Annotated in this window: 52 protein-coding genes and 1 riboswitch (1 of these 53 running past the window's edge); of the genes, 38 read left to right on the forward strand and 14 right to left on the reverse strand. The window is 48.7% G+C overall.

From position 1 onward, the window contains the following. Positions 1-130 precede the first annotated feature (130 nt). Positions 131-676, reverse strand: coding sequence for an NADPH-dependent FMN reductase (locus tag PIL01S_RS15700; RefSeq protein WP_127538313.1), 546 nt, complete (start codon positions 674-676; stop codon positions 131-133). Positions 677-969: 293 nt separating this feature from the next. Here PIL01S_RS15700 and PIL01S_RS15705 point away from each other — a divergent pair, with 293 nt between their 5' ends. Continuing rightward, complete coding sequence (locus PIL01S_RS15705; protein WP_127538314.1) at positions 970-1,974, forward strand: ketoacyl-ACP synthase III; 1,005 nt, start codon at positions 970-972, stop codon at positions 1,972-1,974. 129 nt (positions 1,975-2,103) lie between these two features. Here the strand turns inward: PIL01S_RS15705 and PIL01S_RS15710 are convergent, their stop codons facing one another. After that, positions 2,104-4,041: an amidase family protein gene (locus tag PIL01S_RS15710; RefSeq protein WP_127538315.1), complete on the reverse strand. Its 1,938-nt coding sequence runs from the start codon at positions 4,039-4,041 to the stop codon at positions 2,104-2,106. A gap of 348 nt (positions 4,042-4,389) precedes the next feature. On the opposite strand from PIL01S_RS15710, the gene PIL01S_RS15715 reads away from it, so the two are divergent. The 25 genes from PIL01S_RS15715 (at position 4,390) to PIL01S_RS15830 (ending at position 34,136) form a co-directional block, all read left to right on the forward strand. Further along, entirely contained in the window at positions 4,390-6,519 is a 2,130-nt protein-coding gene (locus PIL01S_RS15715; protein WP_127538316.1) for a DNA topoisomerase III, read from the forward strand. Positions 6,520-6,644: 125 nt separating this feature from the next. After that, on the forward strand, positions 6,645-6,782 hold the full coding sequence (locus PIL01S_RS29515) for a hypothetical protein (protein ID WP_164764248.1): 138 nt from the start codon (positions 6,645-6,647) through the stop codon (positions 6,780-6,782). 130 nt (positions 6,783-6,912) lie between these two features. Continuing rightward, the gene (locus PIL01S_RS15720; protein WP_095288452.1) at positions 6,913-7,176 is read left to right on the forward strand and encodes a DUF1294 domain-containing protein; all 264 of its coding nucleotides are present in this window, start codon (positions 6,913-6,915) and stop codon (positions 7,174-7,176) included. 151 nt (positions 7,177-7,327) lie between these two features. Further along, a complete protein-coding gene (locus tag PIL01S_RS15725) occupies positions 7,328-7,762 on the forward strand; it encodes a universal stress protein (protein WP_127538317.1) in 435 nt (144 codons plus the stop codon). Positions 7,763-8,031: 269 nt separating this feature from the next. Then, a riboswitch (purine riboswitch) is annotated at positions 8,032-8,133 on the forward strand. 193 nt (positions 8,134-8,326) lie between these two features. After that, positions 8,327-8,812, forward strand: coding sequence for a 5-(carboxyamino)imidazole ribonucleotide mutase (purE, locus tag PIL01S_RS15730; protein WP_095288499.1), 486 nt, complete (start codon positions 8,327-8,329; stop codon positions 8,810-8,812). Next, positions 8,809-10,005: a 5-(carboxyamino)imidazole ribonucleotide synthase gene (purK, locus tag PIL01S_RS15735; protein ID WP_127538318.1), complete on the forward strand. Its 1,197-nt coding sequence runs from the start codon at positions 8,809-8,811 to the stop codon at positions 10,003-10,005. Before purE ends, purK begins: the two co-directional genes overlap by 4 nt. Then, positions 10,002-11,300: an adenylosuccinate lyase gene (gene purB, locus PIL01S_RS15740; RefSeq protein ID WP_095288455.1), complete on the forward strand. Its 1,299-nt coding sequence runs from the start codon at positions 10,002-10,004 to the stop codon at positions 11,298-11,300. Before purK ends, purB begins: the two co-directional genes overlap by 4 nt. Before the next feature lie 233 nt (positions 11,301-11,533). Then, positions 11,534-12,406 (forward strand): phosphoribosylaminoimidazolesuccinocarboxamide synthase, encoded by an 873-nt coding sequence (locus tag PIL01S_RS15745; RefSeq protein WP_127538319.1) that lies wholly within the window; start codon positions 11,534-11,536, stop codon positions 12,404-12,406. A 554-nt stretch (positions 12,407-12,960) separates the two neighbouring features. Continuing rightward, complete coding sequence (purS, locus tag PIL01S_RS15750; RefSeq protein ID WP_090904903.1) at positions 12,961-13,206, forward strand: phosphoribosylformylglycinamidine synthase subunit PurS; 246 nt, start codon at positions 12,961-12,963, stop codon at positions 13,204-13,206. 4 nt (positions 13,207-13,210) lie between these two features. Further along, positions 13,211-13,900, forward strand: coding sequence for a phosphoribosylformylglycinamidine synthase subunit PurQ (gene purQ, locus PIL01S_RS15755; RefSeq protein WP_127538320.1), 690 nt, complete (start codon positions 13,211-13,213; stop codon positions 13,898-13,900). Then, positions 13,878-16,121: a phosphoribosylformylglycinamidine synthase subunit PurL gene (gene purL / locus PIL01S_RS15760; protein WP_127538321.1), complete on the forward strand. Its 2,244-nt coding sequence runs from the start codon at positions 13,878-13,880 to the stop codon at positions 16,119-16,121. Before purQ ends, purL begins: the two co-directional genes overlap by 23 nt. Further along, a complete protein-coding gene (purF, locus tag PIL01S_RS15765; protein ID WP_127538322.1) occupies positions 16,106-17,584 on the forward strand; it encodes an amidophosphoribosyltransferase in 1,479 nt (492 codons plus the stop codon). The genes purL and purF overlap by 16 nt, the downstream gene beginning before the upstream one ends. An 11-nt stretch (positions 17,585-17,595) precedes the next feature. Continuing rightward, complete coding sequence (locus PIL01S_RS15770; RefSeq protein ID WP_127538323.1) at positions 17,596-18,039, forward strand: immunity 26/phosphotriesterase HocA family protein; 444 nt, start codon at positions 17,596-17,598, stop codon at positions 18,037-18,039. Positions 18,040-18,285: 246 nt separating this feature from the next. Then, positions 18,286-19,326 carry a phosphoribosylformylglycinamidine cyclo-ligase gene (gene purM, locus PIL01S_RS15775; protein WP_127538324.1) on the forward strand — a complete coding sequence of 347 codons (1,041 nt, stop codon included), beginning with the start codon at positions 18,286-18,288 and terminating at the stop codon, positions 19,324-19,326. Next, a complete protein-coding gene (gene purN, locus PIL01S_RS15780; protein ID WP_127538325.1) occupies positions 19,326-19,943 on the forward strand; it encodes a phosphoribosylglycinamide formyltransferase in 618 nt (205 codons plus the stop codon). The genes purM and purN overlap by 1 nt, the downstream gene beginning before the upstream one ends. Before the next feature lie 222 nt (positions 19,944-20,165). Then, positions 20,166-21,713 (forward strand): bifunctional phosphoribosylaminoimidazolecarboxamide formyltransferase/IMP cyclohydrolase, encoded by a 1,548-nt coding sequence (gene purH, locus PIL01S_RS15785; RefSeq protein WP_127538326.1) that lies wholly within the window; start codon positions 20,166-20,168, stop codon positions 21,711-21,713. Positions 21,714-21,837: 124 nt separating this feature from the next. Beyond that, positions 21,838-23,103 (forward strand): phosphoribosylamine--glycine ligase, encoded by a 1,266-nt coding sequence (gene purD / locus PIL01S_RS15790; RefSeq protein ID WP_127538327.1) that lies wholly within the window; start codon positions 21,838-21,840, stop codon positions 23,101-23,103. 649 nt (positions 23,104-23,752) lie between these two features. Beyond that, positions 23,753-25,090: a hemolysin family protein gene (locus PIL01S_RS15795; RefSeq protein ID WP_127538328.1), complete on the forward strand. Its 1,338-nt coding sequence runs from the start codon at positions 23,753-23,755 to the stop codon at positions 25,088-25,090. Between the two features lie 356 nt (positions 25,091-25,446). After that, positions 25,447-26,529 carry a hemolysin family protein gene (locus PIL01S_RS15800; protein WP_127538329.1) on the forward strand — a complete coding sequence of 361 codons (1,083 nt, stop codon included), beginning with the start codon at positions 25,447-25,449 and terminating at the stop codon, positions 26,527-26,529. A 265-nt stretch (positions 26,530-26,794) separates the two neighbouring features. Then, positions 26,795-27,745, forward strand: a complete 951-nt coding sequence (locus tag PIL01S_RS15805) for a ring-cleaving dioxygenase (RefSeq protein WP_371859966.1) — start codon at positions 26,795-26,797, stop codon at positions 27,743-27,745. Between the two features lie 14 nt (positions 27,746-27,759). Further along, the gene (locus PIL01S_RS15810; RefSeq protein ID WP_127538587.1) at positions 27,760-28,365 is read left to right on the forward strand and encodes an alpha/beta hydrolase; all 606 of its coding nucleotides are present in this window, start codon (positions 27,760-27,762) and stop codon (positions 28,363-28,365) included. A 409-nt stretch (positions 28,366-28,774) separates the two neighbouring features. After that, the gene (locus tag PIL01S_RS15815) at positions 28,775-31,066 is read left to right on the forward strand and encodes a beta-glucosidase family protein (RefSeq protein WP_127538330.1); all 2,292 of its coding nucleotides are present in this window, start codon (positions 28,775-28,777) and stop codon (positions 31,064-31,066) included. A gap of 215 nt (positions 31,067-31,281) precedes the next feature. Then, positions 31,282-32,142 carry an alpha/beta fold hydrolase gene (locus tag PIL01S_RS15820; RefSeq protein ID WP_127538331.1) on the forward strand — a complete coding sequence of 287 codons (861 nt, stop codon included), beginning with the start codon at positions 31,282-31,284 and terminating at the stop codon, positions 32,140-32,142. A gap of 93 nt (positions 32,143-32,235) precedes the next feature. Next, positions 32,236-33,528, forward strand: a complete 1,293-nt coding sequence (gene ilvA / locus PIL01S_RS15825) for a threonine ammonia-lyase IlvA (protein ID WP_127538332.1) — start codon at positions 32,236-32,238, stop codon at positions 33,526-33,528. Then, on the forward strand, positions 33,528-34,136 hold the full coding sequence (locus PIL01S_RS15830; RefSeq protein WP_246058335.1) for a GNAT family N-acetyltransferase: 609 nt from the start codon (positions 33,528-33,530) through the stop codon (positions 34,134-34,136). The genes ilvA and PIL01S_RS15830 overlap by 1 nt, the downstream gene beginning before the upstream one ends. An 85-nt stretch (positions 34,137-34,221) precedes the next feature. On the opposite strand, the gene PIL01S_RS15835 is transcribed toward PIL01S_RS15830, so the two are convergent. Next, positions 34,222-35,190: a hypothetical protein gene (locus PIL01S_RS15835; protein ID WP_127538334.1), complete on the reverse strand. Its 969-nt coding sequence runs from the start codon at positions 35,188-35,190 to the stop codon at positions 34,222-34,224. Positions 35,191-35,479: 289 nt separating this feature from the next. Here PIL01S_RS15835 and PIL01S_RS15840 point away from each other — a divergent pair, with 289 nt between their 5' ends. Continuing rightward, complete coding sequence (locus tag PIL01S_RS15840; protein WP_164764249.1) at positions 35,480-38,695, forward strand: copper amine oxidase N-terminal domain-containing protein; 3,216 nt, start codon at positions 35,480-35,482, stop codon at positions 38,693-38,695. Between the two features lie 182 nt (positions 38,696-38,877). Further along, positions 38,878-39,786, forward strand: a complete 909-nt coding sequence (locus PIL01S_RS15845; protein ID WP_127538336.1) for an AraC family transcriptional regulator — start codon at positions 38,878-38,880, stop codon at positions 39,784-39,786. Between the two features lie 72 nt (positions 39,787-39,858). On the opposite strand, the gene PIL01S_RS15850 is transcribed toward PIL01S_RS15845, so the two are convergent. Together PIL01S_RS15850 and PIL01S_RS29520 are read right to left on the reverse strand one after the other, a co-directional pair. Beyond that, a complete protein-coding gene (locus PIL01S_RS15850) occupies positions 39,859-40,665 on the reverse strand; it encodes a DUF1129 family protein (RefSeq protein WP_127538337.1) in 807 nt (268 codons plus the stop codon). A 96-nt stretch (positions 40,666-40,761) separates the two neighbouring features. Further along, entirely contained in the window at positions 40,762-40,932 is a 171-nt protein-coding gene (locus tag PIL01S_RS29520; protein WP_164764250.1) for a hypothetical protein, read from the reverse strand. A 149-nt stretch (positions 40,933-41,081) separates the two neighbouring features. Between PIL01S_RS29520 and PIL01S_RS15855 the strand changes: the two genes are divergently transcribed. After that, positions 41,082-41,330 carry a hypothetical protein gene (locus PIL01S_RS15855; RefSeq protein ID WP_127538338.1) on the forward strand — a complete coding sequence of 83 codons (249 nt, stop codon included), beginning with the start codon at positions 41,082-41,084 and terminating at the stop codon, positions 41,328-41,330. Positions 41,331-41,346: 16 nt separating this feature from the next. Here PIL01S_RS15855 and PIL01S_RS15860 read toward each other — a convergent pair whose 3' ends face one another. Both PIL01S_RS15860 and PIL01S_RS15865 read right to left on the reverse strand, forming a co-directional pair. Beyond that, positions 41,347-42,810, reverse strand: coding sequence for a HAMP domain-containing sensor histidine kinase (locus tag PIL01S_RS15860; RefSeq protein ID WP_164764251.1), 1,464 nt, complete (start codon positions 42,808-42,810; stop codon positions 41,347-41,349). Continuing rightward, on the reverse strand, positions 42,807-43,505 hold the full coding sequence (locus PIL01S_RS15865; protein ID WP_127538340.1) for a response regulator transcription factor: 699 nt from the start codon (positions 43,503-43,505) through the stop codon (positions 42,807-42,809). The genes PIL01S_RS15860 and PIL01S_RS15865 overlap by 4 nt, the downstream gene beginning before the upstream one ends. Before the next feature lie 373 nt (positions 43,506-43,878). On the opposite strand from PIL01S_RS15865, the gene PIL01S_RS15870 reads away from it, so the two are divergent. Further along, entirely contained in the window at positions 43,879-44,709 is an 831-nt protein-coding gene (locus PIL01S_RS15870; protein WP_095288477.1) for an alpha/beta hydrolase, read from the forward strand. A 169-nt stretch (positions 44,710-44,878) separates the two neighbouring features. Further along, complete coding sequence (locus PIL01S_RS15875) at positions 44,879-45,667, forward strand: DODA-type extradiol aromatic ring-opening family dioxygenase (RefSeq protein WP_127538341.1); 789 nt, start codon at positions 44,879-44,881, stop codon at positions 45,665-45,667. A 150-nt stretch (positions 45,668-45,817) separates the two neighbouring features. Here PIL01S_RS15875 and PIL01S_RS15880 read toward each other — a convergent pair whose 3' ends face one another. Further along, complete coding sequence (locus PIL01S_RS15880; protein ID WP_127538342.1) at positions 45,818-46,030, reverse strand: hypothetical protein; 213 nt, start codon at positions 46,028-46,030, stop codon at positions 45,818-45,820. 129 nt (positions 46,031-46,159) lie between these two features. Then, a complete protein-coding gene (locus tag PIL01S_RS15885; protein ID WP_127538343.1) occupies positions 46,160-46,699 on the reverse strand; it encodes a DoxX family protein in 540 nt (179 codons plus the stop codon). 341 nt (positions 46,700-47,040) lie between these two features. Between PIL01S_RS15885 and PIL01S_RS15890 the strand changes: the two genes are divergently transcribed. The 4 genes from PIL01S_RS15890 (at position 47,041) to corA (ending at position 51,339) form a co-directional block, all read left to right on the forward strand. After that, positions 47,041-48,120, forward strand: coding sequence for a DUF3048 domain-containing protein (locus PIL01S_RS15890; protein WP_127538344.1), 1,080 nt, complete (start codon positions 47,041-47,043; stop codon positions 48,118-48,120). A 282-nt stretch (positions 48,121-48,402) separates the two neighbouring features. Continuing rightward, positions 48,403-49,017 carry a DUF47 domain-containing protein gene (locus tag PIL01S_RS15895; protein WP_095288482.1) on the forward strand — a complete coding sequence of 205 codons (615 nt, stop codon included), beginning with the start codon at positions 48,403-48,405 and terminating at the stop codon, positions 49,015-49,017. 14 nt (positions 49,018-49,031) lie between these two features. Then, positions 49,032-50,021 (forward strand): inorganic phosphate transporter, encoded by a 990-nt coding sequence (locus PIL01S_RS15900; RefSeq protein WP_095288483.1) that lies wholly within the window; start codon positions 49,032-49,034, stop codon positions 50,019-50,021. Positions 50,022-50,379: 358 nt separating this feature from the next. Next, positions 50,380-51,339 (forward strand): magnesium/cobalt transporter CorA, encoded by a 960-nt coding sequence (gene corA, locus PIL01S_RS15905; RefSeq protein WP_127538345.1) that lies wholly within the window; start codon positions 50,380-50,382, stop codon positions 51,337-51,339. Between the two features lie 134 nt (positions 51,340-51,473). On the opposite strand, the gene PIL01S_RS15910 is transcribed toward corA, so the two are convergent. The 4 genes from PIL01S_RS15910 to PIL01S_RS15925 form a co-directional block, all read right to left on the reverse strand. Beyond that, positions 51,474-51,944 (reverse strand): MerR family transcriptional regulator, encoded by a 471-nt coding sequence (locus tag PIL01S_RS15910; RefSeq protein WP_246058337.1) that lies wholly within the window; start codon positions 51,942-51,944, stop codon positions 51,474-51,476. Continuing rightward, on the reverse strand, positions 51,916-52,644 hold the full coding sequence (locus PIL01S_RS15915; protein ID WP_127538346.1) for an SDR family oxidoreductase: 729 nt from the start codon (positions 52,642-52,644) through the stop codon (positions 51,916-51,918). The genes PIL01S_RS15910 and PIL01S_RS15915 overlap by 29 nt, the downstream gene beginning before the upstream one ends. 261 nt (positions 52,645-52,905) lie before the next feature. Further along, a complete protein-coding gene (locus tag PIL01S_RS15920; protein WP_127538347.1) occupies positions 52,906-53,991 on the reverse strand; it encodes a DNA alkylation repair protein in 1,086 nt (361 codons plus the stop codon). Between the two features lie 187 nt (positions 53,992-54,178). Continuing rightward, complete coding sequence (locus tag PIL01S_RS15925; RefSeq protein ID WP_127538348.1) at positions 54,179-54,820, reverse strand: hypothetical protein; 642 nt, start codon at positions 54,818-54,820, stop codon at positions 54,179-54,181. Positions 54,821-55,278: 458 nt separating this feature from the next. On the opposite strand from PIL01S_RS15925, the gene PIL01S_RS15930 reads away from it, so the two are divergent. Together PIL01S_RS15930 and PIL01S_RS15935 are read left to right on the forward strand one after the other, a co-directional pair. Next, positions 55,279-55,569 (forward strand): YerC/YecD family TrpR-related protein, encoded by a 291-nt coding sequence (locus tag PIL01S_RS15930; RefSeq protein WP_017690665.1) that lies wholly within the window; start codon positions 55,279-55,281, stop codon positions 55,567-55,569. Position 55,570: 1 nt separating this feature from the next. Beyond that, positions 55,571-56,356: a sirohydrochlorin chelatase gene (locus PIL01S_RS15935; RefSeq protein ID WP_127538349.1), complete on the forward strand. Its 786-nt coding sequence runs from the start codon at positions 55,571-55,573 to the stop codon at positions 56,354-56,356. Between the two features lie 91 nt (positions 56,357-56,447). On the opposite strand, the gene PIL01S_RS15940 is transcribed toward PIL01S_RS15935, so the two are convergent. Next, positions 56,448-57,017 carry a TetR/AcrR family transcriptional regulator gene (locus tag PIL01S_RS15940; RefSeq protein WP_127538350.1) on the reverse strand — a complete coding sequence of 190 codons (570 nt, stop codon included), beginning with the start codon at positions 57,015-57,017 and terminating at the stop codon, positions 56,448-56,450. 206 nt (positions 57,018-57,223) lie between these two features. On the opposite strand from PIL01S_RS15940, the gene PIL01S_RS15945 reads away from it, so the two are divergent. Beyond that, positions 57,224-57,671, forward strand: partial view of a ketopantoate reductase family protein gene (locus tag PIL01S_RS15945; protein ID WP_127538351.1) — the start only. It continues 470 nt past the right edge of the window; 448 of the gene's 918 nt are visible here — the first part of the coding sequence; it begins with the start codon at positions 57,224-57,226; the stop codon falls past the right edge of the window.

Consider the following 57,671-nt stretch of genomic DNA (forward strand, 5'->3'; position numbering starts at 1 on the left):
GAACCACTGCCGAAGAATCTCGGTGGTGGTTTTTATTTGTTTATAAATGTAACAAATTATAATTTTAACAGCCTGATAAATCACTATCAGGCTGTTTTTGTTTTTTTATAAAACTTTTTAGTTCATTCATTCAGTTGGGGCATGTTTCTGCTAAGCGTAAAAGTGAATCTTGTAGTGCCTTTTTAGTATCAGGATCAATGATCGTACCTTGTTTGTTGATTCTCATCGTAATATGAGGAATTGTATGTGAGGCTTCATTCAGGACGAGGGCACTGATCATGTTTAAAGTCAGCAATATGGATGTATGGGCTTGATTACCGCCTAAAGGGCTGGGGGATGCTGCTATGACCACTGTAGGCTTATTCACCCATTCTCCGGAAGATACAATCCAATCTAAAGCATTTTTTAAGACACCGGGAATACCATTTCCATACTCAGGTGTACAGATCAGGACACCGTCTGCTTGCTTTAATTGGGATCTGAAGTATTGAACGGGAAGTGGACCATCATCTACATCAAGATCAGGATTGAAGTGGGGAAGATCATTCAGCTGATCATATACCTGAAATTTTAAAGTAGTAGGGGCAAGTCCCATCATAGCGTTCATTAGCATGGTGTTTGTGGATTGTTTCCGTAGGCTTCCTGAAATTGCAAGAATGTTTATTTTTCTTTCCATTATGTAATCCCCATCTCTGTCAATTGTCTATCCGTAATATGAATTGATTTGTCTATTTTCCATCTTTCCTTACGAAGTGTCTACAGATAACGGAGATTATTAAGCCATTCTTCATATTAAAACGAATATGGTTAGTCTTCTTCATTTGATCTACATACCAAGTGTGAGGAAATGGACCAGAAGGTGTGCTTTCTGTATCAACAGAGAAAACAATAAAAATTTATTATAAATTAGTACCAAGTACTAAGACTTAGTGCTATAATAGTAAAAAACAAAACGAGGTGACTGACGCTATGATGCAATCAAAAGCCAGTATTACTGCATTCGGAACCTATGTGCCGGAGCGTATTCTAAATAACGCGGATTTGGAAAAGTTGGTCGAAACGAACGATGAATGGATCGTGCAACGAACAGGGATGAGGGAGCGGAGAATTGCCGCAGAGGATCAGTTTGTTTCTGATCTGGCAGTTAAGGCTGTGGAAGACATGATTCGTCGGTACGGAGTTGATGTTCATGATGTAGATATGATACTCGTAGCCACAAGTACGCCGGAGTATGCATTCCCTAGCACAGCTTCCAGAGTACAGGCCCGTCTGAACATCACTCAGACTGGAGCGCTGGATTTGAGCGCAGCATGCGCAGGCTTTGTTTATGGGTTGCAGCTGGCCGATAGCATGATTACAAGTGGCATGTATCGCAAAGTGCTCGTGATCGGGGCAGAGACATTATCCAAGATTACGGATTACACCGATCGTACGACATGTATTTTGTTTGGGGATGGAGCAGGAGCTTTTTTGTTGGAACGAACCGAAGGGCAGGGCAGTGCTCTGGCAGCACTTTCCGGAACTCAGGGTGATGGTGGGTTACATGTTTATAGCAGTGGTCTTTCCTCCGAGATGAATGGGGTACCTCTTCAAGGTGACGGACGTCTTGTGCAAAACGGCAGAGAAGTATACAAATGGGCTGTACGACTGATACCGGAGCAATTGCCGAAACTTATCGCTAGCTCAGGCTTGCAGGCGGAGCAAATCGACTGGTTCGTACCGCACAGCGCGAATATGAGAATGATTGAAGCTGTCTGCGAGCGCGGTCCTGTACCGTTGGAGCGCACGCTTACCAGCATGGAGTACCGTGGGAACACATCGGCTGCATCCATACCTCTGGCCATTCAGCTGGGTGTCGATGAAGGGAAAGTGAAGCAGGGTCAGCGCCTTGCCTTATTCGGTTTCGGTGGTGGCTTAACTTATGCAGGCCTTGTGTTGGAATGGAGTGTTCCAGACACTGATCCAACGAGTTAACGTAGAAAGTTGAGATTAAGCAGGAAAGACACTGTATCTTACTGGGATAATAAAAAAAGTACACTTTCCTCCGATGTGGAGGTGAAGTGTACTTTTTGTTTATTAAGCTTTTTTAATTCAATAAAGGAGTTATGGCGTAAGTTTAGGAGCTTGGCGGTGGTGGGTTCCTTGCTCATAACTATATGCGAGTTTAATCAATGTTCCTTCATCAAAAGCACGGCCCAGGAATTCAATGCCTACAGGTAGACCCTCTGTAGTGAAGCCGGCAGGTACGGTGATAGCCGGGAACCCGGAGAATGGGCTTAGTCGGTTATTCCCGCCGGAGTTCTGCCCTTCGCCAATTACGGCTGCAGCCTGGGTGGATGTAGGATAAACGATGGCATCGAGGTTATTGTCAGCCATCACTTTTAGAATAGCTTCGCGCGTGATTTGAGTACGTTTCAGTACGATGTCTTTGTACTCGGTTGTCTCCAGTGTTTCGCGTGCATCGCGAGCCTTCATGGATTGTTCCTGTGTTTTATCAAATTCACCTGAAGCGATGATCTCCGACAGACTGTGGTATGGTGCATCTTCACCAAGTGACTCCAGATAGTCGTTGAGCTGGAATTTGAATTCATATCCGCTCAAGCTCGGGTATTTGTTGATTTCGTCCAGGTTCGGAATACTGATGGGTACAGCAGTTGCACCCAGAGATTTCAATTCTTCCACTGCATTGTTGATGACATCAGCAACGGCTTTCTCTTCTGCTTTGGTGTTCGGGATCAGTTCAGTAGCTACACCAATACGCGCGCCTTTAAGGCCATTCACGTCCAGGAAGTCAGTGTAACTGGAAGGGATTTTGCCTACAGCATAGGCTGTAGCCACATCGTCCTTGTCATAACCGGCCGTAGCATCCAGCATGATCGCAGCATCGCTTACTGTACGAGCCATAGGGCCGCCTACATCTTGAGTTAGAGCAAGCGGGATAATACCTTCACGGCTGGATAATCCAATCGTTGGACGAATTCCGACAAGGCTGTTGAAGCTGGATGGAATACGGATCGATCCACCAGTATCTGTACCCATGCCTGCTGCAGCAAAGTTGGAGGCAATCGCTGCCCCTGTTCCGCCGCTGGAACCGCCAGGATAGTGATCCAGTGCGTAAGGGTTCAGGGTTTGTCCACCCAATGAACTGGATGTAGTAATGCCAAATGCAAATTCATGCAGATTTGTTTTACCGAGGATAATGGCACCCGCTTCTTTGAGCTTTTTCACTTGCTCAGCGTCTTGGGCAGGCACGGAATCCTTCAGACAGATACAGCCAGCAGTGGTAGGCATATCATTCGTATCGAAGTTGTCCTTCACAAGAACCGGAATACCATGCAGCGGTCCACGTGCGCCTTTGGCTGCACGTTCTTCGTCCAAAGCCTGGGCAAGTTCAAGTGCTTCCGGGTTTAAGGTTAGTATGGAATTAATGCTAACTCCCTGATCATCGTATTTCTCAATCCGATCCAGATACATTTGAACCAATTCCTTAGATGTAAGCTTTCCTTGCGTCATTGCAGCCTGGAGTTCAGTAATCGTTGCTTCCTCCAGAACAAATGGTTTTATGTAGTTATAAATGCGGTCTTTCAATATGGCGACATCATTTTCCGTCAGGACAGCGTTAGGTAGAAAGAGGGAATCAGTATATCCTTTCATCAACCCTGCAGCATTCAAGGCACCGATGGCACCTGCATAGCTGGATTGGTCTGGTACGTCTTTGAACGACTCTGTGGTGGACTCCAGCTTCAACCAGGTTTGAAGAGCTAGAGCAGCATCCTTACGCTGAACGGTTTTGCCTGAGAGCTCGTCCATTGAAAAAGGCACACCTGCAAGTGTCGCTGCTTCTTCCATGGCTTCAATAAATGCGGCAGACGTGGCAGGTGCCTTCCCTGCAGCTGTTGCTGCGACCGTTGTTTTGCTTGATGGGGTTGCTGCTCCGGCTGATGCCAGCGGTACGGAAGCTCCTCCCCAAGTTGTAACCATTACTGCTCCTGTCAGTAACAGAGCTCCACTTTTTTTCAATACAGATCCATGATAAGTCATGTATCCACGCTCCTTCTGTCGCAATGATGTGTGTGATGAAACGGCTGCATATGCTTTTGTCACATTCTAATAACATGTTAGGTATTCTCACAACACTCATATTTATCCAAAAAAACGTATACAAGTTGTATTAAGGTGATTATTTCTTTCGGATGCTCTTATTTTCATTCCTAAAAGAAATTTAAGTGTTCATAACCGCGTTACATTATCTAACATGTAATCTAGAACAGTAATTTATCAGGTTAATCGTTCATCTGGGATAGGCCAAGAAACGATTGGTTTGAAATGGTATAATGAAAGGATAGGAACGTGGGTTACAAGGTGTATGAAGAAAGGAAGAGATACGAAGTGAAAACATTGGTACTCGCTGAGAAACCATCTGTGGCACGTGAAATTGCCAGAGTTATGGGAGCGCGTGATAAACATAAGAGTTATTTGGAAGGTCCTAAATATATCGTAACGTGGGCACTTGGGCATCTGGTAGGGCTGGCGGAACCTGAAGATTACGACAAGAAGTACGCCACCTGGAATCTTGAAGATCTGCCGATCCTGCCGGAGCGGGCGAAACTGAAGGTGCTAAGAGAGACGAATCATCAATACAAGGCCGTACAGCAGCTTATGAAACGTCAAGATGTTGGTGAACTGGTCATCGCAACGGATGCCGCCCGGGAGGGAGAGCTGCTTGCCCGTTGGATCATGCAAATGGCACAGTGGAAGAAGCCCTTCAAACGACTGTGGATTTCTTCTCAGACGGATAAGGCAATCAAAGAAGGATTTGCTTCGCTGAAGCCAGGGAGTCAGTTTGACCGTCTCTACGAATCGGCACGCTGCCGGGCGGAAGCGGACTGGATGATTGGGCTTAATGTGACACGGGCGCTGACCGTTCGATTTAATGCACAGTTGTCTGCAGGACGGGTACAGACGCCAACCCTGGGCATGATCATGGACAGGGAAAATGAAATCAATGGTTTTCGGTCACAGGAGTATGAGACATTAACTGCAGATTTTGGAGGTTTTCAAGCCGTGTGGCGGGCCTCAGGCGGAGATTCACGCATCTTTGATACTCAACATACCCAGGCATTGAAGAAACGAGTGGATGGACGTAAGGGAACCATTGCTCAGGTCAAAAAGAGTGAAAAAGTCGAGCCGCATCCTCTGGCCTATGACTTGACGGAGCTTCAGCGTGATGCCAACCGCAAGTATGGCTTTTCAGCCAAGCAGACTTCCAACGTCCTGCAGCGTCTCTATGAGCAGCATAAGCTGGTTACATATCCACGTACGGATAGCCGTTACCTGACATCGGACATGACAGGTACGCTGAAAGAAAGACTGGATAGTGTAGCTGTTGGACATTATGCATCATTGGCGCGTCCGCTGCTGCGGAAAAACTTGAATATCACCAAACGAATTGTGGATGACAGCAAGGTAACGGATCATCATGCAATTATTCCGACAGAACAGACGGTGCTGCTGAATCAGCTGAATCCGGAGGAACGCAAACTGTATGATTTGATTGTACGCCGGTTTATCAGTTTGTTCTATCCAGCTGCCAGATACGATTCGGTAGCGATTACTGTGCAAGTGGGTGAAGATTCCTTCCATGTTAAAGGTACAACTGTAAAAGACAGTGGCTGGCGTGAAGTATACGGCGGAGACTACAGTGACGAAGATGATGAGCGCACAGATGAGCAAGCAGACAATGGCCGCGCTCTTTTGCCAGACGTACAGCAAGGTCAGTCGGTTAGCGTTCAGCGTTGTCATATTAAAAGTGGAAGAACCATGCCGCCTAAACGGTACACGGAGGCTGCATTGCTCGCGCAAATGGAGAAGCACGGACTCGGTACCCCGGCTACGCGTGCAGATATTATCGAGAAATTGGTCAGCTCAGATACCATCGACCGCCAAGGCAACAGCATGCATCCTACAGGTAAAGGGAAGCAATTGATTGAGCTGGCTGCTCCGCAGCTGCGTACTCCTGAACTGACGGCACGTTGGGAAGCTGAACTCGAACGGATTGCTCGTGGACAAGGGAAACCAGGTCCTTTCCTGGAAGGCATACGTTCGATGGCTAAAGAACTGGTGTCCACTGTAAAAGGAAGCAAAGCAGAGTATAAACCGCATAACGTGTCGAGCAGCCACTGCCCGGATTGCAATGCGCGTCTGCTTGAGAAGAAAGGGAAACGCGGCAAGTTTCTCGTATGTCCCACGGAGGATTGTGGCTATCGACGCTCTGCAGAGAAGCGGTTATCCAACCGTCGTTGTCCGCAGTGTCACAAGAAGATGGAAATGAAAGAAGGCAAAGCGGGCCTCTATGTGCAGTGTCTGCCTTGCGGAATCACGGAAGCACTAGATAAAGATAAACAGCACGTCAACAAACGCGAACAGCAAAAGCTGGTCAAACAGTATGCCAAGCAGGAATCCATCGGATCCAATCTCGGAGACTTGTTGAAAGCAGCGATGGAGAAAAAAGGGGACTAGTGCCCCTGAAAGAGTTTGGTACAAGTTGAATGGATACTGGCGAAGTCATGCTCAATAAACCGCTTTGCATGGTGTCGTATAAGATCCCTCCTTTTCAGGCAACGTAAGCCAAGGAGGTGACACAGATGCCACACAACAAACCAGAGAAAATTCATAATCAGCAGAATAAGGACAGTATCCGCGAAGAAAGCATCGGAACACGTCCAACCAAGGCGGGCAAGAGAGTTCCCAGCCTGAACGGTATTCCGAAACAGGAGTCCTAGGTTCTTCCCGGAACGGATGATTCCATTAAGCAATCTATGCGGCTCCCTTCTCGCGTTGATCATGTCCCTGCAGAGGACTATAATGGAGGAACAGGGAGATGTCCCGGGATAGGGGGACCGCTAGAATTATATGCAAACCGGACTCATATTGTGGTTTTTATTTATTAACGTGGTAGGTTATCTGGTGATGTCAGATGACAAAAAGCGGGCGCAGCGACGCCGTGACCGTACACCCGAACGGACGTTATTCCTGCTGGCGTTTATCGGAGGGGCACTTGGAGTCTGGATTGCAATGTACCGGAAAAGGCACAAAACCAAACATCCGAGCTTTACCATTGGGATTCCACTTCTGTTATTTCTGAATGCCGTAATCTATGGTTATTTTTTGAAGTAGAACCTAGGGGTGGAGACGCTGTAAAACAAGGCAAATGGTTCATATCGCATGAAGAACGTTTATAGGGTTACATGGTGTTGGATTTAGTTTTACGTCAGACCGAAGCCTCCAGCTTCGGAGTTTCTACATATAAGGAAGGGACGGGATTTACATGTTATTCTCCAAAATTTTAGTAGCTTATGATGGATCAAAAGCTTCAAACAAGGCGCTCGATCGTGCCATTGAACTGGCTAAAGTGTCTCCGGATTCAGTCATTGATGTCATTCATGCCTTTGACTTCCCGCGCGTATTTATTGGAGAAGGACTTGCACCACTGCCACCATCTCTGAATAACGATTACTACAACCTGGCTGTGCAAACAACCGATGAAGCGAAAGAACGACTCGAAGCTGCGGGAGTTACGGCAAACGTAGACCTGATTCAAGGAGCTGCTGCTGAAGTGCTGCTCGATTATGCTAAGGAAAATGGATCGGATGTTATCGTCATCGGAAGTCGTGGACTTGGCGGCATTCGTGAATTTGTCCTGGGCAGTGTCAGCCACAATGTGGTGCAGCATGCTCGAATTCCTGTATTGATCGTTAAATAATGCATTGAATTGTAAGCTACAAGTAAGCAGTGAGCCGGCTGTCTTCATTCCATTGAAGAGAAGTCGGCTTTCTTTTATGGGATGAAATGGATATGAAGCCCAAAAGAAACGCCTTAATCACGAACATTATATTTGTCAATATGTTAAATGTTCGTCTTTAAGTTGACATTAGCTGTAGGGGATTGTTAGAATGTTAGATGTGTCGATCAGGTGAGAATAAGGTCGAGTAGGAACGAAAGATGGACCAAGGTTGACCGAAATGAGTCACTTGGATTGAATAGATATTTGCTCGTATAACGCCGGGGATAAGGCCCGGAAGTCTCTACCCGGAGACCGTAAATTTCCGGACTACGAGGAGATACGGCTGAGAGTCGCATGAATATGGATGCGGACAGCAAGCCCCCTTTTGGCATGCCCAAATGAGGGATACGTATTTCTTGGAGTCCGGTGTCCGGAGAAAATGTGATGTTTTCGCGGGTAGCGGATTTTTTTGTTTCAAAAGGGAACGCGTATGGCAAGAGTGGTTGTTATCAAAATAAGCTCAGACGGGAGTTGGATGTATTCATGTCAGTGCAGGTCGCTGTAATTATGGGCAGCAAGTCGGATTGGGAAACGATGAAGCATGCGTGTGAGGTGCTGGATGAACTGGAGATCGGGTATGAGAAAAAGGTTGTATCTGCGCATCGCACACCGGATCTGATGTTTGAATATGCCGAGCAGGCTACTGAGCGCGGATTCAAGGTTATCATTGCAGGTGCAGGCGGAGCAGCACATCTCCCTGGCATGGTTGCTTCCAAAACGATGCTGCCGGTAATCGGCGTACCTGTGCAGTCCAAGGCACTGAATGGTCTCGATTCTCTGTTATCGATTGTTCAGATGCCGGGCGGCATTCCTGTCGCAACGGTAGCGATTGGCAAGGCGGGTGCTACTAATGCAGGGCTGCTTGCGGCCCAAATGATTGGTGCATTCGATGAGGATGTCCGTAATCGCTGCGAAGCCCGCAGAGAACGGATCAAACGTGAAGTACTCGAAAGCAGTGATGAGCTATGAGTAAAACTGAATTGAATCTTTCCGGCATGGCTGGACGTGTGCTGCTCCCAGGAAATACAACCATTGGAGTTCTCGGGGGCGGACAGCTTGGACGAATGCTGACGCTTGCCGGGACAGCGATGGGGTACCGCTTTGTCACGCTTGATCCGGCGCCAGATTCGCCTTGCGGACAGGTTGCCCGCCAGATTGAGGCCGGATATGACGATGAAGCTGCAGCGCTTGAACTGGCCCGTCAATGTGATGTGATCACGTATGAGTTTGAAAATGTGGATGCAGGTGTAGCGGGCTTGCTGGAACGTGAATCCTATGTGCCGCAAGGAAGTGCGTTATTGTATACAACCCAGCATCGGTTGCGTGAGAAACGAGCCATTGAAGCTGCTGGAGTAAGAGTAGCGCCTTATCGGGAGATTACAAGTAAGGATACGATGCAAGCAGCCGTAAGCGAGCTTGGTGTACCATGTGTTTTGAAGACGGTAACCGGAGGATACGACGGTAAAGGGCAGCGGGTCATCCGCGAAGCGAGCCAGGCTGTACCGGCTTACGAAGAGCTTGCCGCAACCGGAGTGGAACTGGTACTGGAGCAATTTATCAAGTTTGACTGCGAAATCTCCGTCGTCGTTGCCCGAAGCACAAGTGGCGAGATCAAGACATTCCCGCCAGCGGAGAACATTCATGTGAACAACATTCTGCATGCCTCGATCGTACCGGCCAGAGTGGCTACGGACATACAGATTGAAGCCCAGAAGCTTGCAGCGGCTGTGGCCGAATCCATGCAGGCTGTTGGATTGCTGGCGGTGGAACTCTTTGTTGCGGCAGACGGAAGATTGTACGTGAATGAACTGGCTCCAAGACCTCATAATTCCGGTCATTACACGATGGAAGCCTGTGCGACGTCACAGTTCGAGCAGCATATTCGTGCCATCTGCGGGCTGCCATTAGGAGACACTACACTGTTAAGTCCGGTTGTTATGGTCAATGTGCTTGGAGAACATCTGGAAGGAGTTATCGCCAGAACGGGTCAACCTGATGCAGAAGCAATGGAACTCGGTGTTATACCCAAGCTTCACATATATGGCAAAACCGAAGCGAAAACGGGACGGAAAATGGGGCATGTCAATCTGCTCTGTCAGGATGTTGAAGAAGGATTGCAATGGATTGAACAAACTAATATCTGGAGGAATACAAATTCATGATCGAACGTTATAGCAGACCCGAAATGAGAGCCATCTGGACGGAGGAAAACAAATTCAAGTCCTGGCTGGAAGTTGAAATTTGTGCATGTGAAGCTTGGGCGGAACTCGGAGTTATTCCTAAGGAAGAAGCAGCATTGCTTCGTCAAAACGCTTCTTTTGATATCGATCGCATCTATGAAATCGAACAGGAAACGCGCCATGATGTTATTGCTTTTACACGTACGGTATCAGAGAGTCTGGGTGCAGAACGCAAATGGGTGCACTACGGACTGACATCCACGGATGTAGTAGATACGGCTCTGGGGTACGTACTGCGCCAGGCCAATGAAATTCTGGAACGCGACATCGTGAATTTTATCGAGATCTTGCGTGAGAAGGCCCTTGCTTATCAGCATACGCCAATGATGGGTCGCACACACGGGGTGCATGCCGAGCCAACAACCTTTGGTTTGAAAATGGCCCTGTGGCATGAAGAGATGAAACGTAATCTGGAGCGTTTCCGCCATGCGGCAGACAACGTGCAGTACGGTAAGATCTCCGGTGCGGTAGGAACTTACGCGAACATCGATCCGTTTGTTGAAGAGTTTGTATGCGAGAAGCTGGGAACGAAGCCGGCGCCAATTTCGACACAAACCTTGCAGCGTGACCGTCATGCAGAATACATGGCTACCCTGGCATTGATCGCAACATCACTGGACAAGTTCGCTACAGAAGTTCGTGCATTGCAAAAGAGTGAATTCCGTGAAGTGGAAGAAGCGTTTGCCAAAGGTCAAAAAGGATCTTCCGCCATGCCGCACAAACGTAATCCGATTGGTAGCGAAAATATCTCCGGTCTGTCTCGCGTCATCCGCGGACATATGGTGTCAGCATACGAGAACGTAACACTGTGGCATGAACGCGATATCTCACACTCTTCTGTAGAGCGTGTCATCCTGCCGGATGCAACAATGCTGCTGAACTACATGCTGAACCGTTTCGGTAACATCGTGAAAAACCTGACGGTGTTCCCTGAGAACATGAAGCGCAACATGGAGCGTACCTTCGGTGTTCCATTCTCTGGACGCGTACTGACGAAGCTGATCGATAAAGGCTTCAGCCGTGAACAGGCATATGATACCGTTCAACCACGTGCCATGCAGGCATGGGAAGAACAGCGCCAGTTCAAGGATATCGTGAAAGCCACACCGGAAATTACCGAGGTGCTGAGCGATGAAGAAATCGAAGATGCATTCAACCCATCCTGGCACCTGAAGCATGTCGATACCATCTTCAAGAAGCTAGGTTTGACCAACTAATTAACTCCAATAAGGCTAGAGAGCAGAATGATGGACAAGCAAGGAACAGAGAGGACAGAGCAAATCTGTAGAAGCGAAGCGCTCGCCTTTATCCCCGATTTACACTTTGGAAAAAGTGGATCAAAAAAATCCGGGGATAACAGCGATCGAAAGATTGTTCTGTTATCGGAGTGGAGTGCTCCATCGCGGGTTCTGTCTGTAGCCTTATATCTCCTGAAAGAAGGTGAGCCTCCATGGCACTGTCCACAGCGGCAGATCTCGTTAAAGCACCTCTGTTATACAAAGGAAAAGTACGTGAATTGTACGACCTGGGGGAACATTTTCTGATTGTGGTTACGGACCGGATTTCAGCTTTTGATTATGTGCTGGACCCGGCGGTTCCCGAGAAAGGCAATGTGCTGAATAAACTCAGCAGCTTCTGGTTTGAACTGACGAGCGACATGATGGAAAACCACGTGGTTCATACGGACGTCAACCGGCTCGGTGATCTCATTGTGAACCCAGAGCTTCTGAAAGATCGCATTATGGTGACACGCAAAGCCGAACGCATCGATATCGAATGTGTCGTACGCGGATACATTACTGGCGGCGGATGGAGACAATATGAGAATAGCGGAGAGGTGAACGGCATCAAACTGCCGGAAGGACTTCGCAAAAACGCCAAGCTCGAAAACCCTATTTTCACCCCGGCAGCCAAAAATGATGTAGGTCATGATGAGGACATCCCGATGGATCGCATGAAAGAACTGGTCGGAGATGAGCTGGCAATCGAGCTTCAGGAGAAAAGCCTGCGTCTATACGAATTTGCCCGGGATTATTGTGATCAGCGTGGCATTATTCTCGCAGATTGCAAATTCGAGTTCGGTATCGTCGATGGCAAAGTCATTCTGATCGATGAAATCTTCACCCCGGATGCTTCACGCTTCTGGGCCAAAGAAAATTACGCACTCGACATCGAGATCGACAGCATGGACAAGGAGCCGGTGCGCACCTATCTGGCAGGAACCGATTGGGACAAAAACAGTAAGCCTGACCCGCTGCCACAAGCGGTGGTGGAGGCAACAACAGCAAGATACGTCGATATCTATAACCGATTAACGAAATAATAAATGGGAAGTTTGAGTTGAGCTGCGGGAAAGTTTGGCTTTCGATCGCTGTTGCCCCCGGAATGTATTGATTGGAATCCTTTTTCTAAAGGAAACATTCCGTTTGCAAATGCGAACGCTCCGCTTCTCCAGCTCAATCTTTCCCTCCGCCAGTATCAAACTGGGGATAAGGAAATTGAGAGAATTGGCTTCCTACCTGACGGAAGCCTGAAAGTTGCGAGATAAAAAAACATTGACTACGCAAGTAACTTAAAGACCATTTCATCGATTCACATAATGGTCAGGCTTGACCATAACCCACCGTGCAACGTAAAAGATTTAAGCCTTTCAAAAAAACGTCGCATGGACAAGCGGAGGGGCGGAATTGTTCTTAAAGGAGCGATAGCGTTCGCCTTTGTCCCCGGGTTTTGACCGCACAGCGGTTCAAAATAATCAGAAAAACCTGGGGACAACAGCGAACGGAAGAACAATCCGCCCCGGAGCAAGCTCCCAAACCACTTTTTTAACAGCATAAAGCATTTATCCCGTTCATTACTGAGGAGGAACATAGGATCATGATCAAAGCAACCGTCTATGTCACTATTAAGCAAAGCGTACTCGACCCGCAAGGAGTAGCCGTTCAAGGTGCCCTGCACTCGATGGGATTCAATGAAGTGGAAAGTGTACGGATCGGTAAAGTCATGGAACTGAACCTGGATACAACTGATCGCGCAGAAGCGGAAAAACGTTTGACTGTGATGTGTGAGAAGCTGCTGGCCAACACCGTTGTTGAAGATTACCGCTACGAATTGGAGGGTTAATCCCATGAAATTTGCAGTTCTTGTGTTTCCTGGCTCCAACTGCGACATTGACTGTTATAAGGCAGTGGAAGATGCCATTGGGCAAGAGGTTGATTATGTATGGCACACGGCAACGGATCTTTCGGCGTATGACTGTATCCTGGTTCCGGGTGGTTTCTCCTATGGAGACTACTTGCGTTGTGGGGCGATTTCCCGCTTCGCACCTGTAATGAATGAGGTAGCCAAAGCTGCTGAACAAGGCAAATATATTCTTGGGATTTGCAACGGATTCCAGATTCTGACTGAAGCCGGATTGCTTCCTGGTGCGTTGATTCGCAATATGTCACTGAAATTCCGTTGTCACGATACGGTATTGAAAGTAACGAATGCAGAAACACCATTTACACGTGACTATGCACCTGGGGAAGAGATTATCATTCCGATTGCTCACGGTGAAGGTAATTATTACTGTGATGAAGAGACGCTCGCGAGCTTGCAGGCGAACAACCAGATCGTATTTACGTACGGCAGCAACCCGAATGGTTCCCTGGGCGATATCGCAGGAATCTGTAATGAGGGTGGAAACGTGGTCGGCATGATGCCGCATCCGGAGCGCGCGGTGGATTCATTGCTGGGCTCGGAAGACGGCAAACGTATGTTTACATCTATTTTGAAAGCATGGAGGGATCGACATGACGCAGCAGCTATCCGCTAAGGAACCGACGGCAGAACAGGTCGCAGAACATAAACTTTACGCACAAATGGGCGTGTCGGACAGCGAGTATGAGCTGATCTGTGAATTCATGGGACGCAAGCCGAACTACACGGAAATCGGTGTATTTAGCGTTATGTGGTCCGAGCACTGTGCATACAAAAACTCCAAGCCGCTGTTGCGCCGTTTCCCAACCAGTGGACCGCGTGTCCTGATGGGACCAGGTGAAGGTGCCGGGATCGTTGACATTGGCGACAACCAGGCTGTTGTTTTCAAAATTGAAAGCCATAACCACCCTTCCGCTGTAGAACCTTATCAAGGGGCAGCAACAGGCGTGGGCGGTATCATCCGTGATATTTTCTCCATGGGTGCAAGACCGGTAGCCCTGCTGAACTCGCTTCGTTTCGGGAAATTGGAGAGCGACCGCGTGAAATACCTGTTTGAACATGTCGTATCCGGTATTGCCGGATATGGTAACTGTATCGGGATTCCAACGGTAGCCGGTGAAGTGATGTTCGACGAAAGTTATGAAGGCAATCCACTCGTTAATGCCATGTGTGTAGGCTTGATCGATCATGACAAAATCCAGCGCGGAGTAGCCAAAGGCGTAGGAAATCCAGTGTACTATGTTGGTCCTCCAACGGGCCGTGATGGAATTCACGGTGCAACGTTTGCATCGGTAGAATTGACGGAAGAATCCGAATCCAAGAAGACAGCAGTTCAAGTCGGCGACCCGTTCATGGAAAAGCTCGTCATGGAGTCCTGCCTTGAACTGATCGACACGGGTATCGTACTTGGTATTCAGGATATGGGTGCAGCTGGCCTGACTTGCTCCAGTGCAGAGATGGCAAGTAAAGCAGGTAACGGCCTGGAACTGTATCTGGATCAGGTACCACAGCGCGAAGAAGGCATGACGCCTTATGAGATGATGCTGTCCGAGTCTCAGGAACGGATGCTGTTCGTGGTTGAGCCGAAGGATGAGGCGCAAGCAATGGAGATCTTCGAACGTTGGGGCGTCATCTGTGCAAAAGTCGGTAAAGTTACTGATGACGGACGCCTGAAGCTGTACCATCACGGCGAAGTGGTTGGGGATATGCCAGTGAAGGCATTGGTCGATGAATGTCCAGTGTACAACAAGCCATCTTCTGTACCGGCTTACTACGAGCAAAGCGCTTCAATCGACACCCTGCGTTACGATGAAGTGTCGGATCTCGGCGGTGCGTTGAAACAGGTATTGGCTTCGCCAACGGTAGCAAGCAAAAAGTGGGTTTACGATCAATACGACTACATGGTTCGTACAAGTACAGCCGTTCGTCCGGGTTCGGATGCTGCGGTGGTAACAATTCGCGGAACACGCAAAGGTCTGGCGATGACAACGGACTGTAACGGACGTTATGTATATCTGGATCCTGAAGTGGGTGGCCGCATTGCAGTTAGTGAAGCGGCTCGTAACATTGTATGTTCTGGTGCGGAGCCACTGGCGATTACGGACAACCTGAACTTCGGTAACCCGGAGAAGCCGGACATTTTCTGGCAGATGGAAAAAGCCGTTGACGGTATGGCAGAAGCTTGCCGCGTACTGGATACGCCGGTTATTGGTGGTAACGTGAGTCTTTATAACGAAAACGCCAAAGGCTCAATCTATCCAACGCCAGTAGTCGGTATGGTAGGTCTCGTTCATGATACGGATCATATCACGACACAGGGATTCAAATCCGAAGGCGATGTGATCATCCTCCTCGGTGAGACCAAAGCGGAGCTGGGCGGTAGCGAGCTGCAATACGCGGTTCATGGCAAAACGGAAGGCCGTCCGCCGCAGCTTGATCTGAACACGGAGAAAGCATTGCTCAGCACCGTGCTGGAAGCTATCCAATCCGGACTTGTTCGCTCGGCACATGACTTGTCTGAGGGCGGATTGGCTGTAGCTTTGGCTGAATCCTGCATCAGCGGCAACGTGGGTGCACAGGTGAATGTGGAAACTGCACTGCGTGCGGATCATGCACTCTTCAGTGAGAGCCAATCCCGCATTCTGCTGTCTGCTTCGCCGGAGCAAGCAGGCAAACTTGAAGCATTTGTACGTGAGCGCGGTGTACCCGTAGCTGTTATTGGACGTGTGGAAGGAAGCAACTTGACGATCGAATTGAACGGAACATCAGCCGTGAACGAACCCGTAGGAGGTTTGGCTCAGGTCTGGGAGGATGCGATTCCATGTCTCATGAACTGACGACAGGACAGTGGTGGACAGGCGATTATTATAACGAAGGGTCCGGTAAGGAAGGACTCGATAAATTAAAAGAAGAATGTGGCGTATTCGGGGTGTTCAGACACCCTGATGCTGCTTCGCTCTCCTATTATGGACTGCATGCGCTTCAACATCGGGGCGAAGAAAGTGCAGGCATGTGTGTGAGTGATGGTACCCAGTTTAACTACCATCGTGGTATGGGTCTGGTGAAGGAAGTCTTCACCAAAGACCTGATGCAGACCTTGTCTGGTGATATTTCCATCGGTCACGTTCGGTATTCCACGAGCGGCGACAGTAAACTGACCAATGCACAACCCCTGGTATTCAAGTATCGTGACGGGGATCTGGCCGTTGCCACGAACGGGAATATCGTGAATGCACCAACGATTCGCCGTGAGCTGGAGCAGAGCGGGTCGATCTTCCAGACAACCAGCGATACGGAAGTTATTGCGCATTTGATTGCACGTTCATCGAAGGGTTTGGTGGAAGCAGCAAAAGATGCATTCCAACGTATTGTGGGCGGTTATGCATTTCTGATTATGACCAACGACAAGCTGCTGGTGGCTTCTGATCCGCACGGTCTGCGTCCGCTGACGATGGGCAAGCTCGGAGATGCATATCTGTTTGCATCCGAGACGTGTGCACTGGAAACGATCGGCGCAGAATTGATTCGCGATATTGAACCTGGTGAACTGCTGGTGCTCGACGCAGATGGTCTGCACGAGGATCGCTTCGATCATCACAAACACCGCAAGGCACTATGTGCGATGGAATATATTTATTTTGCCCGTCCGGATAGTGACATGAACGGGGCCAACCAGCATGCTGCCCGGAAGCGAATGGGTGGACGCATGGCGATTGAATCTTTTGTGGATGCCGATCTGGTAACAGGTGTACCGGACTCCAGTATTTCCGCGGCAATTGGATATGCTGAGCAAACCGGTATTCCTTACGAGATGGGCATGATTAAGAATAAATACACCGGACGTACATTTATCCAGCCTAGTCAGGAATTGCGTGAGCAGGGCGTGAAGATGAAGCTGAGTGCCGTGCGCCGTGTGGTTGAAGGCAAACGTGTTGTTATGATTGATGATTCCATTGTACGGGGCACCACCTCACGCCGGATTGTGAACATGCTGCGAGATGCCGGAGCAACCGAGGTGCATGTACGTATTACATCGCCTCCATTCAAAAATCCATGTTTCTACGGCATTGATACGCCTGACAGCCGTGAGCTTATTGCCTCGCAGCTGTCGGTGGAGGAGATCTGCCGTGAGATCAACGCGGATTCTCTGGCGTTCCTCAGTCCCGATGGACTGATTGCATCCATTCAGGGAGATAATCAGGATGATTACAAAGGCGGGCTCTGCCTCGCTTGCTTCGATAATGATTATCCAACCAACCTTGACTTCGGTGGCGAAGAGAAATTTGGCTGCAGCTGTTAGGAGACAGGCTTATGGGAAGGAAAAGCTATAATGAGGGTGATATATTTCTGATCCCGATGCAGGATGGACGGTTTGCCGTGTGTCAGATTGTATGTGCGCTGCGAGGCCGCTTCAAAAAGGCGTTTTCGTTCGGCGTGATGAGCATTCAGCGTGACGAAACCTTAAGTTTGGAAGATCGCGAGTTTCTTGTCTATTCGTACATGCAGCGCAAGAGCCGCGTGATCTTCACCTCACCAGCATTTCTGAGAGATGGAACATGGAGAATTATCGGTAACCTCCCGCTGACACCTGCGAAGAAGGAACTGCAAGTATTCCAGTGCGCCGGGAGTTTGTATGACGGAGACGAATTCATTCGAATGATTCCACCAGCAGAGTACAGCCTGTACATTACATTGGGTGCAGCTGGATTTGAGTTGGTGCAGAACTATCTGTTAGAAATGGGCAAAAATCAATAAATTGGACTATCCTTTTACACAAAAACGGAGAGGACAGAAAAAACCTGAAGAAGCGAAGCTAAAAGCTTTCTGAAAGAAAGCTACATCGGAAGCATAGGCTTCGCCTTTATCACCGGATTTTCCCTTTGAAAAGGGAATCAAAAAAATCTGGGGATAACAGCGATTGGAAGGTTATTCTGTCATCGGAGTGTTACGGTGTAAATATCTTTAGTTCAATTTATACAAGATACGAAGGGTGCGATGGTAGTGTCAGAAGCATATAAAAAGGCCGGCGTCGATATCGCGGCAGGTAATGAAGCGGTTGAACGGATGAAAAAACACGTGAAGCGTACCTTCCGTCCGGAAGTGATGACAGATCTGGGCGGATTTGGAGCCCTGTTCGGTTTGAACAAAGACAAATATGATGAGCCGGTGCTCGTTTCCGGCACTGACGGTGTAGGAACCAAGCTGAAAATCGCGTTTGCCATGGACCGTCACGATACCATTGGAATCGACGCTGTGGCCATGTGTGTGAACGACATTGTGGTGCAGGGAGCGGAGCCGCTCTTTTTCCTCGATTACCTGGCATGTGACAAAGTCATCCCTGAGAAGATCGAAGCCATCGTTGCTGGTATCGCTGAAGGATGTCACCAGTCCGGATGTGCGCTTATTGGCGGAGAAACGGCAGAAATGCCGGGCATGTATAGTGAAGGGGAATACGATATTGCCGGATTTACCGTGGGAATCGTGGATAAAGCCAAAATCATCAACGGCACGACCATCTCTCCAGGTGACACGGTAATTGGACTGGCTTCCAGTGGTGTACACAGCAATGGATTCTCGCTGGTCCGCAGACTTTTGCTGGAGGAAGCCGGGCTGGATCTGCATGAGGAAGTATCTGAACTGGGCGGCAAGCTGGGTGATGCACTGCTGGAGCCGACAAAAATCTATGTGAAACCACTTCTGTCCCTGCTGGAAAAGATCAACGTCAAAGGCATGGCTCACATTACGGGTGGCGGATTTATCGAGAATATCCCACGGATGCTGCCTAGCAGCGTCAATGTAGATATCGATTACGGCTCATGGCCGATTCTGCCAATCTTCAACCTGCTGCAGCAAAAAGGGTCGGTCTCGAACCGGGATATGTTCACCACGTTTAACATGGGAATCGGACTTGTGCTTGTCGTGAACGAAGCAGACGCAAACGAAGCTCTGGAACAGCTGAAAGCTTCTGGTGAAGAAGCGTACATCATTGGACGTGTGACTGAAGGAGATGCGCGAGTAACCTTCACGGGAGCGGATGTTTAATGGCGAACTACCGGATTGCCGTATTTGCCTCTGGTGAAGGGTCGAACTTTCAGGCATTGGTGGATGCAGCGAAAAACGGAGGACTGGATGCATCCGTAGATTTGCTGGTGTGTGACAAACCTGCTGCACGCGTTGTGCAGCGGGCCAAGGATGCTGGCGTGGATTGCCATCTGTTCACTCCGAAAAATTACGATTCCCGCGAGGCCTACGAGGCTGAGATCGTGGAAGTGCTTGAATCCAAAAACATTGACTTGGTTGTTCTTGCCGGATATATGAGACTGCTGACTTCAGTCGTAGTGGATCGGTATGCCGGACGGCTGATTAACATCCATCCGTCCTTGCTGCCCGCATTTGCAGGTAAGGATGCAATCGGACAGGCATTGGAGTACGGCGTGAAAATTACTGGGGTAACCGTACACTTCGTGGATGGTGGCATGGATACGGGGCCTATCATTGCCCAGCATCCTGTGCCGATTCTGCCTGAGGATACGGCAGAATCGATCAGCCGTTCCATTCATGCAGCGGAACAGCAGCTGTATCCGGAGGTTGTTTCCTGGTTTGCTCAAGGATTGGTTCAGCTGGAGGGCCGTCAGGTTACGGTTCGCAAAGCGAACTAAGCATGTACAAGATAACGGAGAAGTTAGCATTTGATCCGGGAGTGAAGGCGATCGCAAGATTGTTCTGAACTCTCAATGGTTCTGATATGAAATCATTCATTCACCTTATATCGTAGGAATCGTCGAAACTTGGTACGCATTTTGTGATATTTCTCGGGAAATAAATCGGCTGTGTTTCGTCATGAAACGCGGGGTTATGGGACATTAAAGGAGGAGCATATTGTGAGTATCAAAAGAGCTTTGGTCAGTGTGTGGGATAAAACAGGCATCGTGGACTTTTGCCGCGAGCTGTCGCAAATGGGAGTGGAGATTATTTCGACAGGAGGTACAAGCAGCCTGTTGTCGAAGGAAGGCGTACCTGTGATCGGGATCTCGGATGTGACTGGATTCCCGGAAATTATGGACGGACGTGTCAAAACGCTGCATCCAGCCGTTCATGGCGGTTTGCTGGCTGTACGTGACAGTGAAGATCATAAACGCCAGATGGAAGAGAATGGACTAGATTATATCGACCTGGTAGTCGTAAACCTGTACCCATTCCAGGACACCATTGCGAAGCCGGATGTAACCTATGAAGATGCGATTGAGAACATCGATATCGGTGGTCCTACCATGCTTCGTTCTGCGGCCAAGAACCATGCTTTTGTTAGTGTTGTTGTCGACACGGCAGACTATGGCAAAGTGCTGGAGGAAGTGCGCAGCAGTGGGGATACCACGCTGGAAACACGTAAACGGCTTGCGGCAAAAGTTTTCCGTCATACGGCGGCTTACGATGCAGTTATCTCTGATTATCTCTCCAACCTGAATGGTGATCCACTGCCAGAGCGTTTGACGGTGACTTACGAAAAAATCCAGGATTTGCGCTACGGCGAAAATCCGCATCAACAAGCGGCATTCTATCGTAAACCGCTTGCTGCTCAAGATACGTTGACAACAGCCGAGCAACTGCACGGCAAAGAGCTGTCTTACAATAACATCAACGATGCAAACGCAGCGTTGCAGATCGTCAAGGAATTTGTAGAGCCTGCTGTTGTGGCGGTTAAGCACATGAACCCTTGCGGCGTGGGCATTGGTGAAAGCATCTATGAAGCCTACAGCAAAGCATATGCTGCTGATCCAACATCCATCTTCGGTGGCATTGTGGCAGCGAACCGCATAATCGACAGCGACACAGCTGCCAAACTGAGCGAGATTTTCCTGGAAATCGTGCTGGCTCCTGATTTTACGCAAGAGGCACTGGATATCCTGACGAAGAAGAAAAACATTCGTTTGCTCAAAACGGGTGAATTGAATGCAGCTCGTGACCGGGCGAGCCAATTCGCGGTGACCTCTATCGACGGCGGCATGATCGTACAACAGAGCGATGTGCATTCCATTGAAGCAAGTGAACTAAAAGTTGTTACAGATCGTGCACCTTCCGAAGAAGAATTGAAACAGCTCCTCTTTGGCTGGAAAGTAGTTAAGCACGTGAAATCCAATGCGATCGTGCTTGCAGCGAATGACATGACCGTAGGTGTGGGCGCTGGACAAATGAACCGCGTTGGTGCAGCCAAAATTGCCATTGAACAAGCTGGCGAGCAAGCAAAGGGTGCTATTCTCGCATCGGATGCATTCTTCCCGATGGGGGATACGCTGGAACTGGCAGCTAAGGCTGGAATTACAGCTGTTATCCAACCAGGCGGTTCCATTAAGGATGAAGAGTCCATTAAAGTAGCGAATGAGTATGGTATTGCCATGGTCTTCACAGGCGTTCGCCATTTCAAACACTAAGAGTCGAAATCAAAGCTTCACACGTCGATGAACAAGCGAATAGGCTTGTTCATCCTCATTTTCAGCACATTAGCAATTATCAATAACGAGCGATTTCTGGAATTCATGAGGGGGAACGGAACGAATGGATATTCTGGTAGTGGGCGGCGGCGGTCGGGAACATGCGATCATCTGGGCGCTGGCAAAAAGTCCGAAAGCGGGCAAGATTCACTGTGCGCCAGGAAATGCAGGCATTGCACAGCTTGCCGAATGTCACCCGGTGGCAGTGAATGAATTCGATAAATTAAAGGCTCTTGCCGTGGAACTCAAGGTGGATCTGGTGGTCATTGGTCCGGATGATCCGCTGGCAGACGGGATTGTGGATGCATTTGATTCCACAGGCATTCCGGTCTTTGGACCGCGTCGCAATGCAGCGGAGATTGAAGGAAGCAAAACATTCATGAAGGATCTGCTGCATAAGTACAACATCCCAACGGCAGCCTATGAGAAATTCGACAATTACGAGCAGGCTCAGGCTTATCTTGATGCACAGGCAATTCCCGTGGTCATCAAGGCCGATGGCCTGGCAGCCGGTAAAGGTGTAACGGTCGCTTATTCCCGCGAGGAAGCTGATCAGGCACTACGCAGTATTATGGTAGAGAAAGTCTTCGGGGAAGCAGGAGCCAAAGTAATTATTGAAGAGTTTCTGGCAGGGCAGGAGATGTCGATTCTGGCATTTGTTGACGGCGAGACCGTTCGTCCGATGGCCGCTGCACAGGATCACAAGCCAGTCTACGACGATGACAAGGGGCCTAACACGGGTGGGATGGGTACATATTCACCACTGCCACATATTCCGAATTCAATTATTGAAGAGGCTGTTGAAACCATTATTAAGCCAACGGCCAAAGCCATGGTATCCGAAGGACGTCCATTCCGCGGCGTACTGTTTGCCGGACTCATGATCTCACCGGACGGCAAACCGAAAACAATTGAATTCAATGCTCGTTTTGGTGATCCCGAGACACAGGTTGTACTGCCGCGCCTCAAAACGGATCTGCTCGACATTTTCTGGGCCACCGTGCATGGCAAACTGGCGGACATGGAAATTGAGTGGAGCAAAGAGGCTGCCGTATGCGTGGTCCTGGCATCGGGAGGATATCCGGGGCCGTATGCAAAAGGCGTAGCCATCGAAGGTCTGGATCAGGTCAGCGATGCTGTCGTCTTCCACGCAGGAACGGCGCGCAGCGAATCCGGAGAATGGGTCACGAATGGTGGACGTATTCTTGGGGTAGTGGGTCTTGGCGCCGATATTGCTGAAGCTAGAAACAAGGCTTATGCAGAGGCGGAACGTATCCGCTTCGAAGGCAAGCATCAGCGATCTGACATTGCTGCCAAAGCTTTAGTGTAAATAGTTATTGGAATATGGGTCCGCCCGAGGAATGCCTTCAGATCAGAAGCATGGCATTCATCGGGCGGGCCTTTTTTTACGCTGGATCATTCTGTTAGAAATATGTTTCAGCTGGATAACTCCAAGGGTAGTAGTGATATAAAACAGGTCTATTCTATACATAGCTTTGTTAGGTATATAAGTAACTTATTACATGAATTAAGCCATTTGTGAACAAAATATTCATGAATTTACGTGCAAGATAATCCAAACCATGACGTACAACTGGATGGTTTGATTCGGAACATGTTATACTTTTCTGAAACAGGAATGAACAAGAGGGGAGGTGGATATCTATTGGGAAGGCGATATTGTAAACTGTCCAAATGGAGAATTAAGGTGGAGTAAATCGGAGAAACAATCTGACAGCATGAGGGTTAGCCCTAATTATAGAGAAGTGGTTTCTTAATGTGATTGACTTCATCCTGAATTCCTGTTTTGCAACTTACAAGGTCTGTGTGCAGCATATAGCAATCTCGTCATTATTGAATTCGATTTTATATATGCATACGCCCAATTTAACTACAATCAGCTGTGCAGCCGTTAACGGGGTTAACGAGCGCTGCTGTAACTATTTCTGGAGGTGAATCCCTGAGAATCGGGGAAATCATTGGACATAATTACCATCTTGAATTTAGCATTACTTGTGCTCTTGATTGCTTTGACTGCTTTTTTTGTGGCATCCGAATTTGCGGTTGTTAAGATTCGTACATCAAGAGTGGATCAACTGGTTGCCGAAGGTAACAAAAAGGCAGTACTCGCCAAGAAGGTCGTTTCCGATCTGGATTACTATCTGTCTGCCTGTCAGCTTGGTATTACGGTAACGGCTCTAGGACTTGGTGCATTAGGTAAGCCGACTGTCGAGAGGCTGTTATATCCGGTATTTGAGTACCTGAATATTTCACCGGCCATTTCGTCGGTTGCCTCCTATGCGATTGCCTTTATCCTTGTGACGTTCCTTCACGTGGTTGTCGGTGAGATGGCACCTAAAACCATGGCGATTCAATTTTCGGAAAAATTGACGCTGATGCTCTCGCCATCGCTTTACTGGTTCGGAAAGATCATGTACCCTTTCATCTGGGCACTCAATGGGGCATCCCGCGTCCTTCTGCGGATGTTCGGTGTGAAGCCTGCAGGACATGATCAGGCTTATTCCGAGGATGAGATCAAAATCATCATGAACCAGAGTTATGAAGGCGACGAGACGAATCAAACCAAGTTGTCTTACTTGGAAAATGTGTTTGTGTTTGATGAACGGGTTGCAAAAGATATCATGGTTCCGCGGACGGAACTTGTCACATTGGACCAGGAGATGACTTACGACGATATCATACCATTGCTTGATGAGCATAACTATTCCCGATATCCAGTCATTGAAGAAGGGGATAAGGACCGCATTGTAGGCATGGTCAATGTCAAAAAGATTCTGCCGGATATGGTTGCCCAGAAGCAATACCAACTTGCCGACTTTGTCCGTGAGATTCCATTTGTTTCCGAGATTACACGTATCCAGGATGCCATGATTAAAATGCAGCAGGAACGCGTGCATATGGCCGTGGTAGTCGATGAATACGGCGGTACCTCGGGTATTCTTACGATGGAGGATATTCTGGAGGAGCTTGTTGGTGAGATCCGTGACGAATTCGATGCCGATGAAGTAGCTGACATTCAGGAGACCGGAGAAAATCAATATCTGATTAACGGCCGAGTGCTTCTGGACGAAGTGGAGCGGCAGTTCGGATTGATTTTCGAAGGGAATGAGGAGATGGACACCGTCGCCGGCTGGATTCAGTTCCAGAAGGGTGTGCGTGTGGAAAATGGTGATACGGTTGTCCACGGCGATTATGTCTGGACCGTAGTGGATACCGAAAACTATCAGATCAAGCAGGTCCTGCTTGAGCGCGTGAACACAGCCTCAGTGGAGGAAGCTACAAGCGATCTGGCCTAACTAGAATTGAATTCCAGAATTTTCGATAGTTTGGTTTGTAGTAGTGTAGGGGACGGAATCGATTCTGAAGAAGCGCAGCGTTCGCGTTTGTAAACAAATTTTGACCCCTTTAGATGTCTTTTTCATAAATTTATTAATTACATGATAACGAAGAGGACAGAAAAAACCTGAAGAAGCGGAGTGTTCCCCTTTATCACCGGATTTTCAACCCTATAAATTAGGAAAGAAAAAATCTGGGGATAACAGCGATCGGAAGGTTGTTCTGTCATCGGAGTGGACCAATGTAAGATTCATCAGAAATTTATAACCATTAAAATGTTCAACTTGGAGGTGAATCCCTCACTCGAGGGAAATCATTGGACGGAATAATAGCATTGAATTTATTTTTGGTAGCCGTATTTATAGGGCTTACCGCCTTCTTCGTCGGCGCTGAATTCGCCATTCTGAAAGTGCGGATGTCACGAATTGATCAGCTGATTTCGGAAGGCAACAAAAAAGCGGTCATGGCCAAGAAAGTCGCGCACAATCTGGACTATTACCTATCGGCATGCCAACTGGGGATCACGATTACGGCTCTCGTTCTGGGGGCTTTGGGTGAACCGACGGTTGAAAAAATGCTTCATCCGCTGTTCGAGCGACTTGAAGTGCCGGCAGCCGTGTCGACGGTATTATCCTACGGGATTGCCTTGGCGATCATTACGTTCCTGCATGTGGTTATTGGTGAGCTCGCACCCAAAACGCTGGCGATCCAATTTGCAGAGAGAATGACGCTTTTACTTGCACCACCGCTGTACTGGTTTGGTAAGATCATGAATCCGTTTATCTATGCGCTTAATGGTGCTGCACGGGTGCTGCTCGGAATCTTTGGCATCAAGCCTGCCGGACACGATACCGTCCACTCCGAAGAGGAACTGAAGCTGATTGTAGCCCAGAGTTATGAGAGCGGGGAGATCAATCAGACCGAGCTGGACTATCTGAAAAACATTTTTGCGTTTGATGAGCGTCTGCTGCAGGAGATTATGATTCGCAAAGAAAAAATCGTTACGCTGAATAAGGAAATGCCGCTCGATCAGGTTATCGAAGTGCTGAATCGGCATGAGTATACGAGATATCCGGTCATTGCGAACGGGGATGCGGCTCGCTTTATCGGCTTCATTAATACAAAAGAAATGCTGACCAGTGTGGCTGCAGGAAGATCGTTCAGCATGGATGCCTACATTCATGATATGCCTGGATTTTCGGAGAAGTCCCCGATCAAGGATGTTCTGATCCAAATGCAGCAGAGTCGTGTGCATATGGCCATTGTGAATAATGATGAGGGTGCTGCCATTGGTTTGGTTACGATGGAGGACATTCTGGAGGAAATCGTTGGGGATATCAAGGATGAATACGAGCATAGGGATCTGGTGAATCCGCCCAAACGATTGAAATTGACTTAAAGTAGACTTAAGAAAAACAGGTTTCCGATTCATTCGGAGACCTGTTTTTGTATTGCTCTTTTCTGCTAATCAGGAGTTAACAACATCAACGATGAAACAATCTTAATTTTAAAACAAAAAGCTTGCAATTAGACCAGTAATGGATTAATATGAATTTAAAGAATCTTAAATTAAAGATAAATAAAAAAACAAACGCACAAACAACAATGAATAACAAACCGCTAAATTCAACCATGATAAAATTAAAACCAAGGGAGTGGAGATTATGTTCAGAACTTCAGGTATCCATCACGTAACGGCTTTTGTAGATGACGCACAGAAAAATGTTGATTTTTACGCAGGGGTATTGGCCCTGAGACTGGTGAAAAAAACAATTAACTTCGATGCACCGGATGTGTACCATCTGTATTACGGAAATGAGGATGGGGCGCCAGGTACAATCATCACCTTCTTCCCACACCAAAATGCCATGAGAGGTGTCATTGGTTCCGGACAGACTGGGGTAACCGTATATGCGATTCCGGTAGGAAGTCTGCCATTCTGGAAAGAACGTCTCGCTTCCTTCGATATTCCGTTTGAAAATAAAACCAGATTCGGTGAGCAATATATTCGCTTCTTCGACAAAGGCGGCCTGCTGCTTGAACTGGTTGAACGTGAAGAGGGCCAGCCAAGTAAATGGACATTCAACGGGGTAACTCCTGAGCATGCTATCAAAGGTTTTGGCGGCGCAGTTTTGTTCAGCCAAGTTCCTGAGAAAACCACCGACGTGCTGGTTTCCATGCTCGGCCTGGAACAGGTAGGGGAAGAGAATGGATTGATTCGCCTTCGTGCGACTGGTGACATCGGGCAGATCATCGACGTTCAATCTACCGGATTCCAGCGGGGCATTGGCGGAGCAGGTACGGTGCACCACATTGCATGGCGTGCAAAAGACTATACAGAGCATGAGCAAATGCAGCGCGATCTGGAGAAAGCAGGCTACCATCCAACCCCTGTAATCGACCGTCAGTACTTCAATGCCGTGTATTTCCGGGAACCAGGGGGCATATTGTTCGAACTGGCTACCGATCCTCCGGGATTTGCACGCGATGAACCTCAGGAGAGCATGGGAGAGAAACTGATGCTGCCTGAATGGTATGAACCACAGCGTGAACAGATTGAAAAATTGCTGCCACCCATTGAAGTACGTGAATGGAAAGGAGAGTCCAAATCATGATCACAACCAATACGATGAAACATATTTATAAAGCAGGTGCACAGCCGGATTCCCCAACGCTGCTGCTGCTTCACGGGACAGGTGGAACCGAGAATGATCTGGTAGGTCTTGGCGAATTGATTGCGCCAGGAGCAGGCATGCTGGGTGTACGCGGTAACGTGTCGGAGAACGGAATGCCCCGTTTCTTCCGCCGCTTGGCCGAAGGGGTGTTTGACGAAGAGGATCTGATTGCACGGACAGCGGAGCTGGGTGCATTTGTGGATGCAGCGGCTGCGGAGTACGGATTCGATCGTGGTAATGTTTACGCACTCGGTTACTCCAATGGTGCCAATATTGCGGCTAGTTTGATGTTCCACCAGGCAGATGTGTTCAAAGGCGCAATTTTGCATCATCCTATGGTACCGCTGCGCGGACTGGAACTGCCTGATCTGAAAGGACTGCCTGTCTTCATCGGTGCAGGAGAGAACGATCCGATTGTGCCGAAACGGGAAACGGAAGAACTGGCTTCACTTCTTAGTGGTGCAGGCGCAGATGTGAAAACCCACTGGGAGCGTCAGGGACATCAACTGACCCGTACCGAGGCATTGGCTGCGGCAGCCTGGTTTAAAGCTCAGGCGTAAACCTGATATTGGATCTGGGTAATGAATCCGGAGTCAGACTATATCGGCAAGACAAGGGACTGCTTGATCTGAAAGGATCGGGCTGTCCCTTTTTTGTTGATCTACCCGAATGAATTACAAGTGTTATGTAAACGTTACTAACCGGGTAATCATTTGAATGCTTACTACATAAGCTTGTATGCTTAGTTACTATAGCAAATAAAAAAGTGAACTGTTACGAACTACAGAGTACGGAGCGGACAGAAAGGACTGGAGAAGCGAAGCGCTCGCCTTTATCACCGGATTTCCCCAAAACAAGGGATTAAAAAAATCTGGGGATAACAGCGATCGAAAGTTTTTCTGTCAGTGGAGTTTATTCTAGTAAGAGAATCAGTTTACTTAAGCACCATCATGAACTGGAGGGGTTATTATGGAACGAAACATCAAGGAACTGGTACAGCAGATGACACTGGAAGAAAAAGCAGGCATGTGCTCAGGACTGGACTTTTGGCATTTGAAAGGGGTGGAGCGTCTCGGTATCCCATCCATCATGGTGACAGACGGGCCGCATGGCCTGCGGAAACAGGATGGAAGCGCGGATCATCTGGGCTTGACGTCAAGTGTGCCAGCGACCTGCTTCCCATCCGCAGCAGGCTTGGCGAGCTCTTGGGATATTGAACTGGCGTGCCAGGTCGGAGTGGCGCTGGGTGAAGAGTGTCAGGCCGAAGAAGTAGGCGTATTGCTGGGACCCGGTGTTAATATTAAGCGTTCGCCACTGGGCGGCCGGAATTTTGAATACTTTTCCGAGGATCCGCTTTTGTCTACGCGCATGGCAACCGGCCATATCCAGGGTGTGCAGAGTCAGGGTGTGGGCACATCGCTGAAACACTTTGCAGTAAACAACCAGGAGGAGCGGCGTATGTCCATTGATGCGGTGGTGGATGAGCGCACGCTCCGAGAGATCTACCTTGCCAGTTTCGAAGGTGCGGTGAAGGATGGTCAGCCCTGGACGGTGATGTGCTCCTACAACAAGGTGAATGGTACATATGCAGGTGAACATGAGTGGCTGCTCACCGATATTCTGAAGGAAGAATGGGGACATGAGGGACTCGTTGTGTCTGACTGGGGTGCTGTGAATGAGCGTGCAGATGCACTTTCAGCAGGGTTGGAGCTTGAAATGCCTGCAAGTGGTGGGATCGGAGAGGGCAAGATAATCCAAGCAGTTGAGAACGGCAAGCTATCCTTGGAGAAGCTGGACCGGGCGGTAGAACGTCTGCTTACCCTCATCTTCAAGGCAGCGGATCAGCAGCGTAAGGGCGCTACCTACAATAAGGACGAGCACCATCAGCTTGCCCGTAAAGTAGCATCAGAGAGTATGGTATTGCTAAAAAATGAAGATCAGCTGCTCCCGTTGAAACGTGAAGGCAAGCTTGCGCTGATTGGAGCCTTTGCCCGCAAACCGCGCTTTCAGGGTGGAGGAAGCTCTCACATCAATCCGACCCAAGTCGATGATATTGTGGAAGAGATGACCCGGGTTGCAGGAACGGAGACCGAGATCTCTTATGCCCCGGGTTACCGCATTGAAGCGGATGATATCGATGATCAGCTTATGGCAGAAGCAGTTCAGGCTGCAAAGGCTGCGGATAAAGCAGTCGTTTTCGTCGGTTTGCCTGACCGCTACGAATCCGAAGGGTATGACCGCTCCCATCTGCGTCTGCCGGATAATCATATCCGCCTGATTGAAGAGGTGGCCAAGGTTCAGTCACGTATCGTTGTCGTGCTTAGCAACGGTTCACCAGTGGAAATGCCTTGGTTGCCACAAGCGAAGGCTGTACTTGAAGCCTATCTGGGCGGGCAGGCTGTTGGCGGAGCGATTGCTGACCTGTTGTACGGCGAGGTGAATCCTTCTGGCAAACTGGCCGAGACGTTCCCGGCACAACTGAGCCATAATCCATCTTTCCTCAACTTCCCAGGTGAAGGAGATCGGGTAGAATACAAGGAAGGTATTTTTGTAGGTTACCGATACTATGACAAGAAACAGATCGAGCCGTTATTTCCATTTGGCTATGGACTGAGCTATACGACATTCGAATATACCGATCTAGCGGTGGACCGGAATGAACTGACAGACCAGGATGAAATTGAAGTGCGCGTGAAAGTTACCAATACCGGAGACAGAGCGGGCAAAGAAGTCGTGCAGCTGTACATCCGTGATGTGGAAAGCACGGTGATTCGTCCGGTGAAGGAACTGAAGGCATTTGCCAAAGTGGAGCTGGAGCCAGGAGCTTCAGAGGTGGTTCGCTTTACGTTAAACAAACGGTCGTTTGCTTATTACAATGTGGATATGAAAGACTGGCACGTAGAGACTGGAGAGTTTGATATTCAAGTGGGCAGTTCTTCCAAGGACATTCATCTGGTTAAACGTGTTAAAGTGGAGTCCACGGCAACGTTCATTCCCACATACACGCGTAATAGCACGCTCGGCGACATTCAGCGCGACCCTGCTAACAAAAAGCTGTTGGAACAAGCCATGCAGCAATTCCAGGAAGCCAGCGGCATGGGTGGAGATGATGCGGGTGAGCATGCGGATATGATGGCTGCCATGATGAAATATATGCCGCTGCGTGCCCTGGTCGCTTTCAGTGGGGGAGCGATGAGTGAAGAAGCCATGAATCAATTGCTGGATCAGTTGAACAGCAAAGATCATGGAATCAGGGCGTAGCACACGAATGATATCGTAAGTAAGTGAAATGTAATAGGTAGTTGATACAATCGACTTATTCTCCAGTTTATAATGAGCCCGATCCTTGAATGGATCGGGTTTTTGGTTTGCTTTTACAGGAGGAATTATCCTATACTTAAGTAATTGATAATCATTTTCATTTAGAGCGATAGGACTAGAAATGACGATGTTCGTCATCAGGTCAGGAGGGGACCATGAACGCTATTCATTCCAATCATTCGTATGGTTCAAGTGCATTTATCCACACACGAGATGGCCGTAAGCTTCATTATATGTCGAAGGGAACCGGTCACCCCATCGTTGTTTTTGAATCAGGCATGGGCTTTTCCAGATCGGCGTGGGGACTCGTGGCGCCTCAAGTGGCCGAACATACACAGTCTGTGGTCTATGATCGTTCCGGGTTGGGAAGGAGTGAGGCCGACACGGAGCAGCGGACTCTCCGCAGGCTTGCAGAGGATCTGGGCGATCTGCTGACTGAACTTGGGCCAGGCCCTTTCATTCTGGTGGGACACAGCTGGGGAGGGCCAGTCGTCAGAGCTGCGGCAGCTGCGGATCTGTCTCGCATTAGAGGACTGATACTGGTCGATCCATCCGACGAGAACTGTGAATTGTATTTTTCCTCTATGGCCAGAATCAGTTTTGGCTTGAACCGTTTCCTACTTCCTTGGATGGCACGTACAGGGCTGTATCGAAAAATGGGCAGCAAGCCGGGCCAGGTTCAACCGGACGATGTTGCACGAGATCACCGAGAGGAAGACTTCACTGTACAGGCAGCACGTACCATGGCTGCTGAATCGGTGGCGTTTTTGGATGATTTGGCCTCATTGCGGAATACTCCTCCTGAGCTGGGAAATATCGAAGTCCGGATTATTTCTGGCACTAAGGCAGGACAGGGAGAGCATAAAATTAGACCTGCTATTGTATCGGCTCACCGCAAGTCAGCCCAAGGGCTCGCGAACGGACATTGGATCGAAGCAGGTCAATCGGGCCATATGGTTACTTTTACTGACCCGCAGATTATTATTGATGAAATTTTGCGAATGGCAAATCGTTGAGGCCTTGGCGCAAGCTTAGGTCAAAAGTGATACAATAACAGAAAAAGCAATGCTTGCATTGCCAACCAAGACAAAGCGGAGTGTGGAGAAGAGATGAAACCAGTGGAACAAGAATCAACGGAAAATAAAAATTCCGGCCATGCCGGTGTTGGCATGGAAGATATCGTACGTGCACATCATGTGCTGCGTGAAGTTATTGTCAGAACGCCTCTGCAGCGGGATGCTGTATTGTCGACCAAATATAATTGCAATGTGTATCTCAAGCGGGAAGATCTGCAAGTGGTGCGCTCTTTCAAAATTCGGGGTGCCTACAATATGATCCGCAGTCTGACTCCGGCTGAAATGGAGAAGGGCATTGTCTGCGCAAGCGCAGGGAACCATGCACAGGGTGTTGCCTTTTCCTGTAACGCCCTCGGAATACACGGCAAAATCTTCATGCCGAGCACGACACCGAATCAAAAGGTCAAACAGGTACGACGCTTCGGCGGCAGCAATGTAGAAGTGGTACTGATCGGGGATACGTATGATGATGCGTATGCAGAAGCCATGCGTGCATGTGACGAACAGGGTATGACGTTCATTCATCCGTTTGACCAACCCAAAATTATTGCGGGTAATGGTACGGTTGCGATGGAGATCATGGAAAGCCTTGATGAGGATGCAGATTATGTATTTGTTACCATTGGCGGCGGTGGTCTCGCTGCTGGCGTCGGAACCTACATGAAGACGGTCAGCCCGGAAACGCGCATCATTGGTGTGGAGCCTCTCGGCGCTGCTTCCATGAGTGAGGCCATGTTCCGCAAACAGGTTGTGACGCTTGATGATATCGATAAATTCGTGGATGGAGCTGCAGTGAAGCGGGTAGGAGACTTGACCTACAACATTTGCAGCAGCACGCTGGATGACATCGTGAAGGTGCCAGAGGGCAAGGCTTGTACGACCATCCTGGAGCTGTACAATGAAAATGCAATCGTGGTTGAACCCGCCGGTTCATTGGCTGTTGCTGCATTGGAGCAATACCGTGAGCAAATTGTGGGCAAGACTGTAGTCTGCGTAATAAGCGGCGGTAACAACGACATCGACCGGATGCAGGAGATTAAGGAACGTTCCCTGATCTATGAAGGTCTGAAATATTACTTCATGGTGAATTTCCCGCAGCGCGCAGGTGCATTGCGTGAATTCCTGGAGGAAGTGCTCGGACCGAATGACGATATTACCCGGTTTGAATATACGAAGAAGCATGATAAAGAGAACGGCCCTGCCTTGGTAGGCATTGAGTTAATGTACAAGGAAGACTATCAGCCTCTGATTGAACGCATGAATCGCAAAGGCATTGCCTATACTGAGCTGAACAAAAATCTGAATCTCTTCAACATGTTAATCTGATGAGTAATCGGATGAAGCAAGCGGGCAGCAATGAACCCCATCTCCAGCTGCGGCCAGCACGCAGGGAGGATGCAGATCAAGTCATTCCACTGCTCTATCAGGCGATAGGAGACATTGCTTATGCGCTGGCGGGCGAGTCCGATCACGAGCAGGCAATGCAGATTCTGAAGCAGTTTTATATGCAAGAGGACAACCGGATCAGCTATCGCCATGTAACGGTGATGGAACATGGTCAGGACATTGCCGGTATTCTCGTAGCCTACGACGGTAGTGAAGCGGATCGTCTGGACCAGCCGATTCTGGATCGGCCTGGACGCAGTCAGGATGAGAAGTATGCAATAATCAAAGAAACTCGTCCCGGCGAATATTATCTGGATACGCTGTCGGTAAGCGAATCCTATCAGGGACAGGGGATCGGCCGGGCTCTGATAGCTGCTTTTGAGCAGCAGGGAAGGGAGCTCGGGCATGACCGGGTGGCTCTTATTGTCGAACGGGATAATGGACGTGCCTTGATGCTGTATGAACGGCAGGGCTATACGAAGGATGATGTCATTGTGATTGCAGGACATGAATATAACCATATGATCAAGCCGATTCAGCAGGATTGATCGCACTGAAAAACCGCCATGGGAGCGTATCCTGTGGCGGTTTTGTATTTTTGCAGCGGATGCATCCTTAATGGGAAGAATGGTTTTAGAAACCGGTATAGCTTCCGGATGGAACTTTCTGATCCAGCCACTTTTCTACAGCGGAAGTCTTCTGGTATTTGGCATCGGTTACCACGTCCATGAAGGCACCCAGTTTAGCCAGCAAGTCACTGTCCTCGGATGAATTCCGTTGCAGCACAGCCTTGTACCCTTTTTGGGCATTGGCCACCATGGTGTTGGTTTCGTAATCAAATAATGGTGTATTGTTCAGGCCATAAAAGGTATACAGCGTATAATTGTTCAGCAAATTTCGTACCTGTTTGACCCGATTAGACTTCGGATAATCCTGCAGGAAACGTTCCTGATTGAGTGCCCGATTCAGAATCTCCTGATACCCAATGATGAGTGAGCCATCCTCAGCAGCCAGGTTGCCTGTCTCGACCGCCATCATGTTGATGTACTGTTTGATATCTGGTTTGACATGTGAATTATATTTTTGAAAAGCCATATAATTCATGATCGGATAGAGGGAGCCTTCCAACATCACAAGGCGGTAGCCACTGTCCCGAGCTTCCTTCAGCAATGCGCGGAGTTCCGAGTCTTTGGTACGCTCCATCAGTTGGGTGAAACTGTCGTTCCACTTGTATGCTTTGATCATCTTGTCCTGAACATTGGGTATCAACATGCGGTCAGTCATGGCTGATAATCCCTTGATGCGAGCATTCTCCAGCTGCAATACCATTAAGGTCGCATGATGGGTGGTTACTTTATCGATATTGGATTCCAGATAGGTGTCAGCGGCGGATAAGCCGTTCTTTTTTTGGAGTGTGGATTGAAATGTGTTATAAATGGCGGTCGAACTACTGGTGGTTACTTTGGCATCGGAATCGGAAGGGGCTGCAGCAGCCATTCCCGTGATCCCAGCGGCACCGGTCTGCATCAATACAGCAACGGCTGTGACAGTCATGAACATACGGAGCCCTTGGCGTCTGGCAGATGAGTACAATGATGTCATTGTTGTAAACCTCCCGTGAATTTGAAAATCGAATGGATTGATTCTTTATACATTAACCCAATTTTCTCCGGATGTTGTTTCGGAATAATGACAAAATGTTCTGTTATTTTTAACCTTTGGCAGGTAGATGGTGGAAGAACTTTTCTGCGAAAATATTTTTTGAGCGATTGGAAACTTTTGATCAGATCCAGACGTCTTAGATGTGCACAGGAAATTACAGGAATAAAATCAAGTGAAATCCGCTCTAATACAATTCAATTCATCTAAAAAGAGAATGGGGATATTCAATATGAAAAAAGCCGGAGGACGTCAAGTTAAAAAGGTCATGTCCGCACTGGCCGTATCAGCCATGCTGATGTCAGCCTTGCCAGCAACAGTAATCGATGCAGCAGCGAGAATCAGTATCTACATCAATGATGCCGAGCTGTCTTCTGCACAAGCGCCTGTCATGAAAGCCGGACGGGTGTTGGTTCCGCTGCGGTCCATTTTTGAAGGACTGGATGCCACCGTGGGGTATACCAACAAAACCAAAACCATTACAGCCACTCGCGGAGATCAAGAGGTCTCACTAAAACTGGGTTCCAAGACAGCTTACATTAACGGGGAAGCAGTCTCGCTGGACGTGCCTGCGAGTACGATTAAGGGCAACACGATGGTTCCTATTCGCTTTGTGAGTGAAGCATTTGGAGAGAAGGTATTCTGGAACTCCCGCAATCAGCGGGTGGATATCAAAACAACATCCACGCCTCCTGTCGATGACACGAAAGCTGCGGCATGGAACATCTACGGATCCGTTTCGGGAAGTAACGGAGATGGTCGGGATCTGACGGTCAGCTTCACGCGCCCTACATCCGAGAAGGCTGTATCCGAATATCGCATTATGCTGGTGAAAACCCGTGATGTGAACAGCTTCAACGAGTCAGCGGCTTCGGTTGTGCCATCCGGCAATTATACTTCGGTTTCCCCAAATGGCAGCAACCCGAAATTGACGCTGAATGCGCAGACACGTGACGTTAACGGAGACCTGCTGAATACGAGTGAAACCTATCGTTTGTATGTCCTGACCATGGGCAACAGCAGCAATAGTTACAAAAATGTACTTGCATGGTCTGCCCAGTCTTTGAAATTAAACAATGTGAAATCCACAGTTCAGCCTGTCACCAGTCTTCGTATTGCTGATATCAGTGACTACGGAGATGGTCGTGATCTGGAGATTAACTTCAATCAGCCAAGCAGCACGTCGAATATTACGTATTATCGTGCATTTGTCGTCAAAGCGAAGGATGCTTCCTCATTCAATCTGAGTGCGGCGAATAAAGTGTCCAGCTCAAACTCAACAATCATCTATAAAGGGAACAACACAGCGGTCAAAAGTCAGCTGACCTCTTCCACGCGTGATACGTCCGGGGAATTGATTCGCAGCGGCACCGCCTATGTCGTATACATCATGTCGGTCAGCTCCAATGCGGCAGCTGCAGACCACAAGCTGTCTTCCGTATCCTCTTCACTGACACTTGGCGTCAATACGGCAACGGCGCCAGTCATTACTCAAGTCAAAGACAATTCGGATTATGGAGATGGCCGTGACATTCTGGTGAGCTTCAACCGGTCTTCCGACGAATCCAAGGTAGCGAGCTACCGCATCTTCGTTGTACGCAACTCGGTGGCCAGCAGCTTCAATCTGACGACGGCAAGCAATCTGTCTTCGAGCCTGTACTATACCGTGAACAAAACAGGCAGCAATATCACCACAACGTTACCTTCATCAATGAAAGATACAAGCGGGTATAACGTAACGAATCTGCAGGATTACCGGATTTACGTCATGGCTGTGGGCAATCAGCAAAACAACTACACCAATGCCTTATCCTCTTCATCCACGTTATTGAGATTGACGACGAATGGAAATGCAGGAGCTGTTAATAACCTGGCAGTCTCGGATGTGAGTGACTATGGGGATGGACGGGATATGCGGGTATCTTTCAACAGAGCATCGGATGAGTCTAGAGTTTCAGCCTATCGGGTGTACGTGGTTCGTTCCGGTAACGCCGGAAGCTTCACCCTGAGCGCGGCTAACGCTTCGAACAACTACTACCAAGTGAACAAAACGGGTGGCAACCTGTCGGTTACACTGCCAAGTAACATGGTGGATACGAATGGGTACCGAGTTTCCAATAACGTGACTTATCGTGTGTTCGTCCTGTCGGTAAGCACAAGCGGCAACTCCAGTCAGAACGCATTGTCTTCGTACTCGTCACAGATTTCATTGAGTCCAAATGCAGCGATAACAGCTCCGAGTAACGTAGCGGCAAGCGATATCGGCGATAAAGGGAATGGAGAGGATCTGCGCGTAACGTTCACCAAATCGGCGGATGAGACCAATGTGAATCACTACCGGGTATTTGTCGTGAAATCTACGAATACCAGCTTCAATCTGTCGGCTGCAAATGCTGTGGGCAGTGCCTATTATACGTATGTAAGCAAGAATGGAAGCAATCAGACGGTTAGCTTCAACAGTAATTCGAAAACAGTGGATGGTAGTCCAATTGTAAATGGTGTGGGTTATCGCGTGTATGTCATGGCGGTGAATGGTAATGCTTCTCTTGCGAATGCATTGTCATCTGGCTCCAATGTAATTACACTCGCATCCAATACGGCTGTTGGGGCAGCAAGCAATGTGAATGTAACGGTGAAAAATCAAGGGCAAGCAGGAAACGCGTCGGATGTGACCGTGAACTTCAACAAACCAACAACAGACAGTGGCATTGCCAATTACAGAGTATTAATTGTTCCATCTGGTCAAGTGACTGGATTCGACCTGAACTCCGCTCTCGCCATTAGATCCTATGTCCAAATTTCCAAAAATGATGCTGGCAATCCAATTCAGTTGAATAATGGTCACGTTGATATTAATGGTAATACTCTTGCCGTGGGTCAAAAGTACAGAGCCTTTGTTTTGTCGGTGTCCGATAGTGGTACGCGTGCTTCCAATCTATCCAGTGCGTCCAACGAATTCAGTATCCTGGCCAAACCGGCAGAGCCTGTTGCTGTTCAGTCAGCTAATATAACGAAAGTTGAGAATGCCAGCACAGCTACGGATGCAGGCCTGAAGGTTACTTTCACTAAACCATCCGACGATAAAGGGATTGGCCAATACCGTTTATTTGTAGTAAAAGCTCAAGAAAATCTGGATTTGCCTTCTGCAAATTCAAATAATAATTTTAAAGTAGTTACTCCAGGAGAAATTTCCTTAACCAAAGATACGCTCGATTCAAGTGGAAAGGCGATCGAACTAGGAGCTGATTACAAAGTGTATATCCTTTCTGTATCCAGTGATCTGACGTTATACACAAGTGTTCTCTCTGCTCCGTCCGGTGCAGCTAGACTTGATGCAGCTCAGGCTACTCCAGTGGTACCCACTCCAGATCCGGCAGTTCCAACGACTGACCCCAATGCCGGTTCGGCTGATTCAACTCAGGGTACCAGCACTTCAGCGACAAACTAACTTCGTTTATGAACTGAATCATTGTAATGAGAGAGCTCCCTTACCAAAGTTAATTGGAAGGGAGCTCTCTTGTTTGTTAGCTCAAAACTTGTCGTCAAAAAGGTTCTCTAGGCCGTTGCTTGCCCCACCCCAGCAGGGGGATAATAGAAGGAAGAAGGGCATGATCCGAAAGGAATGATGGGATGCTTGCATTTCGCTTGACCGGTTTGCCGGATTCCCGGCTGCCTCTGTATCTGTATTGTATTGGAACACACGAGCAGAAAGTGCAGCTTAGGCCGGAAGGGTTTCCGGTGCATCAGCTCTTCCTGTCGCGCAGCGCCGCAGGCGAACTCAAGATTCCGGGTAAGGGGTCATGGCCTGTAGGAGCAGGGCAATTGTGGGTAGGCGAACCAGGAGTAGCCCATGAATTTTACCCGCATTCCAGAACAAACGGGGAACTTGGATATATCGGCATTGGCGGCAGTTCAGCCGGATCGGTGCTCCAATCAGCCGGGTTGTTGGATGAGGGGCCGAGAGCCCTATCCGATTTTGAACAGTTCTGGTCGCGAATGGCGGACCTCTGGCATGGGCTGGACGATGACAAGACGGATATCTGGAGCACCTCACTCATCGTCTACCAGCTCATTCTGGACATCGCGAGGTCCGTATCCACGACTCGGGAGAAGGCAGACCTCTCCGGAGTAGTTGGTGTTCCCATGTCGCCTGATCAACGTGAGTCCGATCCGGGGAATGAGGCATTTACCCGTGCGGTTGCGTTGATGCATGCCCACTATCAGGATGATTTGTTATTAAAGCACGTGGCCGAAGCCGTGGGATACTCCGTGCAGCATCTCAATCGTTTGTTTCACCAGCGTGAGGGCGTGACAGGGCATCAATATATGCAGCGATTGAGACTGCAGAAGGCATCCGACTGGTTGGATCAGCATCCACGCGCAAGCGTGAGAGAGGCAGCGGAGACGGTAGGCATGGAGGTCAACTATTTTATCCGCATGTTCAAACGGGAATTCGGTGAGACGCCTGGCAAGGGGATCAAACAGCGGAACCAGTCTAGTAGCGAAAAAGGCGAACCCGATGTGACGCCAACGCTTTGAAAGGTAACTTTCGAGGATAGGTGTGAAAAAAAGATAGTAATGAAGAAAGGGGCCATCACGGCCCCTTTTGGTTTATTTCTTTTTCTGCCCGAAGAGCGGCCTCAGTAGAGCAAGCCCCACAATACCAATCACAAGACTAACCCACGGGGCTAAGTAAAATACCGGAAGACTGTCCCGCAGCGGATAACCAACGAACAGGACAAGAACAACAATGACGATATAGATCGCAATGCCTTTCAGGTTAACCTGGGGCTTGGTCGTCATATCTTTGCCTTGATCATCCGGCCGTTCCGCCAGGCGGCGAAGCATCTCAACTAGAGCAATCCCGCCAACGGCTGAAATGATAATCGAAAACAGACTGATATGGCTGAATGGTTCCGTATCTCCACCGCTCCAGTCGATAAATAGCCCGGCAGCGCCCTGAATAAGCATGACAAAGGAAATGGCTGCCCAGGCAATCATCACATACCACTTGGGTGTACGTTTGACTGGACCGGAAGCCTCTCCATACACATCTTCATCGTCCTTAGATGCTACAGCTGGTTTATCGGCGTTCGATTTTTTGGATGAGTTCCTACCCACAGATACGGACGAAGAACTTGATGCTCCTGCACCTGCACCTGCATCCAGGCGTGCGTGGATATCCTGTTCCAGGTCCGCTCCGTATAATTCCCGGGCTGATTGACCATCCCGCTGTGCTTGTACAATGGCCTTTCCCTCAGACAAAATCCACTCTTCCTGTGTTCTTTCATCTGCGTCGGTACGGCGGGCAATGCCGCTAATCTGATCGAACAATTTTACATTTTCAGGCGTCATCCGGCTCATCTCGGTCATTTGCCGGTTTTGTATTTCTTTAAGCTTCTTATAGGAAATCCCCAATGATTGCTCCCCCTGTCTGAACACGTTACAGATCCCCAGCTTCCTGAAGACCCTGACGGTATTTTAGTATACGGGAAGGGCTCTCGTTTCGCAAAGTCATTCCTTATAAAAAAGCTGCTTGTGATTCATCCATAGCCCTACGCAGGCCAGAATGACACAGGTGCATAACAACACCAGCTTGCCATGATCACGTATCCATTCGATGAGATGTTCCATGAATTCAATCCCTTTCGCCGGAAGGAATCCGAGGTCAATTTGCATGTACATATTATCGATTAATTTCCCCATTTTTCCTGTGAAATATGCATAGGCTGAACCCATATCCAACGATTGTGTGAAGGATGAATAAAGGCTGGCTGATTCCAACACAATAGTAGCATTTCAAACGAAAAAAACAGTAATGGGAGTGTGCAGACATGAATCAAGCCAAGCATAGTAACAACGAATTAACACGGAAGCTGCTGCTGAACAGCAACTCCCGTGGTGTGAAGGATGAAGTGGTTCCCATGGGACAGGGAGCAGCAGAGGATACCGAATTTGCAGTTGAGCTTGGCGAGGGGCCCGATAAAACGGGTAGCTTCTGGGAAAGTTCCGAGTTTGCCCGTGAGCATCGCTGGGAAGGTCAAGTAGAGACCCACGAGATGTTTCGCCGGAGCTATGAATAGCACATTGAATCCGTGATCACCTTGCAGTATTGAGTGTAAAAGAGATGCAAGCACCACCTTCAGGCAGGTTACTGGCGCATATGGTTCCACCGTGCTTCTCCACGATGCGTTTGGCCGTGAACAGGCCCAGTCCGGTCTGTCCCTGGTGGCCGTGATAGAATTGGTCAAACAAATGCGGCAGATCCGCTTCGGTGAAGCCTGGACCTGTATCGCAGACAGTAACCTGCATGATATGAACATCCTGTATATCCACATGTAGTCTGATCTCCCCTTGTGGGGGTACATAACGCAAGCTGTTAGCCACCAAGTTATCCAGCACCTGCCCCACCCGTTGTACATCCATATGAAGGGGCGAAGAGCTCTCGGCCCTTCGATCCACGAGTTTGAATTTCAAGTGCATACGCTGACTGGAACACAAGAAACCAATCTCCCGCTGCTTCATTTCCCAGAAGGAGGAAGGATCCACCGGTTCCCAGCGAAGCGGAAAATAATCAAAATCGGTACCTGCGGCTACCGTCATATCCTGAATGAGCCGATTAATTCGCTTCACATTATGGTCAATGACGTCCAGATGATTGCTCATGCTTTGGGCAGTATGTACAACATGTGCGGGTGAATCCTTGAGCAGCTCCACATGACCCTGAATCACCGTCATCGGCGTGCGGAAATCATGGCTGATCGCGCCCATCAGTTCACTCCGTTCCTGCTGAAGCTTCCACTCCCGGGTTAGGGCGTTCTTCAGTTCCTTGCGCATATCCTCGAAGGAGGCGGAGAGAAGTCCGAGCTCATTAGGCGCGTGGTTATCCAAAATGAAGTCCAGATCCTGCTCCTTGATGCGTTTGGAAGCCAAAATGAGGTCCTCAATCGGCCGGTTCACATTGCGACCCACTCTGCCCGCCACAAACCAGGTCGCTGCTGCGATATATACGAAGGGAGAAGCCAGCATTAGCACAAGAAACGTATTCGTCCAGACGGGCGATATGGATGGAGAAGGGCTGGTTTCCAATCGGTACTGGAGCACAAGAGCCCCTGAATACATTCCGTGATCTCCGCTTAGAGGCGAGATGAGTGTAACCAGTCCGCCTAACCCTAGTGTACTATCTGTGATTGTTTTGCTATTCAGCCTGCTCAGCAGATCCACTTCATTCTCCACGATCTGCTCCTGAATCGTTCCGTATCTTCTGCTTCCACGGGTATCCACAATCTGATAGGTGATACCTTCCGGAGGGAGCAGCTGTTCCAGCTTGGCCTGATTGGCTGCATCGGTCCATTTGATCTGCTGCTTCGCCTGCTCCTGCACAGTATGCTGAATGTCGGGGATTCGAGACTCATAATAGTTGGCAGGCTGCAGCCACTGGTTGGAGAAGAGAAATGATATCCCTACGGCCCATGTCAGGAGTGTCAATACGATGCTAATCGCCATCACAAGTGCAAAAGCCCAGACGAGTTGTTTTTTGATCGGCCAGCGTTCCTTAATCATCGTACGGGCTCCCATTTGTACCCGACACCCCATACCGTCGAGATATAGGCATGATCCGGGTCAGCTGCTGCCAGCTTGGCCCTTATTTTTTTGACATGTTCCGTGATCGTGGTAGTATCCCCCGTTGCTTCGAGACCCCAGATGCGGTCATACAGCTGTTCCTTGGAGAAAACCTGCCCTGGATGTGTGGCCAGCAGTTCCACCAGATCATATTCCTTGAGCGTGAGCGGGATGGCATGCTGCATGATCATGACTGTGCGCCCTTTCAGGTCCATTTGCAAAGATCCGTATCTGTAAAATGCAGGCTCATTCCTGTGCGGCTGAACGCCATCGCGACGGGAACGGCGCAAGTGGGCAGCCACTCTTGCCTTTAATTCCCCAAGACTGAACGGCTTCGTCATATAATCATCCCCGCCGATGGATAACCCTTGAATCCGGTCCATTTCGGCCTGCCTCGCACTGAGAAAGAGGATGGGGCAGCTCACCTCATCCCGAATCAGCCGGCAGAGCTCGAATCCGCTCATGCCGGGCATCATAATGTCCAGCAGAATCAGATCCGGCGGATTACCGAGAAGCTGTAACGCCTCGGTGCCGCTTGATGCCGTGGACACGTTATACCCTTCCTGCGTGAGTGTCTGATGAATCAGAGCTACAATATCCTTTTCGTCATCTACAATTAAAATGTTTTCGTTCATGATGATTTCCTGGCAGTTGTGTTCAAGGCCTACTCCTTACTGCCGTCTCCGTTTCCTTCAAATGGTTGAGTATATATTGTACCTAAAATTACCATGATCGTAAAAACAAGAATGCCTAGGGAAATTCGTTTTTTTTCATTCACTCCAGGCATAATCTTGCCGATACATTGAAGGTACACATGAATTCTAAAGATTTTATAACGTAGCATATTAAAATAATAAATCGCCTATTGAACAGCCGTTTTCCTCACGTTGACTTGAGGTTCCCGGGATGATATTATACTAATAACATCTTAATACACATTAAACTTATCGGATTTATATACAATCAAAAATGAACGAGTAACGGCAAGAATGGAAAGGGGAAATTAGCATGGAGCGTCAGATCAGTATCCGTCATGGACAGGAAGAACTAACAGCTACGATTCATTATCCCGTAGTTAGGGATATCAAGGAGGGAAACCACCAGCAGCGTGTGCCTTTGGCCGTCATTTGCCATGGCTTTGTTGGCAGCCGCATTGGCGTGGATCGCCTGTTCGTGAAGACTGCACGTGAACTGGCTGAGGATGGATACCTGGTGCTGCGCTTCGATTACATCGGCTGCGGGGAGAGCAGCGGCGAGTATGGAGCTGAAGGGCTGGATTCCATGATCGCGCAGACTCGTTCTGTGCTGGATTATGCGGTGAACTGCAGCGATGTGGATCCAACCCGCGTGACCTTGATCGGTCACAGTCTGGGCGGAGCAGTCGCTCTGCTCACGGCCATCCGTGACAAACGTGTCAAGAATCTGGTCATGTGGTCTGCGGTGGGATATCCGTTCAATGACATCGTGAAGATTACGGGGCGTGAGGTGTACGATCTGGGTGTGAAGCAGGGCTCGGCTGATTATCTCGCTTATAAGTTCACGCCGGCTTTCTTTGAGTCTCTGGCTGAGCATCAACCGTTCCAGGAAGCTGTTAAGTTTAACGGCGATGTTCTGGTCGTGCACGGTACATCGGATGACATCATTCCTGTAGACTATGCTTTCCTATATCAGAAGGTATTCTGGATGCGCCAGGAAGGGCGCTGCGACAAGGAGATTATTTTCCAGGGGGATCATACCTTCTCTTCCGGCAAAGAGCGGGAGCAGCTGATCACGCGTACCCGGGAATGGCTCGGTGAACGTCAGAAGATTGAACAGGATTGGCAGCACTGGATGATCTAATGGTTTAGAGGACGTCTGAAGCAAATAAATATACAACGGAGTGGAGAACCAGAAAGGGCAGGTTTGAGCAGTTTCGGGATGTCAGCTTGGAAAAGCGCCTTCTAAGCGGTAGAATAGAGGAGTAGTATAGAAGCGTGACCATTCTATCCGTGTCTGGAGGTTGGCAGCAATGACATTACCCGCATTTTTCATTGCGCATGGTTCTCCCGCTATGGCGGTAGAGAGCAATGACTACACTCAATTTCTGAACCAGCTTGGAAACAGGCTGCCGGCTCCAAAAGCCATTGTCGTATTTACGGCGCATTGGGATTGTCCCGAGCCGTCCGTGACGATGGACGATACACATCAGACCTTGCATGATTTCTACGGATTCCCCTCTAATATGTATACAATCGATTATCCGGCACCAGGACAATCCGAACTTGCGAATGAGATCTGCGCTCTCTTTAGCCGCAGCAATCTCCCGCACCAGCCTGTTCGAGGCAGAGGTTTGGACCATGGAGTCTGGGTCCCGCTGCTGCATATGTATCCGCAGGCAAATATCCCTGTCGTTGTTGTGTCTGTAGATTCGCTGCGTTCACCGCAGGAGCAGTACGATATTGGCCGGATGCTGGAACAGCTGCGACATGACGATGTGCTGATCATAGGCAGTGGTGGTACCGTTCATAATCTGAGATTACTCGGTGGTAACGAGGATGAACCGCAGGATTGGGCGGTAGAGTTCGATGATTGGATGGAAGAGCGGCTGGAGAAATGGAACACGAGAGAGCTGTTTCAATATGACAAAAAAGCTCCAAATGCCCGGACTGCGGTTCCTTCTTATGGAACAGAGCATCTGGCACCCCTGTTCTATGCCATGGGTACAGCAGACATGTCCCGCAAGGCGAAGCGCTTGTTCCAGTCTTATCCGTACGGAACACTCAGTTTAAACTGCTGGCAATTCGGTGACGGCGTGTAACTTGGAGCAGACAAGAGGGATAGCTGTACAGTAATGCCCTCCCTATACGATGACATTCAGACATGAACCGCTAATGAATAATAAAAACAAAAGGTTCCTTTACCCAACAATACTTTGGGCGAAGGAACCTTTTTTGATGTAAGCCTATATCTATTTTCGAATTTCGAAGAACTCGCAGTCCGTGCGGGAATGATAGGCAAGTTCACTGACACTGGACTGGACAACAATCGTTTTGCTGTCAAAACGGATAATGACACCACCGGAATCAATCTGGTGGTTATCCTGAAATACCCGGATTTTGTGCTTCATATCCATGGCTTCCTGGAAGTCGGCATCCGTCTCAAGACGGCGTTGAGTGGGCATTAGCAGTACTCCTTTGGTCATAATCTATATGTTCATCATAATACGTGATTCCGTACAGGGGCAAGTCAGGCATGAAAAAGCCCCGTTCCCCGGGGGATGGGGAGCAGGGCTAGTATATCTGTTCGTGCTTTAAGCTGTTTTTTGGGTTGGATTCAAGGTTGGTGTATCTTTGGGATGATGGCCTTTGCCCCGGCTGAACAATCCGCGAAGGTAAGGCAGTACCCAACGATCCAAACCAATTTTACCAGCATTGGCACCAGCAACGACGAGGAAGATTTGCATCAGAACCAGTTGTGCATTCGTGCTCACGGTACCCGAGAAGAGGAACGCGAAGTTCATCACGAGGGCCATCAGTGCAGCCAGTGTGGTGAAGCAGCCAAGGATGAGACCGACACCTACCAGGAATTCACCAAGCGGGATGATGAAGTCGAACAATCCGGCATTTGGTACTGCGAATTTCTCAAGGAACGTTCCCCACCAAGCCTGAACGGTTGGGTTCTCGCCTGCTGCTTTCTCTACTGCTCCAGCGAGGAAACCGCCAGCCTGGAAGCCGCCTGTCAGTTTGCCCCATCCGTGAGTCATCCAGTCATAACCGATATACACCCGAAGTACTGTCAAAATCCACATTGCCACTTTGTTTTCTCTAAGCCATTGGTTGAAGCTGAACATATAAACCACTCCTTCATGGAATCTAGTGTGTGTTGTTTGTTTTGGTTTTTCTAAGTGATCACCTTTGATGTCTTTATTGTATAGTTCAAAAGTCTTTTTGTTTGTGATAAAAATCACAATCTAGTTCAAATTTTAAGTAAGCTTTGATGAGTTCACATTTAAGACATATATGATGACCAATTCATCGTTTCAATTCCTTGCTTTGGGGGTAGAAAATTGCCTTTATATCGAAGACAAATGGTGGTACGTGTGATTAAATGGAAAGAAAAACGTGAAATGGTTAACTGCATCCAGAAATAGTCACACCTTAGACCTAGGCCATTGTACAGGAGGTACAACGATTGAATTCATTCAAATGGAGTAAGGCAGCATCTGCTGCATCCTTGCTAATTCTCGCCATAAGCCTGGTAGCTTGTCAAAGTAAGGAAGCAGCGCAGCCGCCGGAGCCGGAAGCGATCCCTGCGCCTGTAGAAGTGGAACAAGAGACCCAAGAACCGGCAGTTCCGAAGTTCACCGCACCGCTGACCGGCTTGCCGGTTGAGGAGGCTGTTACGCAGAGACCGCTCGCGGTCATGATTAACAATGCACCTGCGGCCCGGCCCCAGTCCGGTCTGAGCTCGGCAGATATCATTATTGAGGTGCTCGCAGAGGGCGGAATTACCCGGTTCATTGCGATCTTCCAGAGTCAGGGCGGTACAGAGACCGTAGGACCCGTACGGAGTATTCGTCCGTATCTGATTGAACTGGGCGAGAGTTATGATGGTGTGCTTGTACATGCGGGCGGAAGTCCGGATGCCTACTCCATTTTGCAAAAGCAGCAGAAGCAGCACATGGATGAAATTTCGAACAGCGGACCTTACTTCTGGCGTTCTTCGGATCGGAAGGCACCGCACAATCTGTATACTTCAGCGGACAAGCTTCGAGAGGGAGCGGACATCAAGGGGTACAGCCACGATACCGAATCTCCCGTCTACATCTATAATGAGGAAGGCTCCACTACAGCAGGAGAACCTGCAGCTCAATTCGATATTCATTATTTATTGGATAGTTACCGGGTGACGTATGATTATGATGAAGTTAGCGGACGATATATGAGACTGGTGAATGGGAAGCCCGATCAGGATCAGGATAATGGAGAGCAGATTGGAGCAGCGAATATTATTGTAGCGGGCGCAGATCACAAGGTGCTCGACAGCGTTGGCCGATTGTCCGTCAATGTGGACCAGGGCGGAGAAGCGATGCTTTTTCAAAAAGGCAAGATGGTTCGCGGTCAGTGGGTGAAAAAACCGGGTGATATTATTCGTTTTGTACAAAATGGGACAGAGGCGGCCCTGGTTCCAGGTCAGACCTTTATCAGTATCGTTCCGAATCAACCTGACTTTGCAAGTCATATTGAACTCCAAAATCAAGCTCAAAATTAAGGTTGAATCTAAGATCAAATTCCTTCGCTTGCTTCATTAATTTGCGGACCAAAATCGAAAGTCGGATCCTGTCGGTTCGTGTTTTGTAAACGCAGTGTAAAATCTGAGCATCATTTTTCCATCCATTCCAAATAATTAAGATTCATTTCAGATTAATGTGATAAGAATATAAAAAAGGATCGCAGCTTTTGTACAAACCATGAAACAAATATGATAAGATATCAAAGGTTGTCATTTCATGTTTCACGGTTATCAGCAATTTCTCGTAAAGGGGATAGGACGATGAAGATAAAGAAGAAGGATATATTTTTCGAAACATTAGAGAATATGGCGGATACTGTCGTACAGGCAGCTGACTATTTCTCTGAGCATGTTTCCAACCTTCAGGATGTAACTCTGTTTACCAATGAAATGAAAAAATATGAGTCCAAGTGCGATGACTATGTGCATACGATCATTATGGAACTCAACAAAACATTCATTACGCCAATCGAGCGTGATGACATCATGGAATTGACAACAACACTTGATGACGTATTGGACGGGCTTGAAGCAACAGCTTCCCGTTTCTATATGTACCAACTGACTGATCCGGATGAATTCATCGTGCAGTTCGCTGAGATTTTGCGTCAATCGGCCTACGAAATTCAAAAAGCGATCCATTTGCTGTCCCAGAAAAAATTGCTGGCGATCCGCGAATATACCATTCGTCTGAACGATCTGGAGAACCAGGGCGACGAAGTATTGCGCATGTGCATCAAGCATCTCTTCGCTACCGTGTCTGATCCGATTGAACTGATCAAGCGCAAGGAAATTTACGAGCGTCTTGAGACGACAACGGATGCGTGTGAAGACGTAGCCAACATGCTGGAATCCATCATTATGCGTAATTCTTAAGGAGCCAGAGAATAATGGAAACAACGATTTGGGTATTAGGTATAGTCGTCTTCCTTGCGCTGGCGTTTGACTTCATCAACGGTTTTCACGACACTGCGAATGCCATTGCAACTTCGGTATCCACTCGGGCGCTAACCCCGCGCCGGGCGATCATTCTCGCAGCGGTCATGAACTTTGTCGGTGCGATGATGTTTACGGGAGTAGCGAAGACGATCGGAGGAAGCGTTACAGACCCCACGAAGCTGGATAACGGGATAGAGGTCGTCATAGTCACCTTGATTGCCGCAATTATCTGGAACCTCGTGACCTGGTGGTTTGGGATTCCTTCTTCTTCCTCACACGCATTGATCGGGGCACTTGCCGGTGCAGTATTTGTTGGTGCAGGTTCCGATAAAGTAAAATGGGGCGGCTTCATTGAGATCGTCGAGGGGCTTTTGTTATCCCCGCTGATTGCATTTGCCATAGGTTATGTGGTCATGACCATTCTCAAATATATTTTTGCCAAACGCAGTCCGCACACCGTGAACAAGGGTTTCCGTACAGTACAGATTTTCACGGCTGCGCTGCAGGCGTTCACACATGGTACGAATGATGCTCAGAAGGCCATGGGGATTATCACATTTGCGCTCGTCGCAGCAGGTGTGCAGGATCATCTTGAAGTTCCGCTGTGGGTTAAAATCTCTGCGGCAACGGCGATGGCACTGGGTACTTCCATCGGTGGTTGGAAAATCATCAAAACGATGGGAACCAAAATCTTCAAAATTGAACCGATTAACGGTTTTGCTGCCGATTTATCCGCGGCTTCCGTTATATTCACGGCAACATTGCTGCATCTTCCAGTAAGTACAACGCACGCGATTACATCCGCCATTCTGGGTGTAGGTTCTGCTAAGCGTTTCTCGGCTGTAAAATGGGGCTTGGCCGGACGTATCATTATTACGTGGTTCATCACCATTCCGATTACGGCTGTACTCGCAGGCTTGCTGTACTGGATTATTTTCTAAGAACGTGATCCGGAGGCAAATTCGGTTCCGACAGGCACAGCTGTTCATAACTGTGTGAATATCGGGATATGTGGACAATTTTTTAATCATAAGATAGAGAAGCCTGTGCACGAACGTGTGGACAGGCTGGATATGTGGATAGCCATCCGTGGAATGATAAACCAAACGTTAGATTATCCTGTGAATACAGGGAACTGTGGATAGGGAATGAGAGAAGCCAACAGGGTTGGCTTTTTTTGTTGTCCCTGCAGCAAGAGGTTATGTGGATAATATGGATGTTATGCGTTGGCAGGAGACGGTTCGAGGATTAAGTTATACAATAGCGTAAAGGATATAGGACAAGGACGTGGTCTAATTTATGATTCGTACACTCGCCATCACAAGAGATCATCAGGTCTCCATCAACACTCCGCTGACACAGCTGGACCTGCAGGATTATGCCTGGGTCTGGGCAGATTTCAACCAGCCTTCGGAGGAAGAAAGCCGATTGCTGGATACATATTTTCATTTTCACCCCTTAGCGATCGAGGATTGTCTGCATGTGCTGCAGCGCCCGAAGCTGGACTATTACGACAATTTACAGTTCCTTGTGCTGCACGCGCTTAATCCAGCTACACTGGAAGCGGAAGAAGTGGATCTGTTCCTGGGGTCGAACTTCCTCGTTTCCTTTCACCATGGTGTATTGGAAGAAGTGGATGAAGCATGGGAACGGATATTGCATCATGCACACGAACGCACCATATGGGCACGTGGACCGGTGGCCGCTGCCTATACCGTGATGGACAAGCTTGTCGATCATTACTTCCCATCGCTGTTTGCGATTGAGGATGAGCTAGCTGAACTGGAGAACCGGGGGAGCCAGGAATCGGTGGAAGACTTGATGAATCAAGTGTTTGACCTGCGCAGCCGGCTGCTGAAGCTTAGACGAACCGTGGTACCCATGCGGGATCTGCTCTACCGGGTCGTCAACTCGCAGCACGTGCAGCGGACGGGGGAGCATACTGCGTATTTTACAGATATCTATGACCATCTGCTGAAGCTGACGGACATGATCGAGGCAGATCGGGAGATGACCTCGGACCTGCGGGACAGTTATATTTCCCTGAACTCCAACCGGATGAATCAGATCATGAAGACACTCACCGTTATTACAACGGTATTCATGCCGCTGACGCTGATTGCCGGAATTTATGGCATGAACTTCGCCTATATGCCGGAGCTTCAGTGGAAGTTCGGATATGGTGCAGTGCTGCTGCTGATGTTTGTGCTCGGTGGCAGCATGGTGGCTTGGTTTGTTAAAAGAGGCTGGTTTAAATAAAAGATGTATATAGAAAATGTATTATGGATAAGTAAATAAGATGTGATCAAGCGATGATCTTCTTTTGTCTGTTGTAGCAGCGCAAAAGAGATCATCGCTTGTGTCTTCCCAAATAGATTGATTGTTGAAGAGAGTTAGGTACTGGTGTTGCAGTTCGAATCTTCGAGATCAGGATGTTCCGAAAGTTCCCGGTAATGCTGGAGCTTATAGGCTATGATCTCTGATGTTTCATGTAAATTAGCTATATCTTGCTGAATCTTACGCTGATGTTCCTCAAGGATCGCGTATCTGACTGATAGGGTATCGGCACCTTGCTCAGACAGCTCGCGGTAATGTTTCATCTGTTCAATGGTCATCCCGGTGGCTTTCAGTCGGGTCAAAAAAATAATGCCGAGAATCTGGTCTTTGCTGTATTGCCGATGTCCGTTTGTTTTGCGTTCTGCATAGGGGAGCAGCCCCACCTTTTCATAATAGCGGATCGTATCTTCCGTCAGGCCCGTATGCAGAGCAGCTTCGCGAATCGATGTAACGATGTCGGGTATGTCATGCATGTCATGCAACTCCTCAGTATCGAATTTACCAAGGTATTTCTCCATTATTCCCATAGAATCCTCCTGTCGGGCCATCGTCCCCGAGAACAGCCAGCTCCAGAACTGTAGCCGCTGCTTGCTGCACGGTATTGATTCCTGTAAAACCGTTTAGATCGGTTGCTGTAAAGCCTGGATCGACAGAGTTAATCTTAAGCGACGTATCTCTGAATTCCTTGGCAAGAGTAACGGTAAACATGTTAACGGCTGCTTTGCTGCTGTTGTAAGCGAGCAGATTGAATTGTGCATGTTCATGCTCAGGATCACTATTGTAGGCGAGTGAGCCCAGACCGCTTGTCAGGTTAACGATTCGTCCTGCAGGAGACTGCTGCACTAAGGGTAACATGGCCTGGGTTACGGATATCATGCCGAAGAAGTTCGTGTTATAGGTTTCTCGTATATCATCCACAGCGATTAAGCTTGGCGGGGTAGCTCCACCCACAGAGATCCCTGCGTTATTGATCAGAATGTCGAGCGAGCCATACGTTTGTTCAATGTGACTGACGGCTGTCTCAATGGTTCTTTGACTCGTAACATCAAGCTCGATTCCATAGGCTTCGATTCCCTCGTTTAGTAGTCTCTGTGCGGCTTCCTCGCCTTTACGCATGTCTCTCGCTCCGAGGAGAACAACATAACCCATATTTCCCAACTGCCGGGCCGTTTCGAATCCGATTCCTTTGTTTGCTCCCGTAATGAGGGCGGTCTTTTTAATTTGCATCGTTTATTCCTCTTTTCATTAATAATGGTGAAGCATGTAGGTGATGATCTCCGAATGGTACAACTTGGAGTATGCTCCAAGTCAACAGATGATTTTGGAGGAGACGTACATAGGGGAAATGAGGGGGAAAAATAAATAACCGAAGCGCGTCTGTGACAGACAGGGCATTCGGTTAAAGGGAAATATCAATCCTATCCACATGTGAATATCTTTTTATCCGTAGTTGTGAGCTGTGAATAACTCATGGACGCAATTCGGTTGTTATTCTTCAAGAACGAAAGCTGCCGAAGCAGTGGGTTGTCCGTTGACCACAATCGTTAATGTGTGAAGCCCGGCATAGTAACGTCTGGTGGTAATCACCTTGAACGATTGCTTTGTAGAGACCTTGCTTCTCCCCGCAGGATATGTTTTATCCGAGCATTTGAAACGTTTGGGGGCCTGCTTGCCACTCGCCTTCATATATCCAATCTCATATTCAATCCGCAGCATTTGAGGCTGCCCACTCTCATTGACCACATCGAACGTGAATTCCAGCTCTTCACCAACGGCAATCGTATCCCGTGCAAGCTGAAGTTGCTCAACGTGCACCGCATCCTGCTCAACATAGCCAAAGAGGGCGAGGGCTTTGGGATGTCCCTTTTTGAGCAGTGAGCGGCTTGCATGGCGGACAATCCAGTCGGTATGTGGATGCTGACCGTACCAGGTGGAGGCCAGATCCAGAACCAGATCAGGATGGTCCTTCGAGATATCATTTAGATGGTTTGCTACGCTTTTCCGTACATAGAGGGACTCGTCCTGCTTCAAGGCATGGAGAATGGGAAGGGCTGGCGTTGGATCCGCAATCAAACTGCGCAGCTTGGAACCCCACGGCAGGCGAGGGCGACTGCCTTCGCTGGCAAGCCTGCGAATATGCTCGTTCTCACTGCTTGTCCATTCCATCATCCGTTTCAACGTCTCGATCGGATACCGTTCAATAAACGGGCGCACCGCGAACTCCGAGCTGGAATAAGGTGTGAAGACCGCCAGGTACTTCATGGACAATTCATAATGTTCAGGCGCGAGTCCGTTCACCTCGATAAAATCAGGGACAAACAAATACTCGACCCCTCGCAGCTGCGGTGCCGCCTGTTCGAGGACATGCAGCGCCTCCTCATAGGAAGAGGGTAGTACTTCGGTCAGTGCCAGTGTAATGCGGCGAATACGTGCCTTGAATTCTGCCTGTTCCCAGCCTTCGGCAAACACGAGATCACGAAAGTGTGCCTTGTCCAAGGCAGGGTAATATTGATACAGCAGTTCGCCGGTCCGATCAATTAATCCGGGCGTATATTTATCCTTAAACAGTTCCATGGTCCGCCTCCTTTATCTACTACCCAGTATACCTTAATTTACAGAAATAAGAACATAGGTTCTTGTGAATTTTATTTGAAATACTTTAAATCGGATAGGAGTGTACAGCTAAGGCAATAAGTGGGCATGCTCGTAAAAAAGGTGAAGGCACCTTCCTTATTCAAGGGAGAGGTGCCTGAGGAAAAGGTTAACGTTTGCTGCCTGAGGGACGGCGCTTGGTGGAAGTTGTTTTGCGACGAGTGGTGCTGCTGCTGCGGCGACGTGGTGTAGTCGTAGTAGACTTCTTGCGGCGTTTGCGCGGACGGCGAGGCGGTGTATATTCCTCATAGTCGACCTCTGCAGGGCTGCTGCTCTTGTTTTTCCCTTTTCCAAAAGGCAGAATGCCCATAACAAGCTTCATCATAGGAGCCATTTGCTGAATGCCGCCGACGACCTTCTGCATTTTTCCAATGCCGTTCATGATACCGTCGATTCCGCCGAAGCGGTCGATCATTCCTTTTAATTCACCTAGATTGGCCAGTGAGAACCCGGAACTGCTGGAAGCCGCAGGTGTCTCAACAGGTACTGGAGGAGCAACGGGTACACCGCCGCCATACAGGTTGCCGCCAGGTGCACCTTGACCATAAGGTACAAGTGCAGATGCTTCTACTTCACCGTACGCAGGATAATAGGGCTCTACCCCTGGGTACATCGGCTGAACTTGGGTTTCATTCAATGAACGCTGTACCGCACCGGGCGGAGCATAGCCAGAAGTGTGCGCCTGTCGCTGTGAATAGGAAGACGGACGCTGCCGTGGTGTGGGCTGGCGATGATAATAATGCTGTGGCATGAACGATCACGTTCCTTCTATATTGGATTTCGGAAATGCGTTCCTTCAACTGTCAGGTCCATGGGCGTGAACAGACCTTGATGGAACTCCCTTTTGCTATACTGTATGTCATTCGCGGAGAGACGGCGTAGGCGGGTGTCACGGAAAACGGGATATTTGCGGAATTGGGCGCAGGGGACAAGGAGAGATTTATAATCATCGAAAAGGGAAGCTTGTACACAAAATTGTAACAATTAGAAGGGTTAAATCCCTACATAAGTAATCGGGAATATGCAGGTGAAAAATGGGATTTATTGCGGTAATATCGGGTGGTGTCCACCAGTGGAGGACAATAGTACCTAATGGAAGCGGTAACATGTATTTTTATTCTGCAGTGCGTGAAATCGTTAACGCTTGAAATACCAACTCAGTGTGAGTACAATGAAGGTACACAGTAACCGCTAGGGGATGATGATGAAATGCAGCTGAAAAAGCTAAATGATAAAAGTATTGAACAACTATTCGAGGCCATTCTCACTCTGAAAGATATTGAGGAGTGCTACGTGTTTTTTGATGACCTCTGCACGGTAAACGAGATTCAATCCATGTCCCAGCGGCTGGAAGTTGCCCGCATGCTTGGCAAAGGCAACACGTATAATCAGATTGAAGCAGAGACAGGAGCTAGTACAGCTACCATCTCCCGCGTGAAGCGCTGCCTGAACTACGGCAATGATGGTTATAAAATGACATTGGAACGTCTGGGTCGCTAAGATGAAGAAACCGGGTGTACTGATCATTAGTCACGGTTCTCAGGAGCAGACCTGGGTAGAATCCGTCGATGACGCGGTCTCCCGGCTTAATCTGCCTGACGATCTGCCTGTTGAAGCTTCATTTCTTGAACTTGTGGAAGGACGCCTGATCCAGGACGGTATCAACCGACTGGAAGCACAGGCTGTAACCGATATATTGGTCGTACCGCTTTTCGTTTCGTCTGGCAGCACACATGTGGATGAAATTGAATATGCGATCGGCGCGAAGGAAGCGCCGGAACGGGAAACGGATCTGGAACCCTTTCAGGTAACTGCAAGGGTACACTTCGGTTATCCTGTGGATAACGATCCGGATATTGCCGTGATGGTGTGGGATAAGGTGAAATCGATGTCCCGGGAGCCGAAGCAGGAGACGATTCTGCTTGTTGGACACGGGAGCATTCACGATGGATTCCGTCAGCGCTGGGAGTCAGGCATCTCCTCACTCGCGCAGCGGGTACAGGATGTCAGTGGCGTTGCCCATACGGATTATGCACTCCTCAATCCGGAGAGTGTATATGACAAGGCAAAATACTGGAGCCAGGAGCAGGGAACCCGCGTTATTGTGGCGCCGCTGTTTTTGAGTGCCGGTTATTTTACCATGAACGTCATTCCAGGCAGGCTGAAGGAGCTGGACTATGCCTACAGCGGTGAGACGCTGCTGCCGCATCCGCTCCTGGGAAACTGGCTGGAGCGTCAAATTCAACTTTTACTGGACAAATGCAATGAGGGTAAGGCCCTTTCTTAAGAAGGGGACGAGCACTTTAAAATTATAGACAAGGAAACCACGTCCGCCGGACGTGGTTTTCTTATTGCTGATGTTGCTTGTGAGGGGGAGCTTATCCTTGAACCACGAGTGCAGGCAGGCTCAGATGGAGCTCCAAGAACGCAATTAACTGATCGACCATATCCTCCGCAGAATAAGGCATGGCATTCATAATCCACCATTCCATCAGACCCACGGCAGCAGAAGCGAGGAACTGTATAGTGATCTCTTTGCTCATGCCTCCCTGAACGCCGCACGCATCCATCTGTTCCTCGACGCCCTGAATCATAATCGTCATGAGTTTGCTCCGGAAGGCGGGAATCCCCTTTTTCGTTAATAGTGTGGTATAGATGGATGCATGTTCCTCGAGATAAAGGAAGGTTCGCAGCAGTGCGTCCTTTGCCGTCATTGGCGTTAGATAATGATCGATCATACAGCTGTCCACCAATTGCTGCAGGTACGTCTCGATACAGCGGTCCAGCAGATCGAACTTGTCTGTATAGTGCAGATAGATCGTTCCCCGGTTAACATTGGCCCGATCTGCGATATCATTGATTGTCATTTGTTCGAAATCCTTCTCATCCAGCAATCCAACAAATGCCTCCATGATGGCCTTTCTGGTTTTAAGTACGCGTCTATCCATGGCGCCTCCTCTATATGTTTCTTCGATTTCTGTATATTTCTATGAATGGCTTACTCTTTTCAACAAAAAGGAGTATTTCGTTGATTATTCAACGAAAGCGGTTTTTTTAGCGATTGAAGCCCGAAAGCTGCTTTGTTACTCTTATTTTATCAACAAATGTTCATAAAGCAACGATTATTCATCATAACGAAACTGAGGGGAATCGAATGAAAATATTGGTCTATGGTGCGGGTGTGCTAGGCAGTCAGCTGGCCCACGTTCTGGTACGTGGAGGAAATGACGTTACGGTTATGGCGAGAGGGAAACGGGCGGAGGAATTGGAGAGGGATGGCGTGGTCATTCGGCATGTATTTCAGTTTAGAACGACGGTTGATCCGGTTCGGGTAACAAGAGAATTAAAAGCGGAAGATGTTTACGATCTCATTTTCGTGGTCATGAAATATAATGATTTTCCTTCGGTGTTACCTATTCTAGCGAATAACCGGAGCACCAACATCGTGATTGTAGGCAACAATGCAGATGCGCGAAGTATGCAGACCTATCTCGAAGACAACAGCCCAGTGGATAAGCGAGTCGCGTTTGGTTTTCACGTTAGCGGCGGGAAGCGTCACAAAGATCGGATGATGTCCATAGGAGGGGGAAAGGGACTGATGG

Origin of the sequence: Paenibacillus illinoisensis NBRC 15959, assembly GCF_004000925.1 — a bacterium.
Classification (GTDB): Bacteria; Bacillota; Bacilli; order Paenibacillales; family Paenibacillaceae; genus Paenibacillus; species Paenibacillus illinoisensis.

Excerpts from the sequence above, each read along its gene's own strand:
- PIL01S_RS15855 (WP_127538338.1), top strand. The coding sequence starts at position 41,082 with ATGAATCAAGCCAAGCATAGTAACAACGAATTAACACGGAAGCTGCTG.
- PIL01S_RS15865 (WP_127538340.1), bottom strand. The coding sequence starts at position 43,505 with ATGAACGAAAACATTTTAATTGTAGATGACGAAAAGGATATTGTAGCT.
- purF (WP_127538322.1), top strand. The coding sequence starts at position 16,106 with ATGTCTCATGAACTGACGACAGGACAGTGGTGGACAGGCGATTATTAT.
- PIL01S_RS15900 (WP_095288483.1), top strand. The coding sequence starts at position 49,032 with ATGGAAACAACGATTTGGGTATTAGGTATAGTCGTCTTCCTTGCGCTG.
- purK (WP_127538318.1), top strand. The coding sequence starts at position 8,809 with ATGAGTAAAACTGAATTGAATCTTTCCGGCATGGCTGGACGTGTGCTG.
- PIL01S_RS29515 (WP_164764248.1), top strand. The coding sequence starts at position 6,645 with ATGCCACACAACAAACCAGAGAAAATTCATAATCAGCAGAATAAGGAC.
- PIL01S_RS15885 (WP_127538343.1), bottom strand. The coding sequence starts at position 46,699 with ATGTTCAGCTTCAACCAATGGCTTAGAGAAAACAAAGTGGCAATGTGG.
- PIL01S_RS15880 (WP_127538342.1), bottom strand. The coding sequence starts at position 46,030 with ATGCCCACTCAACGCCGTCTTGAGACGGATGCCGACTTCCAGGAAGCC.
- PIL01S_RS15830 (WP_246058335.1), top strand. The coding sequence starts at position 33,528 with ATGAGTAATCGGATGAAGCAAGCGGGCAGCAATGAACCCCATCTCCAG.
- purE (WP_095288499.1), top strand. The coding sequence starts at position 8,327 with ATGTCAGTGCAGGTCGCTGTAATTATGGGCAGCAAGTCGGATTGGGAA.
- PIL01S_RS15910 (WP_246058337.1), bottom strand. The coding sequence starts at position 51,944 with ATGGGAATAATGGAGAAATACCTTGGTAAATTCGATACTGAGGAGTTG.
- PIL01S_RS15875 (WP_127538341.1), top strand. The coding sequence starts at position 44,879 with ATGACATTACCCGCATTTTTCATTGCGCATGGTTCTCCCGCTATGGCG.
- PIL01S_RS15920 (WP_127538347.1), bottom strand. The coding sequence starts at position 53,991 with ATGGAACTGTTTAAGGATAAATATACGCCCGGATTAATTGATCGGACC.
- PIL01S_RS15860 (WP_164764251.1), bottom strand. The coding sequence starts at position 42,810 with ATGATTAAGGAACGCTGGCCGATCAAAAAACAACTCGTCTGGGCTTTT.
- PIL01S_RS15810 (WP_127538587.1), top strand. The coding sequence starts at position 27,760 with ATGAAACATATTTATAAAGCAGGTGCACAGCCGGATTCCCCAACGCTG.
- corA (WP_127538345.1), top strand. The coding sequence starts at position 50,380 with ATGATTCGTACACTCGCCATCACAAGAGATCATCAGGTCTCCATCAAC.
- purQ (WP_127538320.1), top strand. The coding sequence starts at position 13,211 with ATGAAATTTGCAGTTCTTGTGTTTCCTGGCTCCAACTGCGACATTGAC.
- PIL01S_RS15925 (WP_127538348.1), bottom strand. The coding sequence starts at position 54,820 with ATGCCACAGCATTATTATCATCGCCAGCCCACACCACGGCAGCGTCCG.
- PIL01S_RS15805 (WP_371859966.1), top strand. The coding sequence starts at position 26,795 with ATGTTCAGAACTTCAGGTATCCATCACGTAACGGCTTTTGTAGATGAC.
- PIL01S_RS15745 (WP_127538319.1), top strand. The coding sequence starts at position 11,534 with ATGGCACTGTCCACAGCGGCAGATCTCGTTAAAGCACCTCTGTTATAC.
- PIL01S_RS15895 (WP_095288482.1), top strand. The coding sequence starts at position 48,403 with ATGAAGATAAAGAAGAAGGATATATTTTTCGAAACATTAGAGAATATG.
- purL (WP_127538321.1), top strand. The coding sequence starts at position 13,878 with ATGACGCAGCAGCTATCCGCTAAGGAACCGACGGCAGAACAGGTCGCA.
- PIL01S_RS15705 (WP_127538314.1), top strand. The coding sequence starts at position 970 with ATGATGCAATCAAAAGCCAGTATTACTGCATTCGGAACCTATGTGCCG.
- PIL01S_RS15870 (WP_095288477.1), top strand. The coding sequence starts at position 43,879 with ATGGAGCGTCAGATCAGTATCCGTCATGGACAGGAAGAACTAACAGCT.
- purB (WP_095288455.1), top strand. The coding sequence starts at position 10,002 with ATGATCGAACGTTATAGCAGACCCGAAATGAGAGCCATCTGGACGGAG.
- PIL01S_RS15720 (WP_095288452.1), top strand. The coding sequence starts at position 6,913 with ATGCAAACCGGACTCATATTGTGGTTTTTATTTATTAACGTGGTAGGT.
- PIL01S_RS15840 (WP_164764249.1), top strand. The coding sequence starts at position 35,480 with ATGAAAAAAGCCGGAGGACGTCAAGTTAAAAAGGTCATGTCCGCACTG.
- PIL01S_RS15820 (WP_127538331.1), top strand. The coding sequence starts at position 31,282 with ATGAACGCTATTCATTCCAATCATTCGTATGGTTCAAGTGCATTTATC.
- PIL01S_RS15710 (WP_127538315.1), bottom strand. The coding sequence starts at position 4,041 with ATGACTTATCATGGATCTGTATTGAAAAAAAGTGGAGCTCTGTTACTG.
- PIL01S_RS15835 (WP_127538334.1), bottom strand. The coding sequence starts at position 35,190 with ATGACATCATTGTACTCATCTGCCAGACGCCAAGGGCTCCGTATGTTC.
- PIL01S_RS29520 (WP_164764250.1), bottom strand. The coding sequence starts at position 40,932 with ATGTACATGCAAATTGACCTCGGATTCCTTCCGGCGAAAGGGATTGAA.
- PIL01S_RS15725 (WP_127538317.1), top strand. The coding sequence starts at position 7,328 with ATGTTATTCTCCAAAATTTTAGTAGCTTATGATGGATCAAAAGCTTCA.
- PIL01S_RS15930 (WP_017690665.1), top strand. The coding sequence starts at position 55,279 with ATGCAGCTGAAAAAGCTAAATGATAAAAGTATTGAACAACTATTCGAG.
- PIL01S_RS15700 (WP_127538313.1), bottom strand. The coding sequence starts at position 676 with ATGGAAAGAAAAATAAACATTCTTGCAATTTCAGGAAGCCTACGGAAA.
- purD (WP_127538327.1), top strand. The coding sequence starts at position 21,838 with ATGGATATTCTGGTAGTGGGCGGCGGCGGTCGGGAACATGCGATCATC.
- PIL01S_RS15915 (WP_127538346.1), bottom strand. The coding sequence starts at position 52,644 with ATGCAAATTAAAAAGACCGCCCTCATTACGGGAGCAAACAAAGGAATC.
- PIL01S_RS15770 (WP_127538323.1), top strand. The coding sequence starts at position 17,596 with ATGGGAAGGAAAAGCTATAATGAGGGTGATATATTTCTGATCCCGATG.
- PIL01S_RS15815 (WP_127538330.1), top strand. The coding sequence starts at position 28,775 with ATGGAACGAAACATCAAGGAACTGGTACAGCAGATGACACTGGAAGAA.
- PIL01S_RS15935 (WP_127538349.1), top strand. The coding sequence starts at position 55,571 with ATGAAGAAACCGGGTGTACTGATCATTAGTCACGGTTCTCAGGAGCAG.
- PIL01S_RS15845 (WP_127538336.1), top strand. The coding sequence starts at position 38,878 with ATGCTTGCATTTCGCTTGACCGGTTTGCCGGATTCCCGGCTGCCTCTG.
- PIL01S_RS15940 (WP_127538350.1), bottom strand. The coding sequence starts at position 57,017 with ATGGATAGACGCGTACTTAAAACCAGAAAGGCCATCATGGAGGCATTT.
- purN (WP_127538325.1), top strand. The coding sequence starts at position 19,326 with ATGGCGAACTACCGGATTGCCGTATTTGCCTCTGGTGAAGGGTCGAAC.
- ilvA (WP_127538332.1), top strand. The coding sequence starts at position 32,236 with ATGAAACCAGTGGAACAAGAATCAACGGAAAATAAAAATTCCGGCCAT.
- purS (WP_090904903.1), top strand. The coding sequence starts at position 12,961 with ATGATCAAAGCAACCGTCTATGTCACTATTAAGCAAAGCGTACTCGAC.